57 protein-coding genes and 1 pseudogene (2 of these 58 cut by a window edge) are annotated in these 56,136 nt (G+C 65.8%); 21 read left to right on the forward strand and 37 right to left on the reverse strand.

Annotated elements, in window-relative coordinates; genetic code table 11:
* Positions 1-135 carry the 5' end (the start) of a hypothetical protein gene (locus ACSSV8_RS09125; protein WP_354537928.1) on the reverse strand. The gene continues 744 nt to the left of window position 1, outside the view, so 135 of the gene's 879 nt are visible here — the first part of the coding sequence; the start codon lies at positions 133-135; its stop codon lies beyond the left edge, outside the window.
* Positions 136-388: 253 nt separating this feature from the next.
* Between ACSSV8_RS09125 and ACSSV8_RS09130 the strand changes: the two genes are divergently transcribed.
* Positions 389-1,435, forward strand: coding sequence for a DMT family transporter (locus ACSSV8_RS09130; protein WP_454282227.1), 1,047 nt, complete (start codon positions 389-391; stop codon positions 1,433-1,435).
* A gap of 52 nt (positions 1,436-1,487) precedes the next feature.
* Here ACSSV8_RS09130 and ACSSV8_RS09135 read toward each other — a convergent pair whose 3' ends face one another.
* The 10 genes from ACSSV8_RS09135 to glpD form a co-directional block, all read right to left on the reverse strand.
* On the reverse strand, positions 1,488-2,585 hold the full coding sequence (locus tag ACSSV8_RS09135; protein ID WP_354537930.1) for a glycosyltransferase: 1,098 nt from the start codon (positions 2,583-2,585) through the stop codon (positions 1,488-1,490).
* 61 nt (positions 2,586-2,646) lie between these two features.
* Entirely contained in the window at positions 2,647-4,134 is a 1,488-nt protein-coding gene (glpK, locus tag ACSSV8_RS09140; protein ID WP_454282228.1) for a glycerol kinase GlpK, read from the reverse strand.
* Between the two features lie 252 nt (positions 4,135-4,386).
* Positions 4,387-6,105 (reverse strand): ABC transporter substrate-binding protein, encoded by a 1,719-nt coding sequence (locus ACSSV8_RS09145; RefSeq protein WP_454282229.1) that lies wholly within the window; start codon positions 6,103-6,105, stop codon positions 4,387-4,389.
* 43 nt (positions 6,106-6,148) lie between these two features.
* Complete coding sequence (locus ACSSV8_RS09150; RefSeq protein WP_354538187.1) at positions 6,149-6,421, reverse strand: DUF2160 domain-containing protein; 273 nt, start codon at positions 6,419-6,421, stop codon at positions 6,149-6,151.
* 167 nt (positions 6,422-6,588) lie between these two features.
* Complete coding sequence (locus tag ACSSV8_RS09155; RefSeq protein ID WP_354537933.1) at positions 6,589-6,885, reverse strand: GIY-YIG nuclease family protein; 297 nt, start codon at positions 6,883-6,885, stop codon at positions 6,589-6,591.
* A gap of 165 nt (positions 6,886-7,050) precedes the next feature.
* On the reverse strand, positions 7,051-7,857 hold the full coding sequence (locus ACSSV8_RS09160; RefSeq protein ID WP_354537934.1) for a carbohydrate ABC transporter permease: 807 nt from the start codon (positions 7,855-7,857) through the stop codon (positions 7,051-7,053).
* Complete coding sequence (locus ACSSV8_RS09165) at positions 7,857-8,729, reverse strand: carbohydrate ABC transporter permease (protein ID WP_354537935.1); 873 nt, start codon at positions 8,727-8,729, stop codon at positions 7,857-7,859. Before ACSSV8_RS09165 ends, ACSSV8_RS09160 begins: the two co-directional genes overlap by 1 nt.
* 202 nt (positions 8,730-8,931) lie before the next feature.
* Positions 8,932-10,020 (reverse strand): ABC transporter ATP-binding protein, encoded by a 1,089-nt coding sequence (locus tag ACSSV8_RS09170; RefSeq protein ID WP_354537936.1) that lies wholly within the window; start codon positions 10,018-10,020, stop codon positions 8,932-8,934.
* A 9-nt stretch (positions 10,021-10,029) separates the two neighbouring features.
* Positions 10,030-11,118 carry an ABC transporter ATP-binding protein gene (locus ACSSV8_RS09175; protein WP_354537937.1) on the reverse strand — a complete coding sequence of 363 codons (1,089 nt, stop codon included), beginning with the start codon at positions 11,116-11,118 and terminating at the stop codon, positions 10,030-10,032.
* A complete protein-coding gene (gene glpD, locus ACSSV8_RS09180; RefSeq protein WP_354537938.1) occupies positions 11,115-12,704 on the reverse strand; it encodes a glycerol-3-phosphate dehydrogenase in 1,590 nt (529 codons plus the stop codon). The genes ACSSV8_RS09175 and glpD overlap by 4 nt, the downstream gene beginning before the upstream one ends.
* 273 nt (positions 12,705-12,977) lie before the next feature.
* Between glpD and ACSSV8_RS09185 the strand changes: the two genes are divergently transcribed.
* Positions 12,978-13,748, forward strand: a complete 771-nt coding sequence (locus tag ACSSV8_RS09185) for a DeoR/GlpR family DNA-binding transcription regulator (RefSeq protein WP_454282230.1) — start codon at positions 12,978-12,980, stop codon at positions 13,746-13,748.
* A 70-nt stretch (positions 13,749-13,818) separates the two neighbouring features.
* On the opposite strand, the gene ACSSV8_RS09190 is transcribed toward ACSSV8_RS09185, so the two are convergent.
* The 5 genes from ACSSV8_RS09190 to fdhD are packed head-to-tail and all read right to left on the reverse strand — an operon-like array spanning position 13,819 to position 18,872.
* Complete coding sequence (locus ACSSV8_RS09190) at positions 13,819-14,763, reverse strand: NAD(P)H-binding protein (protein WP_354537940.1); 945 nt, start codon at positions 14,761-14,763, stop codon at positions 13,819-13,821.
* Positions 14,760-16,868 (reverse strand): molybdopterin-binding protein, encoded by a 2,109-nt coding sequence (locus tag ACSSV8_RS09195; RefSeq protein ID WP_454282231.1) that lies wholly within the window; start codon positions 16,866-16,868, stop codon positions 14,760-14,762. The genes ACSSV8_RS09190 and ACSSV8_RS09195 overlap by 4 nt, the downstream gene beginning before the upstream one ends.
* The gene (gene mobB, locus ACSSV8_RS09200) at positions 16,865-17,356 is read right to left on the reverse strand and encodes a molybdopterin-guanine dinucleotide biosynthesis protein B (protein ID WP_354537942.1); all 492 of its coding nucleotides are present in this window, start codon (positions 17,354-17,356) and stop codon (positions 16,865-16,867) included. The genes ACSSV8_RS09195 and mobB overlap by 4 nt, the downstream gene beginning before the upstream one ends.
* Complete coding sequence (gene mobA, locus ACSSV8_RS09205; protein WP_354537943.1) at positions 17,353-17,985, reverse strand: molybdenum cofactor guanylyltransferase MobA; 633 nt, start codon at positions 17,983-17,985, stop codon at positions 17,353-17,355. Before mobA ends, mobB begins: the two co-directional genes overlap by 4 nt.
* On the reverse strand, positions 17,982-18,872 hold the full coding sequence (gene fdhD, locus ACSSV8_RS09210) for a formate dehydrogenase accessory sulfurtransferase FdhD (protein WP_454282232.1): 891 nt from the start codon (positions 18,870-18,872) through the stop codon (positions 17,982-17,984). Before fdhD ends, mobA begins: the two co-directional genes overlap by 4 nt.
* A gap of 55 nt (positions 18,873-18,927) precedes the next feature.
* Here fdhD and ACSSV8_RS09215 point away from each other — a divergent pair, with 55 nt between their 5' ends.
* Positions 18,928-19,650, forward strand: a complete 723-nt coding sequence (locus ACSSV8_RS09215) for an AzlC family ABC transporter permease (protein WP_354537945.1) — start codon at positions 18,928-18,930, stop codon at positions 19,648-19,650.
* The gene (locus ACSSV8_RS09220) at positions 19,647-19,973 is read left to right on the forward strand and encodes an AzlD domain-containing protein (protein ID WP_354537946.1); all 327 of its coding nucleotides are present in this window, start codon (positions 19,647-19,649) and stop codon (positions 19,971-19,973) included. The genes ACSSV8_RS09215 and ACSSV8_RS09220 overlap by 4 nt, the downstream gene beginning before the upstream one ends.
* A gap of 68 nt (positions 19,974-20,041) precedes the next feature.
* Here ACSSV8_RS09220 and ACSSV8_RS09225 read toward each other — a convergent pair whose 3' ends face one another.
* Entirely contained in the window at positions 20,042-20,986 is a 945-nt protein-coding gene (locus ACSSV8_RS09225) for an L-threonylcarbamoyladenylate synthase (protein ID WP_454282233.1), read from the reverse strand.
* 131 nt (positions 20,987-21,117) lie between these two features.
* Here ACSSV8_RS09225 and ACSSV8_RS09230 point away from each other — a divergent pair, with 131 nt between their 5' ends.
* From ACSSV8_RS09230 to ACSSV8_RS09260, 7 genes are all read left to right on the forward strand, one after another.
* Positions 21,118-22,836, forward strand: a complete 1,719-nt coding sequence (locus ACSSV8_RS09230; RefSeq protein ID WP_454282234.1) for an acyl-CoA dehydrogenase — start codon at positions 21,118-21,120, stop codon at positions 22,834-22,836.
* A 2-nt stretch (positions 22,837-22,838) separates the two neighbouring features.
* A complete protein-coding gene (locus ACSSV8_RS09235) occupies positions 22,839-23,876 on the forward strand; it encodes an MBL fold metallo-hydrolase (protein WP_454282282.1) in 1,038 nt (345 codons plus the stop codon).
* A gap of 14 nt (positions 23,877-23,890) precedes the next feature.
* On the forward strand, positions 23,891-24,343 hold the full coding sequence (locus ACSSV8_RS09240) for a DUF6173 family protein (RefSeq protein WP_354537949.1): 453 nt from the start codon (positions 23,891-23,893) through the stop codon (positions 24,341-24,343).
* 89 nt (positions 24,344-24,432) lie between these two features.
* Complete coding sequence (locus ACSSV8_RS09245) at positions 24,433-24,567, forward strand: aa3-type cytochrome c oxidase subunit IV (RefSeq protein ID WP_354537950.1); 135 nt, start codon at positions 24,433-24,435, stop codon at positions 24,565-24,567.
* A 21-nt stretch (positions 24,568-24,588) separates the two neighbouring features.
* Positions 24,589-25,203 (forward strand): hypothetical protein, encoded by a 615-nt coding sequence (locus ACSSV8_RS09250; RefSeq protein ID WP_454282235.1) that lies wholly within the window; start codon positions 24,589-24,591, stop codon positions 25,201-25,203.
* A gap of 78 nt (positions 25,204-25,281) precedes the next feature.
* Positions 25,282-25,662, forward strand: coding sequence for a hypothetical protein (locus tag ACSSV8_RS09255; RefSeq protein WP_454282236.1), 381 nt, complete (start codon positions 25,282-25,284; stop codon positions 25,660-25,662).
* A 60-nt stretch (positions 25,663-25,722) separates the two neighbouring features.
* Positions 25,723-26,262: an adenine phosphoribosyltransferase gene (locus ACSSV8_RS09260; protein WP_454282237.1), complete on the forward strand. Its 540-nt coding sequence runs from the start codon at positions 25,723-25,725 to the stop codon at positions 26,260-26,262.
* A gap of 306 nt (positions 26,263-26,568) precedes the next feature.
* On the opposite strand, the gene ACSSV8_RS09265 is transcribed toward ACSSV8_RS09260, so the two are convergent.
* The 13 genes from ACSSV8_RS09265 to ACSSV8_RS09325 all read right to left on the reverse strand — a co-directional run bounded on the left by ACSSV8_RS09265 (position 26,569) and on the right by ACSSV8_RS09325 (position 40,839).
* Complete coding sequence (locus ACSSV8_RS09265; RefSeq protein WP_454282238.1) at positions 26,569-27,603, reverse strand: ABC transporter substrate-binding protein; 1,035 nt, start codon at positions 27,601-27,603, stop codon at positions 26,569-26,571.
* A 1-nt stretch (position 27,604) separates the two neighbouring features.
* On the reverse strand, positions 27,605-28,681 hold the full coding sequence (locus tag ACSSV8_RS09270; protein WP_454282239.1) for a LysM peptidoglycan-binding domain-containing protein: 1,077 nt from the start codon (positions 28,679-28,681) through the stop codon (positions 27,605-27,607).
* Between the two features lie 205 nt (positions 28,682-28,886).
* Complete coding sequence (locus ACSSV8_RS09275) at positions 28,887-30,953, reverse strand: exonuclease domain-containing protein (protein WP_454282240.1); 2,067 nt, start codon at positions 30,951-30,953, stop codon at positions 28,887-28,889.
* Positions 30,950-31,327 (reverse strand): response regulator transcription factor, encoded by a 378-nt coding sequence (locus ACSSV8_RS09280; protein WP_354537957.1) that lies wholly within the window; start codon positions 31,325-31,327, stop codon positions 30,950-30,952. Before ACSSV8_RS09280 ends, ACSSV8_RS09275 begins: the two co-directional genes overlap by 4 nt.
* Positions 31,328-31,346: 19 nt before the next feature.
* Positions 31,347-31,853, reverse strand: a complete 507-nt coding sequence (locus ACSSV8_RS09285) for a hypothetical protein (RefSeq protein ID WP_354537958.1) — start codon at positions 31,851-31,853, stop codon at positions 31,347-31,349.
* 1 nt (position 31,854) lies between these two features.
* A complete protein-coding gene (locus ACSSV8_RS09290; protein ID WP_454282241.1) occupies positions 31,855-33,696 on the reverse strand; it encodes a DUF294 nucleotidyltransferase-like domain-containing protein in 1,842 nt (613 codons plus the stop codon).
* Between the two features lie 116 nt (positions 33,697-33,812).
* Positions 33,813-35,576, reverse strand: coding sequence for a sodium:solute symporter family protein (locus ACSSV8_RS09295; RefSeq protein ID WP_454282242.1), 1,764 nt, complete (start codon positions 35,574-35,576; stop codon positions 33,813-33,815).
* A 12-nt stretch (positions 35,577-35,588) separates the two neighbouring features.
* Complete coding sequence (locus ACSSV8_RS09300; protein WP_454282243.1) at positions 35,589-35,867, reverse strand: DUF4212 domain-containing protein; 279 nt, start codon at positions 35,865-35,867, stop codon at positions 35,589-35,591.
* 46 nt (positions 35,868-35,913) lie between these two features.
* The gene (locus tag ACSSV8_RS09305; protein ID WP_454282244.1) at positions 35,914-36,600 is read right to left on the reverse strand and encodes an adenylate kinase; all 687 of its coding nucleotides are present in this window, start codon (positions 36,598-36,600) and stop codon (positions 35,914-35,916) included.
* A gap of 14 nt (positions 36,601-36,614) precedes the next feature.
* Positions 36,615-38,549, reverse strand: a complete 1,935-nt coding sequence (gene acs, locus ACSSV8_RS09310; RefSeq protein WP_454282245.1) for an acetate--CoA ligase — start codon at positions 38,547-38,549, stop codon at positions 36,615-36,617.
* A gap of 191 nt (positions 38,550-38,740) precedes the next feature.
* Complete coding sequence (locus ACSSV8_RS09315) at positions 38,741-39,007, reverse strand: DUF6525 family protein (protein WP_454282246.1); 267 nt, start codon at positions 39,005-39,007, stop codon at positions 38,741-38,743.
* A complete protein-coding gene (locus ACSSV8_RS09320; RefSeq protein WP_454282247.1) occupies positions 39,000-39,620 on the reverse strand; it encodes a DUF1826 domain-containing protein in 621 nt (206 codons plus the stop codon). Before ACSSV8_RS09320 ends, ACSSV8_RS09315 begins: the two co-directional genes overlap by 8 nt.
* Positions 39,621-39,624: 4 nt before the next feature.
* The gene (locus ACSSV8_RS09325; RefSeq protein ID WP_454282248.1) at positions 39,625-40,839 is read right to left on the reverse strand and encodes a GTP-binding protein; all 1,215 of its coding nucleotides are present in this window, start codon (positions 40,837-40,839) and stop codon (positions 39,625-39,627) included.
* A gap of 204 nt (positions 40,840-41,043) precedes the next feature.
* Between ACSSV8_RS09325 and ACSSV8_RS09330 the strand changes: the two genes are divergently transcribed.
* From ACSSV8_RS09330 to ACSSV8_RS09345, 4 genes and pseudogenes are all read left to right on the forward strand, one after another.
* Positions 41,044-41,346: an antifreeze protein gene (locus ACSSV8_RS09330; RefSeq protein WP_454282249.1), complete on the forward strand. Its 303-nt coding sequence runs from the start codon at positions 41,044-41,046 to the stop codon at positions 41,344-41,346.
* 78 nt (positions 41,347-41,424) lie between these two features.
* Complete coding sequence (gene uvrB / locus ACSSV8_RS09335) at positions 41,425-43,623, forward strand: excinuclease ABC subunit UvrB (RefSeq protein ID WP_454282250.1); 2,199 nt, start codon at positions 41,425-41,427, stop codon at positions 43,621-43,623.
* Positions 43,624-43,648: 25 nt separating this feature from the next.
* A complete protein-coding gene (locus tag ACSSV8_RS09340; RefSeq protein ID WP_454282251.1) occupies positions 43,649-44,218 on the forward strand; it encodes a hypothetical protein in 570 nt (189 codons plus the stop codon).
* 194 nt (positions 44,219-44,412) lie between these two features.
* Positions 44,413-44,628: pseudogene (locus ACSSV8_RS09345) on the forward strand (UvrB/UvrC motif-containing protein); the annotation flags it as partial.
* 66 nt (positions 44,629-44,694) lie between these two features.
* On the opposite strand, the gene ruvB reads toward ACSSV8_RS09345, so the two are convergent.
* Genes ruvB through ruvC form a run of 3 tightly spaced genes read right to left on the reverse strand, consistent with a single transcriptional unit; the run spans position 44,695 to position 46,874 of the window.
* On the reverse strand, positions 44,695-45,723 hold the full coding sequence (gene ruvB, locus ACSSV8_RS09350; protein ID WP_454282252.1) for a Holliday junction branch migration DNA helicase RuvB: 1,029 nt from the start codon (positions 45,721-45,723) through the stop codon (positions 44,695-44,697).
* 3 nt (positions 45,724-45,726) lie between these two features.
* Positions 45,727-46,392 carry a Holliday junction branch migration protein RuvA gene (ruvA, locus tag ACSSV8_RS09355; protein WP_454282253.1) on the reverse strand — a complete coding sequence of 222 codons (666 nt, stop codon included), beginning with the start codon at positions 46,390-46,392 and terminating at the stop codon, positions 45,727-45,729.
* Entirely contained in the window at positions 46,389-46,874 is a 486-nt protein-coding gene (gene ruvC / locus ACSSV8_RS09360) for a crossover junction endodeoxyribonuclease RuvC (RefSeq protein ID WP_454282254.1), read from the reverse strand. The genes ruvA and ruvC overlap by 4 nt, the downstream gene beginning before the upstream one ends.
* Positions 46,875-47,077: 203 nt before the next feature.
* Here ruvC and ACSSV8_RS09365 point away from each other — a divergent pair, with 203 nt between their 5' ends.
* Positions 47,078-47,275, forward strand: coding sequence for a DUF1127 domain-containing protein (locus ACSSV8_RS09365; RefSeq protein ID WP_454282255.1), 198 nt, complete (start codon positions 47,078-47,080; stop codon positions 47,273-47,275).
* A gap of 73 nt (positions 47,276-47,348) precedes the next feature.
* Here ACSSV8_RS09365 and ACSSV8_RS09370 read toward each other — a convergent pair whose 3' ends face one another.
* From ACSSV8_RS09370 to ACSSV8_RS09385, 4 genes are all read right to left on the reverse strand, one after another.
* Positions 47,349-47,693, reverse strand: coding sequence for a hypothetical protein (locus ACSSV8_RS09370; RefSeq protein ID WP_354537975.1), 345 nt, complete (start codon positions 47,691-47,693; stop codon positions 47,349-47,351).
* Between the two features lie 107 nt (positions 47,694-47,800).
* Positions 47,801-48,673: a 50S ribosomal protein L11 methyltransferase gene (locus ACSSV8_RS09375; RefSeq protein WP_354537976.1), complete on the reverse strand. Its 873-nt coding sequence runs from the start codon at positions 48,671-48,673 to the stop codon at positions 47,801-47,803.
* Positions 48,674-48,688: 15 nt separating this feature from the next.
* Positions 48,689-49,921 (reverse strand): MFS transporter, encoded by a 1,233-nt coding sequence (locus tag ACSSV8_RS09380; protein ID WP_354537977.1) that lies wholly within the window; start codon positions 49,919-49,921, stop codon positions 48,689-48,691.
* Between the two features lie 125 nt (positions 49,922-50,046).
* Positions 50,047-52,242, reverse strand: coding sequence for a primosomal protein N' (locus ACSSV8_RS09385; RefSeq protein ID WP_454282256.1), 2,196 nt, complete (start codon positions 52,240-52,242; stop codon positions 50,047-50,049).
* Between the two features lie 90 nt (positions 52,243-52,332).
* Here ACSSV8_RS09385 and fsa point away from each other — a divergent pair, with 90 nt between their 5' ends.
* From fsa to ACSSV8_RS09410, 5 genes are all read left to right on the forward strand, one after another.
* A complete protein-coding gene (fsa, locus tag ACSSV8_RS09390; RefSeq protein ID WP_454282257.1) occupies positions 52,333-52,986 on the forward strand; it encodes a fructose-6-phosphate aldolase in 654 nt (217 codons plus the stop codon).
* Positions 52,987-53,130: 144 nt separating this feature from the next.
* Entirely contained in the window at positions 53,131-54,117 is a 987-nt protein-coding gene (locus ACSSV8_RS09395) for a DNA cytosine methyltransferase (protein ID WP_454282258.1), read from the forward strand.
* The gene (locus tag ACSSV8_RS09400; RefSeq protein ID WP_454282259.1) at positions 54,114-54,683 is read left to right on the forward strand and encodes an HNH endonuclease; all 570 of its coding nucleotides are present in this window, start codon (positions 54,114-54,116) and stop codon (positions 54,681-54,683) included. Before ACSSV8_RS09395 ends, ACSSV8_RS09400 begins: the two co-directional genes overlap by 4 nt.
* Before the next feature lie 97 nt (positions 54,684-54,780).
* Positions 54,781-55,488, forward strand: a complete 708-nt coding sequence (locus ACSSV8_RS09405) for a DUF484 family protein (RefSeq protein ID WP_454282260.1) — start codon at positions 54,781-54,783, stop codon at positions 55,486-55,488.
* A protein-coding gene (locus ACSSV8_RS09410) for a tyrosine recombinase XerC (protein WP_454282261.1) crosses the window boundary here: on the forward strand, positions 55,485-56,136 show its 5' portion. It continues 296 nt past the right edge of the window; 652 of the gene's 948 nt are visible here — the first part of the coding sequence; its start codon is at positions 55,485-55,487; its stop codon lies off the right edge, out of view. Before ACSSV8_RS09405 ends, ACSSV8_RS09410 begins: the two co-directional genes overlap by 4 nt.

Here is a 56,136-nt window from a genome sequence, read left to right on the forward strand (position 1 = left end):
GAACGCTGTCACCGCATGATGCTGATTGCGATAGCCGAGCGCCTCCATCATGCGGAAATAGGCGCGGCAATCGGGCTGGTCATAGGTGTCGTCGAAGATCGTGACAAAGGCTTCGGCTTGCGGCTCGTCTGGCATGGTGCGGCGTCCTCGTGACGGAATGGGTCGGGCCAAGCTGCGCGCCAGGCCGGGCAAATACAAGCAGCGATGGGATTTTCTGTCACGCGGCGCACGCGCGCGTGATGCTGAACCGCGGAACCGGCCCCGCCGTGAAACATTGTTGCGCGCCGATTTACGGAATGTGAAGACCCGTGCGGCAACGTCATTTGCACGCAAGGCGTGTGGGCCGCATACTCGCCGATATTTTCCCAAGCCGCGAGGATCCGCCGCCATGGCCCAAGTCAGCGCCCAGACCCTGCCCGACACTTCGCGCGTGATGATGGGCGCGGGGCTTGCCTGGCTTGCGGTGGTGATCTTTGCCGCCGGCAATTCCATCGTCTCGCTACTGGCCGAGATCGGGATGCAGAACCGCGTCATGGGGCGCAATGTCATCACCTATTGCAATCTGCTCTTCGTCGGCTCGCTTCTGTCCATCGTGCCCATGAGCTTCATGTTCTGGCGCGACTGGACGCTCGAGAACCTGCGCAAGCTCAGGCGCAAGCACTGGATGATCCTGACGCTCTCGGCCTTTCTGTCCTCGGCGCTGACGCCCGGCCTCTTCTTCTACGCGCTGGAAAAGACCACGGTGACGAATGTGGTTCTCGTGGGCCGGATAGAGCCGCCTCTTTTCCTGCTCGCCACCTGGCTGTTTCTGCGCGAGGAGTTCGAGCCATGGGCCTTTGTTGCCGGTCTCATCGCGCTCAGCGGGGCGGTGGTGATGCTGTGGATGAATGGCGGTGGCGGGATCGAGATCGGCAAGGGCGAGATCGGCGCTTTTCTGGCCACGCTCTCCTATATCGCCTCGACACTGGTCGCGCGCACCGGGCTGCGCGGCATTCCGCTCGGGATTTACGCGATCTATCGCACGGTGCTCGGCACGATCTTCTATTTCTTCCTCGCCATCTATCTCTTCGGACCCAAGCATTTCCAGGACGTGTTTCACCCGCTGGTCTGGGAATGGGTGTGGATCTATGCGCTGATCGTCGTGCTCGGCGGGCAATTCGCCTGGGCGCTGGCGCTCAAGCACGCGCGCTCTGGCGATGTGTCGCTGGCCACCTCGTTTTCCCCGGTGGCGGGCATCCTCATCGCCATGGTGCTTCTGGGCGAGGATCCGGGGCAGGGCCTGCTGCCGGGCGGCGCGATCATCCTTCTGGCCATCGGCATCGGCCAGTATGGGCGCCTCCGCTCGCGCCGGATACGCGAGGATTGCGTGACCAGGCGTCAGGCCGTCGAGCGCGCGCTCGAACATGAGGGCGAGGTGAATTTCAAGGGCGCGTGAGGGGCGGGGCCCGTCATCCTCCGGCCTGACCGAATGATCTCCCGGCCACGGTTCACCCGGTCTTGCCGCAGCACAAAACGCGGAACACCTCGCGCGGGGGATGCGCGCCGGTTAGTCCCAACCGCTCCAGCGCTTCCCGCTTGAGGGTGCCCCCTGCGCCGGTATCAACCCCGGTATCCGCCTCGAAATCCGCCGCGCCGGGCATTTCCCAGACCTCGACCGGCATAGAGGTGGCGACGCCGCAATGCGAGTTGCCGGGCGACACGATCACGCGCAGCCGCGCGGCATTGGCATGGGGCGCGTGATCCGGTGCCTCGGCCAGAGTTCCACGGCGATAGGTCGGAAAGCCCGCGAAAACAGCATCGAGCGTATCCCCGCCCGTCGCCAGATAGACGCTCACCCGCGCGCCCGAGATGAGCCGCGCCGCGATCAGGGCACCGGCATGGCGGACCGCCTCGGACTCGGTCCCGGCCAAAACCACAAGCTCCTCCAACAGCGCCAGCGGCTGCCGCGAGAGAAAGAAGGCGAGGATTTCCTCGGCCATGGCATTGTAATGCGTCACGTCGCGCGCATCGTGCTCGATCCGCCCGATATCGACCTCGGCCACCTCGGCACCTGCCGCGTGAACCCGCAACATCACGTCGAGATCGACGGCATAATCGCCGGTCAGGTGCGGGTGCGCGATCAGCGACCGGTCAAAGAGATAAATCCCGGTATTGGGCGCGCACAGCCCCCCCAGCCCCGGAAACATCAGCCGCAGCGCGGGGGCCACCAGAAGCCGGGTCATCGGCATGGTGTCTTGCGGATCGTTCCACGCCCCCTTGACCAGCCCCACGCCGGGCGCGCGCGCCTCGATCATGCGGGCAAAAAGCGCCGTGTCGAACCGGCCCAGATCGGCATCGACCTTCATCACCCAGTCATGCCGCGCCGCCGCCACGCCGCGCCGCACCGCATGGCCCATGCCGCGCCGTGCCTCCTGCACCACGACAGCACCCGCGCCGCGCGCTGCCTCTGCCGTGCCATCGTCCGAGGCATTGTCGATCACCACCACCTCGGAGACATGGGCCATGGCGCGCATGGTGGCAACGACTTGCGTGATGGTCGCGGCCTCGTTTCGGGCGGGAATGATCACGCTGATCGGCTCTTGCATGGCGGCTCCTCGGGTTGGGTCCGACCCTAAGCCGAAGCGCCAGCCGCCACAACGGGCGCAGTCACACCGATAGCGTTGCCGTGATCGCGCGCGACCAGGCCGCGCATTTGCGCGCGCGGGTCTCGGCGGGCATCCGGGGCAGGAATTGCCGCTCAAGTGCCCAGCCCTTGGCGAACTCCGCCTGCCCCGGATAGATCCCCGCGCGCATCCCCGCCAGCCAGGCCGCGCCAAGCGCCGTGGTCTCGAGCACTTGCGGACGGTCCACCGGCGCATCGAGAATGTCGGCGAGAAACTGCATCGTCCAGTCGCTGGCACTCATGCCGCCGTCTACCCGTAGCACCGCATCGGCCCCCTGCCCCGCCCAGTCGGCGCGCATCGCCTCGAGCAGGTCGCGGGTCTGGAAACCGACGCTTTCCAGCGCCGCGCGCGCCAGTTCCGCAGGCCCCGTGCCCCGCGTAAGGCCAAAGATCGCGCCCCGGCAATCGGGCCGCCAATAGGGCGCGCCAAGCCCGGTAAAGGCGGGCACAAGCACCACCTCCTGATGCGGGTCGGCGGCATCCGCCAGCGGCTGCGTCTCGCGCGCCTCGCGGATGATCTTGAGCCCGTCGCGCAGCCACTGCACCACCGCCCCCGCGACAAAGATCGAGCCCTCGAGCGCATAGGTGGGCTGGCCGTCAAGCTGATAGGCGATGGTGGTCAGCAGCCGGTTCTGCGAGGTGACCGGCACCGTGCCGGTATTCAGAAGCGCGAAACAGCCCGTGCCATAGGTGGATTTGAGCATGCCGGGCTGAAAACACGCCTGCCCCACGGTCGCCGCCTGCTGATCGCCCGCAACGCCGAGAATGGGGATTTCGCGGCCAAAGAGATCGGCGCGCGTCACGCCATACTCGGCGGCGCTGTCGCGGACCTCTGGCAGCATCGCCACGGGAATGTCGAGCAGATCACAGATGGTCGCGCTCCACCGCCCCTTGCGGATGTCGTAAAGCAGCGTGCGCGCGGCGTTGGTGGCATCGGTTGCATGGGTCCTGCCGCCGGTCAGCTTCCAGATCAGGAAACTGTCCACCGTGCCGAAGAGCAGATCGCCCGCACGCGCCCGTTCGCGCGCGCCGTCCACATGATCGAGGATCCAGCGCAGTTTCGTGCCCGAGAAATAGGGATCGAGCAACAGGCCGGTGCGGGCGTTCACCATCGCTTCGTGGCCCGCGTCACGCAGGGATTTGCAGAAATCGGCCGTGCGCCGGTCCTGCCAGACGATCGCGCGATGAATGGCGCGGCCGGTGTGACGGTCCCAGACCACCGTGGTCTCGCGCTGGTTGGTGATGCCGATGGCGGCCACGTCCGCGCCGGTGATCCCGGCCTTCTCGATGGCCGCGCGACAGGTGGCGGCGGTGGTGGACCAGAGGTCATCGGCCTCATGCTCGACCCAGCCGCTATCGGGGTAATGCTGCGGAAATTCCTCCTGCGCGGACGTGACAGGTCGCATGGCGGCGTCAAAGAGGATCGCGCGGCTCGACGTGGTGCCCTGGTCGATGGCGAGGATATGGGTCATGGGGGTGGTTCCGTCTCGTTCACACGTCATCCCCGGGTGTGCCCAGAGGGTCTCCGATGTCGCCGTCATCCTCGGGCGTGACCCGAGTATCTCTCGTCGCCGTCATCCTCGGGCTTGACCCGAGGATCTCTCGTCCCCGTCATCCTCGGGCTTGACCCGAGGATCTCCCGACCAATAGACCATCCGGTCAAGCCGGATGATGACGCAGACCATGGACACCGGGGCGCGCATCACGCGCCCCGGTGCGTGTCGTTACTGCCAGGACTTGATCAGCTCGTCATAGGAGACGGTGACCGGAGCCTCGTCCTCGTTGTCGAGCTTGGCATAGGGCGCACCCGGCTGGCTGAACCAGTATTCGGCATCCCGCACCTCGTTCATCTTCGGGCCGATATCGCCCTGAACGCCTGCGCGCTCAAGCCGCTCCATCACCCGCTCCTGATCGGCGCAAAGCGCATCAAGCGCCTCTTGCGGGGTCTTGGCCCCCGACATGGCGTCGCCGATGTTCTGCCACCAGAGCTGTGCCAGTTTCGGGTAATCCGGCACGTTGGTGCCGGTGGGCGACCAGGCCACCCGCGCGGGCGAGCGGTAGAACTCGATCAGCCCACCAAGCTTGTCGGCACGTTGGGTGAAGTGGTCCGAATCGATGGTCGATTCGCGGATGAAGGTCAGGCCCACGTCCGATTTCTTCAGGTCGACGGTCTTGGACACCGCGAATTGCGCGTAAAGCCACGCCGCCTTGGCGCGGTCCACCGGGGTGGACTTCATCAGCGTCCAGGAGCCCGCATCCTGATAGCCAACCTTCTGACCCTCTTTCCAGTAAACGCCGTGCGGCGAGGGGGCCATGCGCCATTTGGGCGTGCCGTCCTCGTTCATCACCGGCAGGTCGGGCTGCACGGTCGCGGCGGTGAAGGCCGTATACCAGAACATCTGCTGGGCGATATTGCCCTGCGCCGGGATCGGTCCCGCCTCGGAGAAGGTCATGCCGGCAGCAGCGGGGGGCGAGTATTTCTGAAGCCACTCGATCGCCTTGGTCACGGCATAGACAGCGGCAGGCGCGTTGGTTGCCCCGCCCCGCGCCACGCAGGAGCCCACCGGCTGCGAGTTCTCGTTGACGCGGATGCCCCATTCATCGACCGGCAAGCCGTTGGGCTCGCCCACGTCTCCCATGCCCGCCATCGACATCCACGCGTCGGTGTAGCGCCAGCCAAGGCTCGGGTCTTTCTTGCCGTAATCCATGTTGCCAAAGACCGCGCCCTCGACGCCCAGATGCGACAGGTCGCGCCCGGTGAAGAACTCGGCGATATCCTCATAGGCCGACCAGTTGACCGGCACGCCAAGGTCATAGCCGTATGTGGCCTTGAAATCCGCCTTGTTCTTATCGTCGTTGAACCAGTCGTAGCGGAACCAGTAGAGGTTGGCGAATTGCTGGGTCGGCATCTGGTAGACCTTGCCATCCGGCCCGGTGGTGAACGACAGGCCGATGAAATCGTCCAGATCGAGCGTCGGGCTGGTCACGTCCGCGCCTTCCCCGGCAATCCAGTCGGTCAGGTTGCGCACCTGCTGATAGCGCCAGTGGGTGCCGATGAGGTCGGAATCGTTGACATAGCCGTCATAGATATTCTCGCCCGACTGCATCTGCGTCTGCAGCTTCTCGACCACGTCCCCCTCGCCGATGAGGTCATGGGTCACCTTGATGCCGGTGATCGCGGTGAAGGCGGGTGCCAGCACCTGGGATTCGTATTCATGGGTGGCGATGGTCTCGGAGACGACCTTGATCTCCATGCCCTGGAACGGCTGGGCCGCATCGACGAAGAATTGCATCTCCGCTTCCTGCTCGGCGCGGCTCAGCACCGACAGCCCCGCGATCTCGTTGTCGAGGAAGGCGCGTGCCGCCTCCATGTCGGCGAAGGCAGGCGCGGCCATCAGGCCGAGCGAGACCATCGCCGTGGTGGTTGTCAATCTCAAGTTCATGTTGTCCTCCCTTATGAACTCATAGTCCGGTGGTATTGGCCCCTCACACCCAGCGGAACACCGCCGCAGCATAGAGAAGGCAGACGATCAGCGCATAGGGTTGATTTGCGCCGACAAGCCCGAGCCAGGCCAGGTTGATGAAGGCCGAACCCAGAAGCGTGATGAAGAGCCGATCCCCCCGCGTCGTCTCGATGCGTAGCACGCCCATGCGCGGGGTCTCGGGGAATTTTATCGCCAGCACCGTGAAGGTGATGAGCAGGGCCGCGATCACCATGAAGAAGATCGCCGTGGGCCATGTCCATGCCATCCATGACAGGTCCATCAGTCAGGCCCTCCCTCTTGTGCAAACCGTCATCGTCCGGCTTGACCGGACGGTCTCTTTGGTCAGAGATCCTCGGGTCAAGCCCGAGGATGACGGCCAAGTGGTTTCCACGTCATCCTCGGGCTTGACCCGAGGATCTCGTGCAATCGCACAAACCATATCTACGCGCCGCCTATATCCTCCCACAAGTCCCGCCAGCCGGGATTGCCCGTCTCCACAAGCGCGATCTTCCAGTCGCGATACCAGCGCTTGAGCGCCTTTTCCCGGCGTATCGCCTCGCATGGCTCGCAATGCGGCTCGAACCAAACAAGGCGCGTAAGATTGTATCGGTCGGTAAATCCCGGCAACGCGTGGGTGCGATGCTGCCAGATGCGGTGCACAAGATGGCCTGTCATGCCGATATAGAGCGTGCCGCGCGGCTTGTTGGTGACGATATAGACGGCTGGTGTTCGTGTCATGGCATGGGTCAAAGCGCGTTTGGCAAGAGATCCTCGGGGCAAGCCCGAGGATGACATCGCCACGGGGGGCACCGTCATCGTCCGGCCTGACCGGACGATCTCGACGGCCGGAGATCCTCGGGTCGAGCCCGAGGATGACATTGAATTGGTTAACAACCCGTTCCATCACACCCTCCCCAACGCGAAACCCTTGGCAATATAATTGCGCACGAACCAGATCACCAAGGCCCCCGGCAGGATCGTCAGCACCCCCGCCGCCGCCAGAACGCCCCAGTCGATGCCCGCTGCCCCTTGGGTGCGGGTCATGATCGCCGCGATCGGCTTGGCGTCCACCGTGGTCAGCGTGCGGCTCAGCAACAGTTCCACCCATGAAAACATGAAGCAGAAGAACGCCGCAACGCCGATGCCGGAGGCAATCAGCGGCGTGAAGATCTTGACGAAGAAATGCCCGAAGGAATAGCCGTCGATATAAGCAGTCTCGTCGATTTCCTTGGGCACCCCGCGCATGAACCCCTCCAGAATCCACACCGCCAGCGGCACGTTGAAAAGCGTATGCGCCAGCGCCACCGCGATATGGGTGTCAAACAACCCCACCGAGGAATAAAGCTGAAAGAACGGCAGCGCGAAAACGGCCGGAGGGGCCATGCGGTTGGTGAGCAGCCAGAAGAACAGGTGCTTGTCGCCCATGAAATTGTAGCGGCTGAACGCATAGGCCGCAGGCAGCGCGACGGCCACCGACAGCACCGTGTTCATCGTCACGTAGATGATCGAGTTGACATAGCCCATATACCAGGCCGGATCGCCCAGAATGGTGCGGTAATTGTCAAGCGTGAGGGTCTCGGGCCAGAGGGTGAAGGTATTGAGGATCTCGGTATTGGTCTTGAGGCTCATGTTCAGCAGCCAGTAGATCGGCAGCATGAGGAACAAAAGGTAAAGGGTCATCACCCAGTTGATGCGGGGACGATGTGCCATCACTTGCCCTCCCGCTTGTCGAGATTGGTCATCACCGTGTAGAACACCCAGCTGACCAGCAGGATCACCAGAAAATACATGATCGAGAAGGCCGCCGCCGGGCCAAGGTCGAACTGCCCCAGCGCCATCTTCACAAGGTCGATGGATAGGAACGTGGTGGCATTGCCGGGCCCGCCGCCGGTGACGACGAAAGGCTCGGTATAGATCATGAAACTATCCATGAAGCGCAGGAGAATAGCGATCATCAGCACGCCCATCATCTTGGGCAGTTCGATAAAGCGGAACACCGCCCAGCGGCTCGCCTGATCTATGCGCGCGGCCTGATAATACGCGTCGGGGATGGATTTGAGGCCGGCATAGGCCAGAAGCGCCACCAGCGAGGTCCAGTGCCAGACATCCATGACGATCACCGTCACCCAGGCGTCAAACGTGTTCTGCGTATAGTTGTAGTCGATGCCCAAAGCGGCCAGGGTATGCCCCAGAAGGCCGATATCGACGCGGCCAAAGATCTGCCAGATGGTGCCCACCACGTTCCACGGAATCAGCAGCGGCAGCGACATGAGCACGAGACAGACCGAAACCCAGACGCCGCGCTTGGGCATGTTGAGCGCGATGAGCACGCCAAGCGGCACCTCGATGGCAAGGATGATGGCCGAAAAGATCACCTGCCGTTGCAGTGCCGCCCACATCCGTTCCGAGGCGAGCATTTCCTCGAACCATTCCAGCCCCGCCCAGAAGAACTGGTTATTGCCGAACGTGTCCTGCACCGAATAGTTGACCACGGTCATGAGCGGGATCACGGCGGAAAACGCCACCAGAACCAGCACCGGCAGCACTAGGAACCACGCCTTCTGATTGGTGGTCTTTTCCATCAGGCGGCCTTTCCCTTATTCCTTTGACAACGGTATCCGTCATCCTCGGGCCTGACCCGAGGATCCCTCCGCCAAGAGATCATCCGGTCAAGCCGGATGATGACATCACGATTAATTCCGTCATCCTCGGGCTTGACCCGAGGATCTCCGCCCGAAGTGATCCTCGGGTCAAGCCCGAGGATGACGTCCGAAACCCGTGCCATCATGATGCCGCCTCCAGGACCTGTTCAGGCGCGATGCGCCAGTCATCGACATAGACATTGACGGCCTCCGGGGCGAGGCGCGCGCGCAGGCCATGGGCGGGCAGGGCGGCCCCTTCGGGCAGGATGGCGTTGATCGGCAGCCCGTCGAAATCGAGCCGCGCGATGCGGTGTCGGCCCACATCCTCGATCCGCCTCACGCGGACCGGCAGCCCCTCGCCGCCAAGCGAAACGAATTCGGGGCGCACGCCGATTTCCACCCGGCCTTCGGGCCGTCCATAATCCCCGCCGAGCGCCACCGCGTGCCCCGCCACCCGCGCGCGCGTTCCCTCGACCTGCGCGGGCAGAAGGTTCATGCCCGGAGAGCCGATGAAATAGCCCACGAAGGTATGCGCGGGCCGCTCGAACAGCTCCTCTGGCGTGCCCACCTGCACCACGCGGCCCTCGTGCATCACCACCACCTTGTCGGCGAATGTCAGCGCCTCGGTCTGGTCATGCGTCACATAGATCATCGTGTGGCCGAACTCGTGGTGCAGCGCCTTCAACTGCGTGCGCAACTCCCATTTCATATGCGGGTCGATCACCGTCAGCGGCTCATCGAAGAGAAGCGCGTTCACATCCTCGCGCACCATGCCCCGGCCAAGACTGATCTTCTGCTTCGCGTCCGCCGTCAGCCCCCGCGCCTTGTGGTCAAGCTCGGCCTCCATGCCGATCATCGCGGCAATCGCCTGCACCCGCGCGGCGATATAGCCCGGCTCGGCCCCGCGATTTCGCAGCGGAAAGGCGAGGTTCTCACGCACCGTCATGGTGTCGTAGACCACCGGAAACTGGAACACCTGCGCGATATTGCGCGCCGCCGTGGGCTGATCGGTCACATCCTGATCGCCAAAGAGGATGCGCCCGCGCGAGGGCCGCAAGAGGCCGGAAATGATATTGAGAAGCGTGGACTTGCCGCAGCCCGACGCACCCAGAAGGGCATAGGCCTCGCCGTCACCCCAGACATGGTCAAGCTGCTTGAGCGCCCAATCCTCGTCGGTCGCGGGCTTGGGCAGGTAGCTATGCGCCAGATTATCAAGCGTGATCTTTGCCATCGTCCCCCCTCAGGCCGCCTGCGCATAGGCAGCCGGTGCCACCAGCGCGCCATCCGGCCCGAACACGTAAACATGCGCCGGATCGAGCCAGACCCGCAGCATTGCCCCCAGTTCCAGATCGCGCACCCCGTGGATAAGGCCCACCCAGCGTTGGCCGTGATGGTCGAGATGCACGAAGGTCTCCGAGCCGGTGATCTCGGTCACATTGAGCCGCGCCTCGAATTCCATCGCGTGGCCCTCGGGGCGGTCGATCGCCAGATGGTTGGGGCGGAACCCGGCCAGATAATCGCCATCGGCCAGCCCCGCCAGCGTGCCGAGTGCCGCCACCTCCTGCCCGTCGCCAAAGCCGATCCGGTCGCCCAGCTTGGTCACCGAGAGGAAATTCATCGGCGGATCGCTGAACACGCGCGCGGTGGTGGCGTCGCGCGGTTGGCGATAGACCTCGGGCGTCGGCCCGAACTGCGTGATCCGCCCCTCCCAGAGCGTCGCCGTGTTGCCGCCCAGCAAAAGCGCCTCCTCCGGCTCGGTCGTGGCATAGACAAAGATCGCGCCCGATTCCTCGAAGATGCGCGGAATCTCCAGCCGCAATTCCTCGCGCAGCTTGTAATCGAGATTGGCCAGCGGCTCGTCGAGCAGCACCAGCCCCGCCCCCTTCACCAGCGCCCGCGCCAGCGCACACCGCTGCTGCTGCCCGCCCGACAATTCCAGCGGCTTGCGCTCCAGCATGGGCGTGAGCTTCAGCATCTCGGCGGTCTGCCGCACGCCCACGTCGATCTCGGCCTTCGACTTGCCTTGCAGGCGCAGCGGCGAGGCGATGTTCTCGTAGACCGTCATCGAGGGGTAGTTGATGAATTGCTGATAGACCATCGCCACCGCGCGATCCTGCACGCGCATGCCCGTGACATCCTTGCCCTGCCACAGGATACGCCCCGAGGCGGGCACATCCAGCCCCGCCATCAGCCGCATGAGCGAGGTCTTGCCCGAGAGCGTCGGCCCCAGAAGCACGTTCATCGTGCCGGGCGCCAGCGTGAGGTCGGTCGGGTGGACATGCACCTGCCCGTTCACGACCTTGGAAACCCCTTGAAGCGTCAGCGTCACGCCCGCGCCCTCCCTGTTTGTCCCGCGTCCGCCAGCATCCAGTCGTCAAGCGCAGCAATCTGGGCCTTGGTCATCTTCAGCCCCAGCCGCGTGCGCCGCCAGACCACATCCGCCGCCTCGCGCGCGTATTCGTGGCGCATCTGCCAGCGCACCTCCGCCTCGGTCAGCGTGGCGCCGAAGTCGTGGCCCAGATCGGCGGGCACCTTCGCCGCCCCCAGAATCTCCGCCGCCTCCGTCCCATAGGCCCGCACCAGCCGCCGCGCATGATCCGCCGACAGGAACGGATAGGCCTGTGCCAGACTGTCCACCAGCGCCCCGAACCCGTCAACGGCGAAATCCCCCCCCGGCAGCGCCACCCCGGCCGTCCAGTCCCCGCCCGCCCGCGGAAAATGCGGCGCAAGCCGCGCCAGCGCCGCCTCGGCCAGCCGCCGGTAGGTCGTGATCTTGCCGCCGAATACATTGAGCAGCGGCGCGCCTGCCGTCTCGTCGAGCGACAGCACGTAGTCCCGCGTCGCCGCCGTCGCCGATTTCGCCCCGTCATCATAGAGCGGGCGCACGCCGGAATAGGTCCAGACGATATCGGCCTCGGTGACGGGACGCTTGAAATACTCGCTGGCGAAGCGGCACAGATAGGCCGCCTCCTCGGGGGTGCAGTCCGGGCGCGTCTCGGCATTCTCATGCTCGGCATCGGTGGTGCCAATGAGGGTAAACTCGCCCTCATAGGGAATGGCGAAAATGATGCGCCCGTCAGAGCCCTGAAAGAAATAGCATTTGTCATGGTCATAAAGCTTGCGGGTGACGATGTGGCTACCGCGCACCAGCCGCACGCCTTCGGTGGAATTGAGCCGCAGCACCCCACCGATCACATCGCGCACCCAGGGACCCGCCGCGTTCACCAACGCGCGCGCCTGCACCACCTCGCGCGCGCCACCCGCCTCCAGCGTGATCCGCCAGACATCGCCTGCGCGCTCGGCGGCGATCACACGGGTGCGGGTGCGAACCGTCGCACCCCGCGCCTCGGCATCGCGCGCGTTGAGCACGACAAGACGGCTGTCCTCGATCCAGCAATCGGAATACTCGAACGCGCGCGCGAACTTGTCCTTGAGCGGCGCGCCCTCGGGGCCGCCCTTCAGATCGAGCGTGCGCGTCGCGGGCAGGATCTTGCGCCCGCCCATGCTGTCATAAAGCCAAAGCCCCAGCCGGATCAGCCAGGCGGGCCTGCGCCCGCGCATCCAGGGCATGACCATCGACAGCAGGCGCGATGTGGGCGTCTCCGCCTCGAAGCGCATGTCGCGGTGATAGGGCAGCACGAAGCGCATCGGCCAGGAGATATGCGGCATGGCGCGCAAGAGCACTTCGCGCTCCACCAACGCCTCACGCACGAGGCGGAATTCGAAATATTCGAGGTAACGCAACCCGCCATGAAAAAGCTTGGTTGAGGCCGATGAGGTGGCCGACGCCAGATCGTTCCTTTCGGCGAGCATCACCGACAGGCCCCGCCCCGCCGCGTCGCGCGCGATACCGCATCCGTTGATGCCGCCGCCGATCACGAAGAGATCAAGGGTATCGCTCTCGACACGCTCCAAGGTTCGATCCTTCTTCCCGGCTGCTTTGAAAGCAAACGAAGCACCTTTCAGACATTACAGTCAAGAACGAAAGTTCGTTTTATTTCCTTTCCGCATGAAAATCACAGATGAATAGGCTTTCGCAACATGCTGATGCCCTCCGGCACCCCGCTCGGCAAGCATCGGAAAGGCAATGTCACGTCAAACGACAGAAAATGTCCCGAATCGCGCGCGCGCGCTTGCACGTGGCACGAAACCGAACATAATCGAACAACACACCAAATCAGGCCCGCCATGTCCCAGACCTTTCGCCAACCCGATATCCTCGAGATTGCCCGCACCGAGGGCAAGGTCATGGTCGAGGACCTCGCCGAACGCTTCAGCGTCACCGTCCAGACCATCCGCCGTGACCTCACGGAACTGGCCAACGCGGGCAAGCTCGAGCGCGTGCATGGCGGCGCGATCCTGCCTTCGGGCGTCACCAACATCCTCTACGAGGAGCGCCGCCGCCTCAACGAGCCCGCAAAGCTGGCGATCGGGCGCGCCTGCGCGGCGGCCATCCCCGAGGATTGCTCCATCTTCCTCGATATCGGCACCACGACCGAGGCGGTGGCCCAGGCCCTGATCGACCACCGCAACCTGATGGTCGTGACCAACAACATGAACGTGGCGCGCATCCTCTCGGCCAATCCCGATTGCGAGATCGTGCTGGCGGGCGGCGCGCTCCGGCGCTCCGATAACGGGCTGGTCGGCCACCTGACCGCGCGCGCCATCGAGAATTTCAAGTTCGACCACGCCATTCTCGGCTGCTCGGCGCTCGACGAGGACGGCGACATGCTCGATTTCGACATTCAGGAGGTGCTTGTGGGCCAGACCCTGCTCAAACGCTCGCGCGAGGTGATGCTGGTGGCCGACACCTCCAAGTTCCAGCGCAGCGCGCCGGTGCGCATCGGCTCGCTGCGCGACGTGGACCGCGTCTTCACCGACGCCCCCCTGCCGCCCGCCCTGACCGAGGCTTGCGCGACATGGAACACCCAGATCCATGTCTGCCGGGAACACGCCTGACCCGCCGCTTCTTCTGGCCTGAAATATCCCGGGGGAGTCGCGCGCATGCGCGACGGGGGCAGCGCCCCCGCTAGAACACCGCATGATCCCCGCGCGCGACGCTGACCTCGCCGCGCGCGAGGCGCGCATAGAAATCCCCCAGCGTCTCGGCCCCGGTCTCGGGTGTGGCAGCCGCGTCATAGCGCCCGGTCACGGGGTCGAGCACCAGCATCGACTCGGTCGCGTAATACCGCCCGATCCGCGCCAGCTCCGCCTTGCCCGCGAGCCGCGCGCTCACCCGCCCGCCAAGCGCCAGCGCGCCCACGACCCCGTCCATCAGCCGCACCGGCACGCGGGCATAGCGCGGCGCAAGGCCAAGCGCGGCAAAGAGCATCCCGCCCTGCTCGATGGGCGTGATCGCCGGTCCCGGCCCGCCGATGGGCAGCACCCGGTTCCAGCGCCCCGGATCGTCGAGGCACTCCACAAGGTACCGCGCGAGATCGCCGTCGGAAATCGGCTTGCACGCCGTCAGCCTCCCGTCGCCGAACAAAAGGAACGGCTTGCCCGCCCGCAGGCGGCCAAGCTGCCCCGAGAGCGACTTGAAATAGGCGGTCGGGCGCACGATGGAGTAGCGCAGGCCCGAGGCCGCAAGCGCTGCCTCCGCCGCAAGCTTGGCGTGTTGAAACGCGAGCAGGGGCCGCTGCACGCAGATCGCAGACAGCAGAACGAATTGCGCGCCGTGCTCTTGCGCCGCCGCGATGGCCGCGACGGTCGCCGCGTGATCCACCGCCCAGGCATCCGCCGGCGCGCCGCTGCGCGAGGCCATGCAGCAGATCACCGCCCCCGCGCCGCCTGTCTTGAGCGCGTCGGCCACCGTGCCGAAATGCAGCCCTACGCCCTCGGGCAACCCATGCCCGCCGCCCGCGTGATGCGGGCGCAACAGGCAATCGACGCCCCGCCCCTCGGCCAGCGCCGCCGCCACCACCGCGCGCCCGCTGGTGCCCGTGGGCCCCAGAACCAGAACCCGCGCCGTCATCCCGTGAGGAAACTCGCATAGGGGAGATAGCGCACCGCATCCCCCGGCGCGATTTCCGCAGCAGCATCGGGCAATTCCACCAGCCCCTCGGCCCAGCTCAACCCGCTGATCCGCCCCGAGCCTTCGGACTTGAACACCTCCACGCGGCCCTCCCTTATCCGCGCGCGCAGGTATTCGCGCCGCCCCGGTTTCTTGCGCTTCTCGAAGGCTGCGGGCACGTCAAAGCCCTGCGGTTCGCGCCAGTCGGCCCCCGACAGCACCGCCATCGCGGGCCGCGCGAAAATGAGCGTGCAGACCAGCGCCGCCACCGGGTTGCCCGGCAGGCCAAAGACCGGCGCGCCGCGCCACATCCCCAGCGCCAGCGGGCGCCCCGGCTTGAGCGCGATGCGCCATTCGGCCATTGCCCCCGCCTCGTTCAAAAGGGCCGAGACGTGATCCTCATCCCCCGAAGAGGCCCCCCCCGAGGTCAGGATCACATCCGCCTCCGCCGCGCCCCGGTCAAGCGCCGCGCGCAGGGCGGCGCGATCATCGGCCACCCGGCCAAGGTCAACGACATCATGGCCCATCTGCCGCGCGAGGGCTGTCAGCATGGGGCGGTTGGCGTCATAAATCTGTCCGGCGCGTGCGGCCTCTCCCGGCTCCACCAACTCGTCTCCGGTGGAAATCACCGCCACGCGCAACCGCGCATAGACCGGCAATTCCGCCAGCCCCACCGCCGCGCAAAGCGCCAGATCGGCGGGCGTGAGCACGCGGCCCGCCTCCAGCACGGTCGCACCCGCCGCCACATCCTCGCCCGCGCGCCGGGTATTGGCCCCCCGCTTCAGCCCGCCACGAAAGGCAATCCGCCCCTCTCCCAGCGTGACATCCTCTTGCAGGATCACGGTATCCACCCCCTCGGGCAGCGCCGCTCCGGTCAGCACCCGCACCGCGTGCCCCTCGGGCACCGCGCCGGGAAAGGGCACCCCCGCCGCCGCGCGGCCCTCGACCAGCGGCAAGACCTGATCGCCCTGCCCGAGACTGTCAAAGGCAAACCCATACCCGTCCACCGCCGTATTCGCCTCCGGCGGGTTCGCCCGCCGCGCCACCACCGGGGCGGCCAGAACCCGCCCCGCCGCTTGGGTCAGCGGCAAGACCTCCTGCCCCACCACCGCACGCAACCGCGCGCGCAGCAGGTCGAGCGCGTGGTCCACCGGCGTCCAGTCCACGCCAGCAGGCAACGCGAAACAGTCGTTCCGCAGCGGCGGCGGTTTCAGCGGATCGTCACAGGCGCGCATCAACTCCTCCTCATGCCCGAGGCCGAAAATCCATCCCTCCTCGGGGGCGTCCACCGCCAGCATGGCGGCGAGACGGTCCCGAGGCAAGCGTGCAAGCCCCCGCGCCATGAGCCGCACCTGATGCGCGTCGCGGATGCCGCCCGCCGCCTCGGCGCGCTTGACGGCCCTGTTGATCAGCCCCGGCCAGACCTCGACCAACGCCACCGGCGCGTCCATCCCCTCGAACGGCCAGACCGCCACCTGCCCCGCAAAGCGGCGCCGCAGCCGGTTCAGCACCGGCAGCCCGATCAGCACCTGCCCGCCCACCGCCCCCGCACCGCCCATCTGCCAGGCGCTGAACGCCCCCGGCGCGCCCGCATCCGCGCACCGCCGGTCGGGCAGCCCGTGACCCGCCCGCGTGTCGCGGCGCGGCAGGCCCGCTACCTCACGCTTGAGACCGTTGAACCAGAACGGCCCCACGCCGGGAAACCGCGCGTTGATCTCGCCCGCGAGGTCAAAACGGTTATTGGCGCGCGGGGCATCCTCGATCCGCGCCTCCAGCCAGTCCCAGACGGCCAAGGGGTCATCGCACCCGGTCAGCGCCCGCGCGAATCCCTTTGGGAAGCCGAACGGAAAATCGCACCCGATGAACAGGCGGCGCCCCGCCGCGCGCTCGGTCTCGATGAGATCGACAAGCGTCGCCTCGGCCTCCACCCGGTTGCGAAAGTAACGCGGGGCCTCTTCCACCCCGCCGCGCACGCATCCCAGCCAGATCGCATCGCGGCGCGGGCGCGGCCCGGTATCGTTGCCGCTCGACCAATCCAGCATGGCAAAGCTGTCGAAGGGGGTCACAGCCCCACCTCTGCCAAAATGAAATCCGCAATCGTGCCTGTGTGGTTCAGATCGAACACCGGCCGATCCAGATCAAGCGCCACATCGCTTGCCACCGCGCGGATCGTAGAATCACCGGGCGCAATCAGCGCATGACCGGTCTCGGCGCGGTAAGCCTCCACCTTGGGGTGACGGTCGCGCTTGTAGCCCTCGATCAGCACCAGGTCGCAGGGCGCGAGCATCGCCAGCAGATCGTCGAGCACCGGCTCATCCTGCCCACGCAATTCGCGCATCAGCGCCACCCGGTGACGCGAGGCGAGCAGCACCTCGCCCGCCCCCGCCTGTCGATGCCGGTAACTGTCGCGCCCCGGATGATCGACGTCAAAGCTGTGATGCGCGTGCTTGACGGTCGAGACCTTGAGGCCCCGCGCCACCATCTCGGCCACCAGCCGCTCCATCAGCCCGGTCTTGCCGGCATTCTTCCAACCGGTCACACCGTATAATTTCATGCCCCGACCCTCCGCCGCGCAAGGGCCAGATCTTCGGGCGTGTTGACGTTGAAAAAGGCATCCTCATTGTCAAAGAGCGCCTCGCGCCCGCCATGTTTCTCGGTCCAGATCACCACCTTGCGCAACCCCCCCTCGAGTGCCGCGCGCAGATCATCGCGCAGCGCCACCGGCCAGAGGCCGAACGTGGGGTGGCGCACCTGCCCGCCCCGGCTCATGGATTTGGTCTCCTCATCGCCGCGCGGCGTCGCCGCCAGCACCAGCGGATGCGCCATGCCCTCGGCCTCCGCTTGCAGGCGCGCCACCAGATCGCGCGGGAAAAAGGGCGTATCGGCGGCCACCGTCACGATGGCCCCGGCCCCCAGCCCGGCGGCCCAGTCCAGCCCGGCGAGAACCCCCACCAAAGGCCCGGCGAAACCGGAGATCGGATCGGGCAGCACAGGCAGGCCAAAGCGCGCAAACCGCGCCGCATCGCCATTGGCATTGAGCGCCATCGCCCCCATCTGCGGCCCCAGCCGGGCGATGATGTGATCGAGGATGACCCCCTCGCCCAGCGCCAACAGCCCCTTGTCGCCCCCACCCATCCTTGTCGCCTGCCCCCCGGCGAGGATCACCCCAAGTGGCGCGCTCATGCGTCGGCACTCTTGCGGCGGTGTTTGGGGCTTTCCTCCTCGACGCTGGCGGGATCGGCATCGCGCAAAAGCCGCTCTTCGCCAGCCAGGCACACGAACCGCTTGCCCCGCATCCGGCCGATCAGCGTGAGCCCCACCTCGCGCGCGATCTCCACCCCCCAGGCGGTAAAGCCCGAACGCGAGGCCAGCACCGGAATCCCCATCATAGCGGTCTTGATCACCATCTCCGACGTGAGCCGCCCGGTGGTGTAAAGCAGCTTGTCACCGGCGCTGACGCCTTCGCTCAGCATCCAGCCCGCGATCTTGTCCACAGCATTATGTCGGCCCACATCCTCCATATAGACGAGCGCACGCGCGCCCTGGCACAGCACCGTGCCATGGATCGCCCCCGCCTCCAGATAAAGCGAGGGCGTGCGGTTGACCTGCGCGGCCAGCGCGTAGAGGTCCGAGGTGCGCACCTCCACCTCCGGCAGGCGCACCCCCTCCAGCCCCTCCATCATGTCACCGAATACCGTGCCCACGGCGCAGCCGCTGGTGCGGGTCTTCTTCTTCAGCTTCTCCTCGTAACTGGTCTGCCCGTCGGTGCGCACCACGACGGTCTCCAACTCCTCGTCATAATCCACCCCCAGCACCGCCTCGCCCTCGGCCAGCATCCCCTGATTGCGCAGGAACCCGAGTGCGAGATATTCGGGATAATCGCCGATGGTCATCGCCGTCACGATCTCCTGCGCGTTGAGAAAGATCGTCAGCGGGCGCTCCTCCACGACCCGGATCTCGGTGCGGTTCCCGTCGTGATCCACCCCCTCCACCGCGCGTGTCAGCCGCACGGCGGCAGGGTCAGGCGCGATCAGATAATCGCCCGTGTCGCTCTGCTGGGCCAATTGCATCTCCTCCCGCTCTCGGCTACCCCGTCCCCGGAGACTGCGACCGGGGCGGAAAATCGTGTCAAGGCAAACCACCAAATCCCTCTATTGGCAAGGCGTGCGCGACGGCGCACCCTTCGTGCTGGTGGTGGTGCCCTTCTCGCTCCTTTTCGGCGTGGTCGGCACCGAGGCGGGGTTGAACCTCTCCGAGGTCATGGGGTTTTCGGTCCTCGTGATCGCGGGGGCCGCGCAATTCACCGCCGTGCAACTCCTGAGCGACGGCGCGCCCGCGCTGGTCGCGCTCGTCTCGGCGCTGGCGGTCAACCTGCGCATGGCGATGTATTCGGCCTCTCTCACGCCTTACCTCGGCGCGGCCCCGCTCTGGCAACGCGCGTTCGCCGCCTATTTCATGGTCGATCAGAGTTACACTGTTTCCTATTTCGCCTATGAGAACCATCCGCGCTGGTCCGTGCCCGAGCGGATGACCTATTATTTCGGCGTGGTCACGCCGATCTGTCCGCTCTGGTATCTCTTCACCCTTCTGGGCGCGCTGATCGGCGACCGGATCCCCGAGGCGATGGCGCTCGACTTCGCACTGCCCATCACCTTTCTGGCGATGATCGGGCCGATGCTGCGCACGCCCGCCCATGTCGCGGCGGCGCTTGTGTCGGTGGCGGTGGCGCTGCTCGCCGCCGGGCTGCCCTATAATGTCGGGCTGCTGATCGCGGGGCTTGCGGGGATGATGACCGGCGCGCAGGCCGAGGTGATGCTCGAGCGGCGCAAGGCGGCGCGCCAGCCATGATCGAGGGGCGCGATCTCTGGCTTTTCATCGCAGCACTCGGGATCGGCACCTTCGCCCTGCGCTTCGTGTTTCTGGGGCTGGTGGGTGACCGGCCCATGCCCGCCTGGCTCTTGCGGCATTTGCGCTACACGGCGGTGGCACTCATCCCGGCGCTCGTTGCACCGCTCACGCTCTGGCCTGCGGCCACCGACGGCGCGCCCGATCCCGCGCGCCTTGTCGCGGCGGGGGTGACGCTGGTGATCGGTTATGCCACGCGCAACGTTGTGCTGGCCATCGCGTCCGGCGCGCTCACGCTTTTCGGCGGCCTCGCCCTTCTCGGCTAGCCCCGCGCTTCTTCTGGCCTGAAATATCCCGGGGGAGTCGCGCGGATGCGCGACGGGGGCAGCGCCCCCTATCGCGGCGCGGCGGCGCGCCGCAGCCGGTCGTTGATCGCGCGCCCCAGCCCCGCTTCCGGGATCGGCGCCACGGCGATCCCCGTCGCCCCCATGGCATCGAGCGCGTGCAGGTGGTGAAAGAGATTGGCCGCCGCCTCGCGCAGATCGCCCGCAGCCGAGAGGTTGAGATCGCCCGCCACCGGGCCGAACCCCAGCATCACCTCGCCCGCACCGGCCGCCAGGACCCCGAGCCGCACCCGTGCCCCCGGCGCGTAATGCGAGGCCATCTGCCCCGGCGCGGTGAGCGGATCGCCCGCCTGATGCCGCGCCAGCGGCGCGCCCAATCTGGCCTCCAGCGCCTCGAGCGACACGCCACCGGGTCGCAAGAGCACGGGCGCGCCCGAGAGGCCAACGATGCTCGATTCAACCCCCACGGCGCAAGGCCCGCCGTCGATCACCGCCTCGATCCGGCCCCCGAGCCCTGCCAGCACATGGTCTGCCGTGGTCGGGCTGATTCGCCCCGAGGGGTTGGCAGAGGGGGCCGCGACCGGCCCGCCGAAGGCCGAGAGCGCGCGCCGCGCCACCGGATGCGCGGGCACCCGCAGCGCCAAGGTCCCGAGACCCGCCGTCACCAGTGGCGAAATCCCCGCGCCGCCCCGCAACGGCAGCACCAGTGTCAGCGGCCCCGGCCAGAAGGCCGAGGCAAGCCGCTCGGCGGCATCCGACCAAATAACCAGGTCCTGCGCCGCCGCCACATCGGCCAGATGGACGATGAGCGGGTTGAACCGGGGCCGCCCCTTGGCCTCGAAAATCCGCGCCACCGCCAGATCGTCGCGCGCATCGGCCCCAAGGCCGTAAACCGTCTCGGTCGGCAGCGCGACCAGCCCGCCCGCGCGCCAGATCGCGGCCGCCGCCACAAGCCCCGCCGGGTCGGCCTGCAATAATTCGGTTGCAATCGGCATTTACGACCCCTGACCTGACGCGGCGTTCCGGTTGCCTGTGCGTTGCGGTTGATTACCCTTGTCCCGAAGGTTAAGCCCATAACGTGACGCGGCCCTCCTGCCAAGCCGCGCCTGCCCCATAGGAGGTATCCATGCCCTATCGTGCCCCGGTGGACGAGTATCTCTTCCTCTTCGATCACATCGTCGGCCTGCCCGAGGTCGCCGCCACCGAGCGTTTTGCCGAGGCCACGCCCGACATGACGGCCGCCATCCTGCATGAGGCCGCGCGCCTGTGCGAAGAGGTCATGGCACCCTTGCAACGCAGCGGCGATCTGCACCCCGCGCGGTTGGAAAACGGCGTTGTGCGCACCTCTCCCGGTTTCGCCGAGGGCTACCGCGCCATCGCGACGGGCGGCTGGGTCTCGATCGCGGCCAGCCCCGAGCATGGCGGCATGGGCCTGCCGATGGTTCTGACCACCGCCGTCAACGAGATGATGTCGGCCGCATGCCTGTCGCTGCAATTGGCCCCCTTGATGACGCAAGGCCAGATCGAGGCGCTCGAGCATCACGCCAGCGACGCCCTGAAGGCGCTCTACCTGCCCAAACTGGTGAGCGGCGACTGGGCCGGCACGATGAACCTGACCGAGCCGCAGGCGGGATCGGATGTCGGCGCGCTGCGCAGCAAGGCCGAGCCGAACGGCGATGGGACCTATGCCATCACCGGGCAGAAAATCTATATCTCGTGGGGTGACAACGATTTCACCGAAAACGTCTGCCATCTCGTGCTGGCGCGGCTGCCCGATGGCGTGGCGGGCACCAAGGGGATCAGCCTCTTTCTGGTGCCGAAATTCATCCCCGACGAAAACGGCAATCCCGGCACGCGCAATGCACTGAACGTGGTCAGCCTCGAGCACAAGATGGGCCTGCACGGCAGCCCCACGGCGGTGATGCAATATGACGGGGCCACCGGCTGGCTGGTGGGGCACGAACATGACGGGATGCGCGCCATGTTCACCATGATGAACAACGCCCGCCTCGGCGTCGGCGGTCAGGGCGTGGGTGTGGCCGAGGGGGCGACGCAGCACGCGCTGGCCTATGCGCGCGAGCGCCGTCAGGGACGCACGGCGAACGGGGCAAGCGGCGGCGCGATCCTTGGTCATGCCGATGTGCGCCGGATGCTCGCCACCATGCGCGCCGAGACCTTTGCCGCGCGCGCCATCGCCCTTGCCTGCGCGCAGGCCATCGACATGCAGACCGCCACCGCCGCGCCGCGCTGGCGCGCGCGCGCGGCGCTGCTGACCCCGCTTGCCAAGGTGTTCGGCACCGAGACCGGCATCGCGGTTGCGGATATCGGCGTTCAGGTGCATGGCGGCATGGGCTTTATCGAAGAGACCGGCGCGGCGCAGTATCTGCGCGACGTGCGCGTGACCGCGATCTACGAGGGCACGAGCGGGATTCAGGCGATGGATCTTGTCGGTCGCAAGCTCATGGACGGGGGCGACGCGGCCTTTGCCCTGATCGACGAGATCGAGGCCATGGCCGAGGGGGCGCGCGCGGCCCTGCCCGATCTGGCGGGCAAGCTCTGGCAGGCCGCGGAAACCCTGCGCGAGACGACCGACTGGATGCTTGCACAGACCGACATGACCGAGCGTTTCGCGGGTGCCATCCCCTATCTGCGCGGCTTTGCCCGCGTTCTGGGCGCGCATTTCCACCTCAAGGCCGCGTTGGCCGAGGGCGGCACCGGACCGCGCACGCGGCTGGCGCGGTTCTACATCACCCGGCTTCTGCCCGAGCATATCGGCCATTTTGCCCATGCCACGGGCGGCGCGGGCGATCTCTACGCGCTGGACGACGCGGATTTCGCCGCCTGATGATGGACGGCGGCGCGCTCATCCATCACCCGTGGGAGGCCCCGCCGCCCGAGGGCGAGGCCACCGAAGTGGCCCCCGGCCTGCTCTGGCTGCGCCTGCCGCTGCCGATGGTGCTCGATCACGTCAATGTCTACGCGCTCGACGAGGGCGAGAGCTGGACCATCGTGGATACCGGCATCCATTCGCGGCGCGCGGTCGCGCTCTGGGAGACGATCCTCGCGGGTCCCCTGCGCGGCAAGCCCGTTGGGCGCGTCATCCTTACCCATCACCACCCCGACCACGTCGGCATGGCGGGCTGGTTCATGGCGCGGTTCGGGGCCGCGCTCTGGGCCACGCGGACAAGCTGGCTCATGGCGCGGATGCTCATCCTCGATGTCGAGGAGACACCGACGCCGCAGGCGCTCGACTTTTCCCGCGCGGGCGGCATGGACCCCGAGATATTCGAGGCGCGACGCCGCGAGCGGCCCTATAATTTTGCCGATACCTGCGCGCCCATCCCCGTGGGCTATCGCCGGATTGTTGACGGCGAGGTGATCCGCGCGGGTGGTCGTGACTGGGACGTGCGGCTGGGCGGCGGGCACGCGCCCGACCACCTCACGCTCTGGTCGCGCGAGGATCGGCTCGTGATCGCGGGCGACCAGATCCTGCCCGGCATCAGCCCCAATATCGGCGTCTATCCGACCGAGCCCGAGGCCGATCCGCTGGCCGAGTGGTTCGCCGCCTGCGACCGGCTTGCTCCGCATGCGCGCGAGGATCACCTTGTCCTGCCGGGGCACAAGCTGCCCTTTACCGGCCTGCCGCTACGGATGCGGCAACTCCGGGAGAATCACGAGGCGGCGCTCGGGCGGCTGCGCGCGTTTCTCGAGGAGCCGCACACCGCCGCCGACTGCTTTCCGCTGCTGTTCCGGCGCAGGATCGACGCGGGCACCTACGGGCTTGCGCTGGTGGAATCGGTTGCGCATCTCAACCACCTCCTGCACGCTGGCGCGGTCAGGCGCTGGCGGCGCAAGGATGGCGCGTGGCTCTGGCAGGTGCGGTAACGGGAGGGGCGCGCATGAGTGACCAGATCCAGACATCGGCGGAACTGGCCGAAAACGCGGCCATGCCCCGCTGCCACGAGGTTCACGCAACCCCCGGCCAGCCCTGCATGGAGGAGGCGGCCAAATCCCTGCCCCAAACCCCGGTCGATCAGAAAAGCCCCGCGCAATGGGCCTATGAGCGGCTCATCCTCTATATCGGCAACTTCGAGAAAACCCTCGACGAGGCGCACGAGGTGGCCATGGGCTTTGCCGGATCGGACGCGGGGACGCTGCGCATCGAGGGCATGGGGTATTTCGACCCCGATATCGTGACCTTCTACGGCCAGGACCAGATGGGGATGCGCACCCAGCTTGTGCAGCATGTGAGCCAGCTTTCGGTGATGCTGCGCGCCCTGCCCAAACAGGCCGAAGAGGCCCCGCCCACACGGATCGGCTTTCGCCTCGCGCAGGATCTCGAACGGGGGTGAAGCTGCGTCAGGTTGGGCCGTGACAGGGCACGACAAATACGGTAATCACGGCTCCAACTCATACCGGACGAACAGAAGGACCGCGCGACATGGCCGAGCACAAGCATGGCGAAATGGACATCACCGTTCAGGAAAAGACCTTTGAGGGCTTCATCAAGTGGACCATGTGGTCGGTGGTGGGCATCATCGGCTTTCTGATCTTTCTCGCGCTGGTCAACGGCTGAATTCCCGAACCGGAGGCAGCCATGCGGTCGTTCTTGCTGGCGCTCTGCGCCGTCCTTGCCCTTGCAGGCTGCGCCGCCGAATCGGTCTGGTCGAGCGATGAGGAGGTGACGCGCGCCGCCTATCGTCATGACGGGCCGCCCAACCTCACACTCTTCACGATGATAAACAACAACAACGGATCGGGCGCGCATACCGCATTGATGATAAACGGCGCGCAGCGTGTCATCTTCGATCCCGCAGGCTCTTTCAACAACCTGCGCACGGTTCCCGAGCGCAACGATGTGCTCTACGGCATCACGCCCAAAGTGGCGGATGTCTATACCCGCTACCACGCGCGCGAGACCTTCCATGTCCGCATCCAGCGGCTCGATGTCACGCCGGAACTGGCCGCCAAGGCGATCCGGCTGGCCGAGGCGGCGGGGCCGGTGCCCAATGCCGCCTGCTCATTGGCCACATCGAAGATCCTGGCCGAGCTTTTCCCCGGCAAGGTCAGCACATCCTGGTTTCCCAAAAAGACCGCCGACGCCTTTGCGCGCATCCCCGGCGTAACCGAAGAAACGCTCTACGAATACGACAGCGACGACAATTCCGGCGTGCTTGCCGCCTGGGACCCGGCGCGCGCCCGCGCGAATTGAGCGCGCGCGCCTTCACACTCGCGCGCGCGCGCTGTCACATCTCTGGACGCGCGCGCGAAGAGGCCCCATCAAGTAGGCATGACACGCCTCACCGACAAACTCACCGACCAGACATGGCGCTACGCCATGGGCCGCCAGTTCGAGGCGGTGACAGACGAGATTTTCCAGGTCATCCGCTGGGTTCTGGTGGTGGGTTTCGCGAGCTACCTGTCCCGCGCCCATGACATCCTCATCCTGCACGTCACCTATTGGGTGCTGTCGGTGCTGCTTTTCGGCTATATCGCCTCGCGGTTCCTTTTGCGTCCCGAGATTGCCTTTCTCGGCAACCCGCCGGGGCGCGCAGGCCGCCTTGCGCAATCGGCGCTCAATTTCGGGCTCTGCGTCGTGGTATTCGCGGTGACGCTCTACGCGGTCAGCGCGCTGACGCAGGCCATCGCCGACTATCGCGGCGGGCTCTGAGCCCTTGCGCACATCGCGCCCCTGCGGCAGAAGCGATGCGCAACCGCCCGGAGAGCCGCGATGCCCCCGCAAAAGACCGTTCAGGACTATATCCGCACCATCGTCGATTTCCCGCATGAGGGGATCCTTTTCCGCGACGTGACCACGCTTTTCGCCGATCCGCGCGGTTTTCGCATGGCCATCGACCAGATGCTCCACCCGTGGGCCGGGGTGCGCATCGACAAGGTGGCCGGGCTTGAGGCGCGCGGCTTCATCCTTGGCGGGGCCATCGCGCATCAGCTCTCAGTCGGGTTCGTTCCCATCCGCAAGAAGGGCAAGCTGCCCGGCGCGGTGATCTCGGAGGAGTATCACCTCGAATATGGCGAGGCGGTGGTCGAAATCCACGACGATGCCATCGCGGCAGGCGAACGGGTGCTTCTGGTCGATGACCTTCTGGCTACCGGCGGCACGGCGGCGGCGGGTATCCGGCTGATCGAGCGGCTGGGCGGAGAGATCATCGGCTGCGCCTTCATCGTCGACCTGCCCGGGCTTGGCGGGCACGCGCGGCTTGCCGGGATGGGGATGGACGTGCACACGCTCTGCGCGTTCGAGGGGCTGTGACGGGGCCGGTTTGGCCTGTTGCTGACATTGGCCGTCTGTCCCCTGCGCGGAATCAAGGCGTGCTTGCACGCCGCCGCGCATCGCCGGGCCGCCCCCCGGCACGGCGATTTGGCTGCCGCTTGCGCCATGCCAAGAGGTTTTTCGGATTTGGCGAGATAAAGCGCTGCCAAACGAACGTTGGATCGCCGCACCGCGGCCCGTCGATGCGCGGCTCCACCAATGTCCCCTTCAGGCCAAAGGCAGCAACCACGCTGACGCCCAGTTCGTAGCGTCTTTGGGCGACGGCATTCGAGCTTGCAACGCCCCCTACCCCTCGTTCAACCGCTCCCAGAAGATCGCCAGATGCCGCTGCACGATCTCGGCATGGCGCCCGCTCTCGCGCAACCGGGCCAGCCCCGCGTTGATCCGGTAGAGATGGGTCGTGCCGCGCCAGTGGCTCTTGGAAATCACCACATGCAGCGTGTCGCGCGAGAGCGGCCGCTCAAGCGGCACAACCTGCCCGCGCAGCCCCATCGAGACCACCTTTGACGCGCCCAGAAACACGTCAACGGCCACCGCGTCCACATCCCCCGCCATCAGCGCCGCGAAACAGGCCTCGGGGCCCTCGGGCTGCACCAGCGTCACCACCCCCTGCGACAGCCAGCGCCGGTCGGCACGATCCAGATCATGCGTCGCCTCGCCCGCCGGTCGGCAGAGCCGCACGCCTGACACATCGGCATCGCTCTCGTATGTGAGCGGGCTGTCCGCGCGCTTGAACAGCATGATCGGCAGGTCGATCAGCGGCTCGGAAAAATGAAACCCTGAGCAGCGGAGATCATCGGGGCTGCTGGCGCAATCGGGCTTGAGCCAGGGAAACCCCATGTCATGACGCTTCTCCGACAGGATCGGGCTAAGGTGCTGTGACCGGTCATCCTCCCACACAATCTCGTAGGGCACGGGCGACGGGGCCATTTCCAGCGCCGCGTTGACCAGTTCCGTCACCAGCCCGCCGCCGGGCCAGGTGCGGTCGGTGAAAGGCGCGAAATTGCCACCCGTCAAAAGGGTCATCTCCGCGCCCTTCTGCACCAGCGGCGTGGGGTCGGGGCGCGTCTCCTCGGCCGGACAGGGGATCTCGATCTCGGTGCCGGGTGCCAGTGTCTCGACCTGCCCGACAAGCGCGCGCTGATTGGCATAGTAGATCAGCGTCCACAGGTCGTCGTTCTCGTAATGCGCCGCCGCGACCGAACGCAGCGTGTCGCCCGGCTGCACACGATAGGTCACGTCGCAGAGCGCCAGCGCCGCCCCCGGCAGCGCCAGCAAGATGAGGGCACCAAGCGCCGCAAACCTGTCCGCGCGCCTCACCTCAGAACTCCGCCCAGACGCGGCTCATATGCGCGTCGATGATCTGCCGGTAGGTGCCGTCGGTCTTGATCTTCGCCAGCCCCTCTTCGAATACCGCCAGAAGCGCGGGGCCATCGGGGTGCGACTTGTGCACCACCATGTGATTGCCGTCGATCGAGATGGGCTGCCCTTGTGCCACCACCACACGATCCTGAAGTCCCATTTCCTTGATCTTGCCGCGCCCGAGGAATTCGTTGAGCACGACGCCATCCACCGCGCCCTCGGTCAACAGGCGCAGGCACTCGCCCGGCGAGGCGGGCTGTTTGAGGGTGATCGCCCCGGATTTGAGCCAGTTGCGGCCCTGCTGATCGAAGATATAGGTGGAATACCCAGCCGGACGGCAGAGCACCTTGCCCGCCAGATCGGCATCGGTGTTGAAGGCAAACGGGCGGCTCTTGTCCACGAAAAGCAGCATCAGCACCTCGAACATCGAGTCCGAGAAGAGCAGGTTGGCACAGCGATAGGTCTCGGGGTCGGCGGCGCAATCGGGCTTGAACCAGGGAAAGCCGATATCGAGCAGCGCATTGGACAAGAGCGGCTCGTGATGCGCGGCCCAGTCATCGACCCAGTGGATCGCAAAACCCTGCGGCGGGTTGGCGGCCTCCATCGCGGCCTGAACCACCTCGGCCAGAATGCCGCCACCCGGCATGGCCTTGTCGGTGAAGGGCCAGAAATCACCACCTGTCAAAATGTTGATCTTGCGCCGGGTGGCGGCATTCCCGGCCGCCACGACCAGCGGCGCGGGGACCTGTGCCTGTGTCGCCGCCGCAGGCAGCGGTGCGCCCCCCGCAAGGCCCGAGGGCAGCCCGTCGATGCAACGCAACCGAAGCCGCATCCCCACGCGGATATTGTTCGGGTTCGGACCGATGGCGTCGATATTGGCCGAATGGATCGCGGTCCACTTGCCCGCATCCTTGTATTGGCTGTCCGCGATCAGCGACAGGCTGTCGCCACGTTGCACGGTATACTCGCCCCCGCAGGTCTGCGCCTGCACCGCCCCGCCGAAAACAGTCCCGCCAAAAAAAACAGAGAGGGCCAAAAGACCCCCACAAATAGAGCTTCGCATCGTACGTACCCCCAGATAATGCGGTCACTAAAACGGTGCGAGAGAGATTCGGTCAAGCCCCTTCCTGCGCCGCCCCCATCCGCGCCGCAAGGCGGCGAGGCAAGGAGGCGTCGGCGCAACAGCCCGGACGCGTATTCCCAAACCGGGACCGATGGCGATACGCGGCAATCCGACAGGATCAATAGGCCTGCGCCTTGCGGATCCTGGTCATCCGCCCCTCTTCGGCAATGGCACCGCCGAGGGTTGTCACCCCCTTGTCGCGCAGAAGCCCCAGCATCCGCACGAAGACCTCTGCCGTGGCCACCGTGTCGCCCATGGCGGTATGGCGCGCCTCCGGCGGAATGGTGATGCCGAAGCGCGCGCACAGCGCATCGAGCGTGTGTTGTCCGGTGTGGTCAAACAGCCCCGCCGACATCAGAACGGTGCAGAGCACCGGATTGTCGAAGCGACGCCCGATTACCGGCTCCTTTAGGCGCAGAAAGGCCAGATCGAAGGGCGCGTTATGCGCGACCAGAACCGCGCCCTGACAGAAATCGTGGAACCGCTGGCCCACGTCGCGGATATCGGGCGCGCCCTCGACCATGGCATCGGTAATGTGGTGCACGCGGGTCGAGGCGGGCGGGATCGGGCGGCCCGGATTGACCAGCGCATCGAAGGTTTCGCCGCGCAGGATGCGCCCGTTGACGATGCGCAGTCCGGCGATCTGCACGATCTCGTCGCCGCCGCGCGGCGACAGGCCCGTGGTCTCGGTGTCAAAGACGACAAAGCTCAGGTCGGACAGGGCGCGCGCGGCCATCTCGGCGCTCGGGGCGGCGGGCAGGTTGAAATCGTAGAATTCGGGCCGCGCGTCACCGGGGGCAAGCGGCGCGCTGGCCGTGGGCAGCGGCAGCACGATCCGGTGCGCGGTGCCCTGTCCCTCGGCCCAGATCGTGGTCTGATGCGCGTCGAGCGCGTCGCGGCCCGAGTAATGCCCGTAGGCGGGCGAGAGCGGCGCAGACAGCCAGCCCATGATCTCGCCATCGGTGGCAACCTCGCCCTGCCAGCCAAGGATGAGCCGCGTTTCGGTGCCGTCCGTTTCGGCGGCGAGGGTGAAGCCCGCGCGCGTGCCGCTTTCGCCCAGCCGTTCGATCAACCGCGCGAACAGCGTCGCCATGGCAAAGCCGTCGCAGGCCACCATGGCATCGGTGGCCATGGCGGAGACGCTCAGCGCCTCGCGCGCGCGCACCGCGTCAAAGATATGGCTGGCCGCCACGGCAGAGACCGGCCAGCGACGCGAGGTGGCGGCGGCCTGTTCGTTCGCCATGCTGTCGATGACCTTGAAGAGCCGTGTGACCTCCTCGGAGATGCCCTTGCGAAAGCCCGCACGCGCCTCGGGGGGCAGGTCCGCGCCGGTTTCCAGCACATCGAGCAGTGCCGCGATGGTGCCCGAGGGGCGCCGCACACCTTCGAGCAGGGTGTTGAAAAGATGCGCCTGCTCGGCATGGGCGCGCAGATCGTCGGTGGCGTCCCGGAAGATCAGCACATGGCCCGACAGTTCCTCATCCGACAGGATCGGGGTGACACGGCCCTGAAGGAACCGCTTGCCATCGGTGGAGGCGGCGAGAAACGTCTCGGCACTGGCGCGGCCCGCAATGCGCGCCTCTTCCAGCCGGCGCAGCGCGTCGGTCACCGGCTCGGGACGCAGCACCGCGTCAAGCGGTCGGTCAAGCCCGATCTGCGGCAAAAGCTCCTGCGCCATGCGGTTGTAGAGCATCACCCGGTTGTCGGGCGTGGCCACCACGGCACCTTCGCCCAGATCGCGGAAGAGCGCCTCGAACAGCGCCTTCTCGCGGGCGATGCGGGCGGTCTCGCGCTCGACCGCGCGTTGCCGCGCGGCGCGCGCCTCCGCAAGTGCGGCGTTGATCGCATTGGCGGCGGGGGCCAGCGTGCTGAGATGCCTGGCCTGGCTTTCGTCGATCTGCAAATCCACATCGGCGCGCGCGCGGGTGGTCAGATCCGAGGCCAGCGCCAGAATGGGCTTGGCCACGTTCTCATCAAAAAGAAGCCCGATCCAGGCCGACAGACCCAGCACGCCCAGACCGGCGATCATACCGCCAATCACGAAACCGTCGACAGGCCCGCCACCGCGCTGATGCCCGAACCAGAGCGCCGCACCAATCAGCACCGCCCCGCCCAGACCAAGCGCCGCGAAGAAAAGCGCGAAGCGCAGCCGTAGGCCGAGGCGCTTTGTCAACCGCTCGATCATGCACCGTCATCCAGAAGCGCACAGACCTTTTGCGTGAGATCAGCGGTCGAGAACGGCTTGGTCATGAACGCGTCGGCCCCCACGGCCATGCCCTTGCGCCGCTCCATCTCGCCGCCGCCGGCCGTGATCATCAGAACCTTGACGCCTTGCAATCCCGCATCGCGGCGGATGAGCTGGCAGACCTCGTAACCCGATTTGCCGGGCAGCATCACGTCCAGCACAACCAGATCCGGGCGTTCCTCGGCCAGTGCTGTCATCGCGTCGGTGCCGCTGGCCACGCGGCGCAGGGCATAGCCCGCGCGCCCGATCAGATGGGTGAGCGCAAGGGCGATATTGTCCTCGTCCTCGACGAGCAGAACGGTCTTTTGCGGCATCGCGGGCCTCCTCTCCCGGTCAGGATGTGCACAGTGCCTCCAAAAGCGGATCATCCTCCGGCGCGCTCCTCCAAGCGGCCTGAGACAGATCGGCAAGCGCGGCCTCGGAGACCTCGGCGCGCGCCCGGTTGGGGCAATCGACAAGTTGCGGCAGTCGCGCGGGCGGGTTCCAGCGCGCGAACAGATAGACATCGGCCAGAAGCACGCCGGGTGCCTCCGGGTTGCTCTGCACCCCCGCGCGGTCAAGCGCCATGAAGCGCGTGACCTGCGGCACGACAAGGGTCCAGGGCTTCCACGGGCGGGTCTCGGGGATTTCCACCAGCACCTCCACCCCCTCGGGCAAGGCGCCTGCGGTCCGCGCGGCCCAGCTGTATTCCGACCAGATCGCATAGGCGAGCATGGCCAGACCGGCCGCCGCCGGCGCGGTATAGCGCGGCAGCCTGCCCCCGGTCAGATGCGCCAGGGCAACAATCGCAGCGGCAGCCCCGATGCCCGCGGCAAAGGTCGCGATCAGTTCGAAAAACATGTCAGCTCAGCACCCCTCGGGATTGTCCCACGGCCGATTGCATCGTCTTGATGACCATGAAGGCGTCGCGCAGGTGATTGCGCTCCAGATCCGACATGTCGGCGGGGTTCATGAAATTGTCAGGCGCGTCGCCGCGCAGGATCTGCGCCGCCTGATGGCGTAGCCGGGTTTCGGCAATGAGGTCGTAGGCGTCAAGCAGATCATGCGCGCCACTTTCCGAGACGACCCCCGCCGCGCGCCCCGCCTCGATCCGGTCGCGCGTGCCCGCCGCCTCGATCGCACCCAGAAGCGCGTAGATGCGCCCCAGATCGACCACCGGCACGACGCCGGAATGCTTGAGGTCGATGGTGTTCTTGTGCTCACCCGAGCGGATCAGCGCAAAGCCCCGGAAGAGGCCCAGAGGCACCGTATGCTTGAGCGAATTGGCGATCATGTGGGCGACGAAGATCGAATTCCTGCGCGCCGCCGTGAGCACCTCGGTCTGGAGGTTCTCGAACAGCGCCGTCTCGCCCGAGATGGGACGCAGGTCGAACATGACCGACGCCAGCATCTGCGCCTGATTGTCGGGCTGCGCAATCCAGCCCGCGAAATATTTGCGCCACACCCGGCGCGGCTGTCGCCAGCGCGGGTTGGTGGCCATCATGTCGCCGGGGCAGTAGAAAAAGCCGCAGGTATCCAGCCCGTCGCTGACATATTTCGCCAGCGCGGCGAAATAGCCGTCATGCCTGTCCGCGTCAAAGGCGTCGTCAAGGATGAGGCAATTGTCCTGATCGCTGATGCCGGTCTGCTCGCGCCGCCCCTGAGAGCCACACGCGGCCCAGAGCCAGGGCACCGGCGCGGGGCCCAGTTCGGTCTCGGCCAACCGCAAAAGCCGCCGTGTGATCGCATCGGTGATATCGGTGATGCGGCGGGTGATCGAGGCGGGCTTCACCCCCGCCCGCACGAGTTGCGCCAGAAGGCCGGGCACGCGGTCCATGACATGCGCCATGTCCTCGGCCGATCCGGCCCCGGCGATATCGGCAACCATATGGCTTGCGGTCGCGGCCTGCTGACGGAAGAGATCGGTCTTGCCGATCATCCCCACCACACGCCCGCCCTGCGCCACCGGCAGGTGATTGACGCCCAGTTCGGCAAGTTTCATCAGCGCATCGAGACCCAGTTGCGTCGGCGCGATGGTCACCGGGTCCGGCGTCATCACCTGCGCCACGGGGATCTCGCCCGACAGCCCCTCGGCCAGCACCTTGTTGGTGAGATCGTGGCTGGTGATGATGCCCGCCAGTCGCGTCCCCTCCATCACCACCACGGAGGAGATGACATGCGCGCGCATCAGGCGCGCCACATCGGTGATGGTGGCCTCGGGCGCGCAGGTAATGGGCGTCTTGGCCATCAGGTCCGAGACCTGAAGCGCCGTCAGCCCGGTGGCATAGGGCCCGTCATCGGTATGGCGGAGCGGGCGCGCGCGGGCGAACCATTGCTCGAGCGCCGGCACCTCATCGATCAGCCGCAGAAACCAGTCCGCGGGCACCATGATGACCTGCGTCGCCTCGACCGCGCGCGCGGTGAGTTGCGCCCTGCCGTCGCGCAGCAATCCGCGCTCACCCATCATGTCGCCGGGTCCGCGCCGGGAAACCGGCTCGCTGCCGCTGGTGACGATATCAAGCGCGCCGCTCTCGACCAGATAGAACCCCTTGAGCACGTCGCCGGTAGCAAACAGCACCTCGCCCGCCGCTAGCCAGACACGGGTCAGTTCCGGGGCCAACGCGGCGCGCAGTCCGTCGGAGAGCGCATCGAACGGCACGTTGCGGCAGAGCGCGGTAATGGGCGTCGGCTCGGTTCTGGCCATCGCGGGTGGCTCCCTCCTGCGGGTTTTGGAAAAGGACCTAAAAGCGCCCGGTCTTGCCGGAAATATCGGCGGGCGGAGAAAAGCAGGGGCGACAGATGCCGCCCCCGCCATTTGGTTCAGTGACCCGTGGCCGCACCGGCACCGCGCGGGATACGCACGCTTTCGACGAGGTCCTGGATTTCCTGCGGCGGTTCTGCCGTCATGCTCGACACCAGATAGGCGGCGCCGAAGTTCAAGAGCGCACCGATCGGGCCGAAATGGGTCGGCGGGATACCGAAGAGGTATTGATCCGGCGTCAGCATGTTCGTTCCGGGGACGAAGAACCAGCCCAGGTAGAGGAACAGGTAAAGCGTGGTCGAGATCAGACCGGCCAGCATACCGGCCGTCGCGCCCGCCGAGTTGATGCGCTTGGAGAAGATGCCCATCATCAGCGTCGGGAAGAGCGAGGCCGCCGCCAGACCGAAGGCCAGCGCCACCACCTGAGCGGCAAAGCCCGGCGGGTTCAGACCCAGATAGGTCGCCACGATGATCGCCACCGTCATCGAGATACGGGCGGCCAGAAGCTCGCCTTTTTCCGAAATACCGGGATTGATCGTCGATTTGATCAGGTCGTGGCTGATGGCCGAGGAGATGGCCAGCAGCAGACCGGCAGCAGTCGAAAGCGCCGCGGCAATACCACCGGCGGCGATCAGGGCAATCACCCAGCCCGGAAGCCCGGCAATTTCGGGGTTGGCCAGCACGAGGATATCACGGTTGAAGGTGACAAGCTCGTTGCCCGCCCAGCCACGCTCGGCGGCAAGCGCCACCATGGCTTCGGACTTTTCGTTGTAGTACTGGATCTTGCCGTCGCCGTTCTTGTCCTCGACACCCAGCAGACCGGTCACGCTCCAGGTCTCGAACCAGTCGGGCAGGTCCTCGACCGCAACGGCCTCGCCCTGCACGCCCTGCGGCCACATGGTGGTCATGATGTTCAGGCGCGCCATCGCACCCACTGCCGGAGCGGTGAGATACAGAAGCGCGATGAAGACCAGCGCCCAACCCGCCGACCAGCGCGCATCAGCCACGCGCGGCACGGTGAAGAAGCGGATGATCACGTGCGGAAGGCCCGCGGTGCCGATCATCAGCGACAGGGTGAAGAGCGCCATCAGCCAGGGGCTGGAACCGGAGGTGTATTCGTTGAAGCCCAGATCGTTGAGCAGCCCGTCAAGCGTCACCAGAAGGTGCTGCCCGGAAGCGGTATGCTCGGAGAAGAGGCCGATCTGCGGCAGGAACACGCCGGTCAGTTGCAGCGAGATGAAGATCGCCGGGATGGTATAGGCGACGATCAGCACGCAGTATTGCGCCACCTGCGTGTAGGTGATGCCCTTCATCCCGCCAAGCACGGCGTAGACGAACACCACCGCCGACGCGATCAAGAGGCCCGTGGTGTTGTCCACCTCCAGAAAGCGCGAGAACGCCACACCGGCACCGGCCATCTGACCGATCACGTAAGTCACCGACATGACGATGAGCGCAATCACGGCCACAACGCGGGCGGTGTTGCTGTAGAAGCGGTCGCCCACGAACTCGGGCACCGTGTATTTGCCGAACTTGCGCAGGTAGGGCGCAAGCAGCATGGCCATGAGAACATAGCCGCCCGTCCAGCCCATCAGGAAGGTGGAGTTGTTGTAGCCCACGAAGGCGATGAGACCCGCCATCGAAATGAACGAGGCTGCCGACATCCAGTCGGCCGCCGTGGCCATGCCGTTGACGATCGGGTTCACGCCGCGCCCGGCAGCGTAGAATTCCGCGGTCGATCCCGCGCGGGCCCAGATCGCGATGCCGAAATAGAGCGCGAAGCTCAGGCCCACGACGATGATGTTGAGTGTCGTTTGATCCATGTCTTGCCCCCCTTACTCTTCAACGCCGTGTTCGGCATCAAGCTTGTTCATGCGCCACGCGTAGTTGAAGATCAGTATCAGAAATACGATGATCGAACCTTGCTGGGCGAACCAGAAGCCCAGATCGGTGCCGCCAATAGCGATCCCCGAGACCAGCGGGCGCAGCAGGATGCCGAACCCGAAGGATGCGAGGGCCCAGACCACCAGGCTCCATGTGATGAGACGCAGATTGGCTTTCCAATATGCATTAGCAGAGTCTTGATCGGACAAGGCATGTCCTCCCTTTGTCATGGTTTCCTCCTGGCCCGCACCGGCACATGCCGGAACGGGCTTTCCCTTACGCGACCGTCTTGCGGACGATCACGTTCAGCGCTTGCGAAACGGCCTCGATCTCGGCCATCGCATCGACGCGGGCAAGCACACCCTTCGCGTCGTAATAGTCGATCAGGGGTGCTGTCTGCGCGTGATAGGCGCGCAGGCGTTGCTCCACTGTCTCGGCATTGTCATCGGCGCGCCGTGTCATCTCGGTCGCCCCGCATTTGTCGCAGACCCCCTCAACAGCAGGGGTCTTGAACGTGTCGTGATACCCCTCACCGCACTTGGCGCAGGTGTAGCGGCCCGCAATGCGTGCCACCATCGCCGCGTCATCCACCTCGAGGCTGATCGCCGCGCCGATGCTCTGCCCGGTCTCGGCCATCAGCGTATCAAGCGCCGCCGCCTGCACCGTGGTGCGCGGAAAGCCGTCAAGGATGACGCCCCTGGCGCAATCGGGTTCGGCCAGGCGGTCGCGCAGGATGGCGATGACGATCTCGTCGGAAACCAGATCGCCCGCCTCCATCACGGCCTTGGCCTTTTTGCCCGCCTCGGTGCCCGCCGCCACGGCGGCGCGCAGCAGGTCGCCGGTGGAAAGCTGCACAAGGCCGAAGCCGTCTTCCAGCATCCGCGCCTGCGTGCCCTTGCCCGCGCCCGGAGGCCCGAGCAGGACAAGGTTCACGGTGCCCTGTGCGGTGTCGGTTCCGTCCATATCCACGATCCCCCTCAGGCGTTCGCGCGATTGGCGATGAGGTCATCGACAACCGACGGATCAGCCAGCGTCGAGGTATCGCCCAGAGCGCCGTAATCGTTCTCGGCGATCTTTCGCAGGATGCGGCGCATGATCTTGCCCGAGCGGGTTTTCGGCAGGCCCGGCGCCCATTGGATCACGTCCGGCTTGGCGATGGGGCCGATTTCCTGGCGCACCCAGTTCTGCAATTCGGTGCGCAGCGCATCGGTGGCCTCGACCCCGTCCATGAGCGTGACATAGCAATAGATACCCTGCCCCTTGATGTCATGCGGATAGCCGACAACGGCGGCCTCGGACACGGTGGCATGAGCAACAAGCGCCGATTCAACTTCTGCCGTGCCCATCCGGTGCCCGGAGACGTTGATCACGTCATCGACGCGGCCAGTGATCCAGTAATCGCCATCCGCGTCGCGGCGGCACCCATCGCCCGAGAAATAGTAGCCCTTGAACATCTCGAAATAGGTCTGCTTGAAGCGGTCGTGATCGCCCCAGATGGTGCGCATCTGCCCCGGCCAGCTATCCTTGAGCGCCAGAACGCCCTCGACCGCGCCCTCCAGCTCGTTGCCCTTGTCGTCGAGCACAACGGGCTGCACGCCGAAGAACGGCTTGGTGGCGGAACCCGGCTTGGGCGTGTCCACCACACCCGGCAACGGGGTGATCAGGATGCCGCCCGTCTCGGTCTGCCACCATGTATCAACGATGGGGCAGCGGCCCTTGCCGACGTTTTCGTTATACCAGTTCCAGGCCTCGGGGTTGATCGGCTCGCCAACCGAGCCGAGCAGGCGCAGGCTCGACAGGTCCGACCCTTCGACCGGCGCGGTGCCCTTGCCCATCAGCGCGCGAATGGCGGTGGGGGCGGTGTAGAACTGCGTCACCTTGTGTTTCTCGCAGACCTGCCAGAAACGGCCCGCGTCAGGCCAGGTCGGCACGCCTTCAAACATCAGCGTGGTCGCGCCATTGGCCAGCGGGCCGTAGACGATATAGCTGTGGCCCGTGACCCAGCCCACATCGGCGGTGCACCAGTAGATATCGCCCTCGTGATAATCAAAGATGTATTCATGCGTCATCGACGCATAGACGAGATACCCGCCGGTGGTGTGCACCACGCCCTTGGGCATGCCGGTGGAGCCGGAGGTGTAGAGGATGAAGAGCGGATCCTCGGCGCCCATTTCCTCGGGCGGGCAATCGGCGCTGACCTTTTCGGCCTCTTCATGCCACCAGAAATCCAGATCACGCCGCCACGCCACCTGACCGCCGGTGCGCTTGACCACCAGGCATTTCACATCCCGCGTATCGTGAAGCAGCGCCTGGTTGACATTGTCCTTGAGCTTGGTTGCGCGGCCCCCGCGCGGGGCGTGATCGGCGGTGATGACCACCTTGGCATCGCAGCCGTTGATCCGCGCGCCAAGCGCGTCGGGCGAGAAACCCGCGAAAACGATGGAATGGATCGCGCCGATCCGCGCGCAGGCCAGCATCGCATAGGCGGCCTCGGGGATCATCGGCATGTAGATCACGACGCGGTCGCCCTTGGCCACGCCCATGGATTTGAGCACATTGGCCATGCGGCAGGTCTGGGCGTGCAACTCGCGATAGGTGATGTGCAGCGCCTCATCCTCGGGGCTGTCAGGCTCCCAGATGATCGCGGTCTGATCGCCGCGGGTGGCCAGATGCCGGTCGATACAGTTGGCCGCGACGTTCAGCGTGCCATCCTCGAACCACTTGATCGACACGTCGTCATAGGCAAACGAGGCGTTCTTTACCTTGGTGTAGGGCTTGATCCAGTCGATCCGCTTTCCCTGCTCGCGCCAGAACCCCTCGGGGTCACGAATCGATTCGGCATACATGCGCGCATAGGTCTCGGCGTCGATGTGAAACCCTTTTGTGCCCGCAGCAGCAACAGTATCGGCCATATCCGAAAATCCTCCATCCCTTGTGTGAGTGCGACCATAGCCGCATCTCCGAACATCTCCCAAGAGCAACTTTATTTCAAACGGGATGAAAAATTAACAGCTTGCTGCAAGCCAGCGAAAGTCCTGTGAAAATTTGAAACGGCTTTGACGCGAGGTTTGTCAAAATATTTACAATCCCGCGCAGGCGCGACTCACGCCCTGCGATGGAAACCCGCAACGCCAAGGGCCGCTTCGCGCTTGAGCCGCGCCGCCTCGATGGCGTCAAGCCGGGCCAGCGCGCGCGCCTCGTCCCCGCCTGATTCGCGCAGCACCCGCCCCCAGAGCCGCCGCGCCGAGCGCGCCGACCAAGGCAGCGCGGCCTGCGCCAGCCAGCGCCGCAGGGGCGGTGGCAGCCGGTCGAACTCTGCCAGCCCCCGCGCCGGACCGCGCCGCGCCAACGGGCTGCGCAGGTTAGCCATGCCCCGCCTCCAGCGGATCGAGCACGAGCAAGAGCCGCACCCCGCCGCCGCCCGAGAGCGGCGGCGAACGGTGGACAAGACACGCAGGCGCATCCCCCGGCCAGAGCGAGCCGCGAAATATCCCCACATCACCGGTCGCCATGTGCCGGATCTCTGTCGGCGCGCCACCCGCCGGGGCGCGCCCGTATTCAGTGCCCGCCCCGCGATAGCTGCACAAAAGCCGCGCCGTCACCCGGTCGAGATGGAACTTGCGGCAGGCGTCGTCGCGCACCACCTCAAGCCGCAGATGCAGCGCCTCGACCGCCATGATCCGACCGAGAAGACGCGCAAGCGTCGCCACGTCCTCGCACAGAAGCTGCCGTCCCGCGCCATTGGCCAGCCCCGCCGCCGCGCAGGCCGCCGCCGCAACCATGCCCGCGTGCCGCACCGTGCAGGCCTGCCGGATCGCCGGAAGCTGTGCCTCGGGCAGATCGTCGAGCCAGCGCGCAAGGCCCGGATCGCGCCTGCGCGTCCAGATCGCCGCCGCCTGTCCCGGCTCCGCAATTCGCCCGAGAACCTCTGCCGTGCGGCCAAGGGCGACGCCCGCCGCGCGCGGCTCTGCCAGCCCCGCCACGGGCTCAGGCTGCCGCCCGCTGCCAGCGCGGGAACGGGTCGGGCAGGCCGCGCAGGGCCTCGGGATCGAACCGGCTATCGGACCCCGTGAGCGCCGCATCAAGCGCCACCGTGATCGCCGCGCGGTCCATGTTCGAGCCGATGAACACCAGTTCCTGCCGCCGGTCGCCGAAGGGCTCGGCCCAGTGGCATTTGACATAGGCGCGCGCCTGCGGATGCTCGGGCCAGCGCGCCTCGGGCACCGCCGCCCACCATGTGCCCATGGGCGCGACCTTGCTCAGCGCGCCCGCCATGCTGAATTCGGCCACCCAGTCGGGCCGCGTGGCCAGCCAGAAATGCCCCTTGGCGCGGATCACGCCGGGCAATGGACCGTTGAGCACCGCATGAACCCGCGCCGGATCAAACGGCCTCCGCGCGCGATAGACGAACGAGGTGATGCCATATTCCTCTGTCTCGGGCACATGGTCGGCAAAACCATAAAGTTCCTTGGCCCAGAGCGGGTGATCGTGGGCGGTCTCGAAATCAAAGAGGCCGGTGTCAAATATCGCGGCCTGATCGACGCGGGCGAAATCGGTCTCGATCACGCGGGCGTCGGGGTTGAGCGCGGCGATGATCGCGCGCGCCACATCGCGGCGGGCGGGACCGGCATCGCCCACCTTGTTCAGCACGATCACATCGGCAAATTCGATCTGATCGACCAGCAGATCGACCAGCGTGCGGGTATCGCCCCCGCCCGCGATCTCGCCGCGGTCCGACAGGAAATCGTGGCTCGAATAATTCTCGAGCAGGTTGACCGCATCGACCACCGTCACCATCGTGTCGAGCCGCGCGATATCGGACAGGCTCTCGCCCGCCTCGTCGCGGAACTCGAAGGTGGTGGCCACGGGCATCGGCTCGGACACGCCGGTGGATTCGATCAGCAGGTAGTCAAACCGCCCCTCGCCCGCGAGGCGGCGCACCTCCTTGAGCAGATCGTCACGCAGGGTGCAGCAGATGCAGCCATTCGACATCTCGACCAGCGTCTCGTCGGTGTGGCTGAGACCGGCACCACCGGCGCGCACAAGATCGGCGTCGATGTTCACCTCGGACATGTCATTCACGATCACCGCCACGCGGCGGCCTTCGCGGTTGTTGAGCACATGGTTGAGCAGCGTCGTCTTTCCCGCCCCGAGAAACCCCGAAAGCACGGTCACGGGCAGGCGGAAATCAGTGGGTTGCATGGCGGCCTCCGTTTGTTGGGTGATATGTAATGATATTACATTTCTATTTCTCCGGAACGCAAGCCCCATCATTCGGACCCCCACCGCAGAACATCTCGACCGCAGCTGCTGTCTCTGGCAGGTGCAGGACATGCCCGAAAAGAAATGCTGCACCGCAGCATAAACCGTGCTATAGAGCAGGCAACCCCTGAAAGGACTCACATCGTGCATCCGCTGGCCCACCTTCACCTGACCAACATCATCGCCCCCAGCCTCGAGCTTTTCGCCGAGGCGCAGATGGTCGTCACCATGCGTCTGGCCGGCCTGGCGGGGCTCTGGCCCGTCGGGACCGACGAAACCCACCGCATGATCGCCGAGAAAGGCCCGGCGCTGATGAATGCGGCAGCCGAAGCCGGGACCGCCGCGCTTGGCGGGCAGCGTCTTGACGAGATCCTGCTTGCCGCCATCACCCCGCTCACGGGGATCGCGCGCGACAACCGGCGGCGCCTCTGCGCCACTCGGGCCTGAGATCACCGCAAGAAGACGCGCAGATTGACCTTGCACGCAGCGGCAAAAGCCCCATCCTTTCGCCAAGAAGGAGGCCCGATGCCCTACGCCCATTCCGACAAGACCGAGGCCGTGCTGAACAATCCCGCGCCCGATCTGCGCGCGCGCGAAAAGCTTGAAGGTGGCCGGCGGTTTGTCCTGCATACCGAATTTCAGCCCGCCGGCGACCAGCCAACCGCCATTGCGGAACTGAGCACGGGCATCCGGGACGGCGAGCGCGATCAGGTGCTTCTGGGTGCCACCGGCACCGGCAAGACCTTCACCATGGCCAAGGTGATCGAAGAGACGCAGCGCCCCGCCATCATCCTTGCCCCCAACAAGACACTGGCAGCGCAGCTTTACGGCGAGTTCAAGGGGTTCTTTCCCGAAAACGCGGTCGAGTATTTCGTGAGCTATTACGACTATTACCAGCCCGAGGCCTATGTCGCCCGCAGCGACACCTATATCGAGAAGGAATCCCAGATCAACGAACAGATCGACCGGATGCGCCACTCGGCCACGCGCGCGCTTCTGGAACGCGATGACGTGATCATCGTGGCCTCGGTGTCGTGCATCTACGGCATCGGCTCGGTCGAGACCTACGGCGCGATGACGCAGGATCTGAAGGTTGGCGACAGCTATGACCAGCGCCAGATCATGGCCGATCTGGTGGCGCAACAATATCGCCGCAACGATCAGGCCTTCCAGCGCGGCTCTTTCCGGGTGCGCGGTGACAGCGTCGAGATTTTCCCCGCCCACCTCGAGGATCGCGCCTGGCGGCTCAGCTTCTTCGGCGAGGAGTTGGAAAGCATCACCGAGTTTGATCCGCTGACCGGCGAGAAGACCGACAGCTTCGAGAAAATCCGCATCTATGCCAATTCGCATTACGTGACGCCCAAACCCACGATGCAGCAGGCCATTCAGGGCATCAAGCGCGAGCTTCGCCAGCGGCTTGACCAGTTGGTGAACGAAGGCAAGCTTCTGGAGGCGCAGCGGCTGGAACAGCGCACCAATTTCGATCTGGAGATGCTGGAGGCAACCGGTGTCTGCAACGGGATCGAGAACTATTCGCGTTATCTGACGGGCCGCGCCCCCGGAGAGCCGCCCCCCACCCTCTTTGAGTTCATCCCCGACAATGCCATCGTCTTTGCGGATGAATCCCACGTCTCGGTGCCCCAGATCGGCGGCATGTACAAAGGCGACTACCGGCGCAAGTTCACCCTTGCCGAGCACGGCTTTCGCCTGCCCTCCTGCATGGACAACCGCCCTCTCAAGTTCGAGGAATGGGACGCCATGCGCCCGCAATCGGTCTTTGTTTCCGCCACCCCCGCCAAATGGGAGATCGAGCAAACGGGGGGCGTCTTTACCGAACAGGTGATCCGCCCCACCGGCCTTCTCGATCCGCAGGTCGAGATCCGGCCCGTGGAGACGCAGGTGGATGATCTTCTGGACGAGGTGCGCCGCGTGGCGGCCGATGGCTACCGGGTTCTTGTCACCACGCTGACCAAGCGCATGGCCGAGGACCTGACCGAATACCTGCACGAACAGGGCATCCGCGTGCGCTACATGCATAGTGACATCGACACCATCGAGCGGATCGAGATCCTGCGGGACCTGCGCCTTGGTGCCTTCGACGTGCTGATCGGCATCAACCTTTTGCGCGAGGGGCTGGATATCCCCGAATGTGGCCTCGTCGCCATTCTGGACGCCGACAAGGAGGGCTTCCTGCGCTCGGAAACCTCGCTGATCCAGACCATCGGGCGGGCGGCGCGCAACGCCGAGGGGCGCGTGATCATGTATGCCGACCGCATCACCGGCTCGATGGAACGCGCCCTGGCCGAGACCGACCGCCGCCGCGCCAAGCAGATCGCCTATAACGAGGCCCACGGCATCACCCCGGCCACCATCCGCAAGAATGTCGATGACATCCTGCAAGGGCTCTACAAGGGCGACGTGGACATGAACCGCGTGACCGCAAAGGTCGACAAGCCGCTTGTGGGCGCCAATCTTGCCGCCGTGCTCGACGGGTTGCGCACCGATATGCGCAAGGCGGCCGAGAATCTGGAATTCGAGGAAGCCGCCCGCCTGCGCGACGAGGTCAAGCGGCTGGAAGCGGTGGAACTGGCCGTGGCCGACGATCCGCTGGCGCGGCAACAGGCGGTGGAAAAGGCGAGCGACGCCGCCGTAGGGTCGCGCGGGCGATCAACGGCAGGACGGCCGGGGCAGCGCGGGGGGAATGTGAAGCGGCGGGGGCGGTGAAGCTAATTGTGAAAATGGATTCCGAATGCGATTTCCAAAAACAAATATCAAGGTAGAAATAGAAGTTCCTCAAGAATACGAGCTTTTCGGAGGCTTGTTTGGGCCGCTTGGCCTTTTCGCTTTTGCCTTTGTAAGACTTGAGCGAACTCTCTCGTGGTCATATGCCGTGGCAAATACAGACTGCAACAGATTGGATGCATCAATTTTGCTCCACAAGGCCGCTGAATTTGAAGGGAGCAACAAGCGCACTTCGCAGAGAATTTCAAAGTGGTTTAATACGATAAAAGCAAAGCCAGACGCTAATCGTTGGCTCTCGGATTTAAACAAGCTTAGATCTGGTATCGAGAAATTAAATAAACATCGCAATCGACTAATTCACGATTCTTCAGGCATTATTTCTCAGTCATTCGGTTCTACGTGTTTCTCTGCACCAGAGTTTCATTTCACCCAACAAATGAAATCTGGCAAAACCATAACAAAGCGGTATTCAGCGAGCATGCTCAACCAGCTTGTCGATGACACCCTTTCATTCAAAGTGGAAATACGTCGACTTACGACCATCATAATTCCAGATTCTCCCAACATAGAACTTTAGCCAAACCTGCCAAACACATTACGAACATTCCGAATATGTCCGTCAAGCCGCTGCATTAATAACTGTGTCCTAGGTGTTTGATCCCGCATGATCGCGTCATGCAAAACCGAAATTCCCCCCCCCTTTCTCCAGAGGTCTGGCTGCACGATCTCTTCGCCTCAAAATCCGTCCAACAGGGCATCGTGATCCGGTGCAAGGCGGCCGAGAATCTGGAATTCGAGGAAGCCGCCCGCCTGCGCGACGAGGTCAAGCGGCTGGAAGCGGTGGAACTGGCCGTGGCCGACGATCCGCTGGCGCGGCAACAGGCGGTGGAAAAGGCGAGCGACGCCGCCGTAGGGTCGCGCGGGCGATCAACGGCAGGACGGCCGGGGCAAAGGGGCGGGAATGTGAAGCGGCGGGGGAAGGGGTAGCGGCGCGTATTCTCTTTGCCTCTGTTTCCGGTATCCATACCCGCCCTCTGTCCGGGTGTCCGTCGCTCAGGCCTCGAAAAGATCGCTCTGCCCCTTGGGCCCCGGCGCTTCCAGCCCCAGATGCCGCCACGTCGCCTGCGTCAGCATCCGGCCGCGCGGGGTGCGCTGGATGAGACCCTGCTGAAGGAGGAACGGCTCGATCACCTCTTCCAGCGCGTCGCGGCTTTCAGACAAAGCCGCCGACAGCGTCTCGATCCCCACCGGCCCGCCGCCATAGGCCTCGGCAATCAGGCGCAGATAGCGCCGGTCGGCCCCATCCAGCCCCAGGTGATCCACCCCCAGCCGGGTCAGAGAGCTATCGGCCAGCGCGCGGCTGATCCGCCCGCCGCCCTCGACCACCGCGAAATCAACCACCCGGCGCAAGAGGCGGCCCGCAATGCGCGGCGTGCCGCGCGCGCGCCGGGCAATCTCGCGCGCGCCGTCATCCTCGGTGGGGATGTTCAGAAGCCGCGCGTTGCGGGTGACGATCTCGTGCAATTCGTCGATCTCGTAGAATTGCAGGCGCGTGGGGATGCCGAAGCGGTCGCGCAAGGGCGTGGTCAGAAGGCCCAGCCGCGTCGTCGCCCCCACCAGCGTGAAGGGCTGCAATTCGATCCGCACGGTGCGCGCGGCGGGGCCGGAGCCGATCACCAGATCAAGCTCGAAATCCTCCATCGCGGGATACAGCACCTCCTCCACCGCCGGGTTGAGGCGGTGGATTTCATCAATGAAGAGCACATCGTTGCGCTCCAGATTGGTCAGGATCGCCGCCAGATCGCCCGCCTTGGCCAGCACGGGGCCAGAGGTCATGCGAAACCCCACCCCCAGTTCGCGCGCCATGATCTGCGCCAGCGTCGTCTTGCCCAGACCGGGAGGGCCGTGAAAGAGCGTGTGATCCATCGCCTCGCCGCGCTGCCGCGCCGATTGGATGAAGACCGCCAGATTGGCCCGCGCCTCGCGCTGCCCGATGAATTCGGACAGGGCCTGAGGCCGCAAGCTGCGGTCAAGGTCTTCGGGCAGGGGATCAGGGCGCAAGGTCGGGTCGGGATCGGTCATGTCCTACCCCTTCGGTGCCAGAAGCCGCAGCGCGGCGCGGATCAGCGCCGTCGTGTCGGCCTGCCCGTCCGCGCCCGCCGCCTGTGCCACGGCACCCGCCGCCTCGCCGGGGGCGTAGCCCAGATTTGTGAGGGCCGAGAGCGCCTCGGCCTGCGCGCCAGGGCTGGCCGGGGCCAGCGGCGCGCGCGCAGGGGCCGTCTCGATCACCGCATCCTCGGCCCCTGCCTCGGGCGTGGCCGTGGGGGCCATCTCCCCCATCGCCATCACCGCGGGGGCCTTGTCCTTCAACTCGTTCACCACCCGCTGCGCGGTCTTGGCGCCGATGCCCTTGGCCGCCGTCACCGAATGCCAATCCCCCAGCGTGATCGCGCGGCTGACCCCATCGGGGCCGAGCGCGCCCAGAATGGCCAGCGATGCCTTGGCCCCCACCCCCTGCACGCTCATCAGAAGGCGGTGCCATTCCTTTTCCACCAGCGTCGGAAAGCCGAAGAGCTGCAACAGGTCCTCGCGCACCAGCAGATCGGTATAAAGGGCCGCCATGCCGCCCACGCCCGGAAGGGCTGCCAGCGTGCGCTCCGAGCAATGCACGATATAGCCCACGCCGCGCACGTCGATCAGCACATGATCGGGCCCGCGCCAGTCGATCCGCCCGGCAACACGCCCGATCATGCCACCGCCCGCCCGGTGTGACGCCCGTAATGCGCATGACAGATCGCCACCGCCAGCGCATCCGCCGCGTCGGGGCCTGCCAGCACCACGCCGGGAAGCTGCACCTTGACCATATGCGCCACCTGCTCCTTGGCGGCGTGACCCACGCCCACCACAGTCTTTTTCACCCGGTTGGGCGAATATTCACCCACCGTAAGCCCGTATTGTGCGGGCACCAGAAGCGCCACGCCCCGCGCCTGCCCCAGCTTGAGCGTGCCCGCCCCGTCCTTGTTGACGAATGTCTGCTCGATCGCCGCCGCCTCGGGCGCAAACCGTTGCACGATATCCGTCAACTGTTCATAGAGAGACAGGAGGCGCGCGCCCAGATCGTCGCCCGTGGAATGGCACACGCCATTGGCAATATGGCTCAGACGGCTGCCCGTCACCTCGATCATACCCCAGCCGAGATTGCGCAATCCGGGGTCGATGCCCAATACCCTCATACCGCATGCCCTGCCCTGTTTTTCCCCAACTAGCACGAAACAGGAACAAACGCCAAGCGGAATGCGCGCGGACCCGCCCTCGAGCCTTGCGAAAATCGCATAAGGACTATGCAGGAACGCCCGCTTGCGGAACGGGTATCCTCCCATTAGGTCGCGTGCAGCAACGGAAATCTCCGATACTGTTATTCCAAGGAACGAAACCCATGGCCCTGCTTGACACCACCCGCGCGCCTGCGCACAGCCTTGCCACCCCCGGCCTTTTCGCGCGCCTTCTCGGCGCGTTTCTGTCGTGGAACGACCGCCGCGCCACGCGCAAGGCGCTCGCCCGTCTGAGCGACCGCGAGCTTGAGGATATCGGCCTCTGCCGGGGCGATATCGACGCCATCGCGCGCCGGTTCTGAACCGCGCCCCATGGCACACAAAAGCCCTGCCCGGCCAAGGCCGCGCAGGGCTTTTTCCTGTCTCGTGCCGACGTTACCGCAAAAGAGGCGAAAGGTAGCCGGCGATCATTCCGGTCAAGGGGTCGGGGCGCATGACATAGGCACCGACCTGCTCCATCGCATTGCCCTCGGCCAGCAGGCCAATGCGTTCTTCGTAGGTCGCCCCGCCCAGATGCGCCAGCACCACCGCCTTGAAGAAGGCAAACCCGAGGACGAGATAGAGAAGGCCACGCAGGGGGATCGCGGGCAGGCGGCGCTTGGGCCTGAACTCGATCAACCCGTCGTCACGCACCTTGCCCATGTAGCCACGCGCGAGGCGGGCACGTTTGAGGTCGATCCGGCGGACCCGCTTGGCGAAACCGTGGTGAATGTCAGCCATGGCAACAATCCTGTATCGCAGCCCCCACCGTGATGCGTCAGTCATAAGGTCGAATTGTGGCATGATCAAGGCAAGCGGCGCGCTTGAGGCCAGTTTTCGACTTATTTTCAATGGTTTTTAGACATAGTCAGCGTCGACCAGTCACCAATTCTTGCGTGATGGTCAAGACTGTTTCCAAGCCCTGAATAAACGCCGATCACCTCTTCGGCCTGCTCGTTCAGCAGGCCCGACAGAATCACCTTCCCACCCAGTCTCAGGCTCTCGGTGATGCCCGGTGCCAGCGCCATCAGGGGCCCCTTGAGGATATTGGCGAAGATCAGATCATACGGCGCACCGGCACGCAACGCGGGATGCGCCAGCCCCTCGGCCTCGAACACGCGCACCCGGGTGCCAAGCCCGTTCGCCGCCACATTCACTTCCGCCACCTCGACCGCCACCGCGTCGATATCCGATGCCAGCATCTCACCGGGCCAAATCTTCGCCGCAGCGATCGCCAGAACGGCCGTGCCACAGCCCAGATCGAGCACCGAGCGCCCGACAAAGCCCGCGCTCGCCAGCCGGTCGAGCGCCTGAAGACAGCCCAGCGTCGTGCCATGATGCCCGGTGCCAAAGGCCATCGACGCCTCGATCAAAAGCGGCTCCACCCCTTCCGGCACACGGTCTGCATCGTGACTGCCATAGACAAAGAACCGCCCTGCCACGACCGGGCTGAGATCGCGCCGCACCTTGGCCACCCAGTCCACCTCCGGCAGTTCCGATACGGTAAAGGGCCGCGCGTCATGCGCCGCCGCCAGAAGGTCGAGCGCGACCGCATCGGGTGTGGCCTCGAAATAGCCCCCTATCTCCCACAGGCCCGATCCGTCCTCCATCTCGAAACAGCCCACGCCCGTGGGCTCGGGCACCATGTCCTCCAGCGCCAGCGCCAGCGCCTCGGCACGGGTCTTGTCGTCAAGCGTGGTCAGCGCGGTCCATGTCGGCATGTGCAGTCCTTCGAATTACTCGGCAGGGGCAGGAACGAAGCGCGAGAACACCGTCTCATTGCCCGGCTCCGGGTGACGCGGGATCATCAGCGCCAGAACCAGCGACACGCAAGCCATGCCCGCCGCCAGCAGGAACACGCCCGCAGGCGCAACAAGCCAGACATAGCCCAGCGCCGCAGGCAGGAACACCGCCGCGATATGGTTGATGGTAAAGGCCACGGCGGCGGTGGGGGCGATGTCACCGGGATCGGCGATCTTCTGGAAATATGTCTTCAGCGCCAGCGCCAGCGAGAACAGGATGTGATCCACCACATAAAGCGTCGCCGCCATCAGCACGCCCCAGCCAAACAGGTAAATCCCGCCATAGGCCAGAAACACCAGCATAAGCCCGACATATTCGACCGTCAGGGTGTTGCGCTCGCCAAAACGGAACACGGCGCGCCCCATCAGCGGGGCCGCCACGATGTTGATCACGAGGTTGATCATGAATAGCGCCGTCACCTCATGCACGTCAAAGCCGAATTTCTCGACCATCATGAAGCCGGCGAACACGATGAAGATCTGCCGCCGCGCACCGGACATGAATTGCAGCGCGTAATAAAGCCAGTAGCGCCGCCGCAGCACCATCTTCTTGACCTGCGGATTGGGGGCCTCGAACCGCGGATAGGCGAAGAAACAGAACACCGCCACCAGCGCGGTAAACCCGCCCGACACCATGTAGACAAGGTTGTAGCTCAGATCGAAGGCCCGCCATGTCACCACGATGAGCGCATAGGCCACAAGCGTTGCGCCGGACCCGGCGGCCAGAAGCCAGCCCAGCATCTGCGGCGCGCGCAGCTTGTCGAGCCATTGCAGTTGCAGCGACTGATTTACCGTCTCGAAATAGTGAAAGCCGATGGAACTGAGCATGGTGATCGTCAAAATCCCGCCCAGTGTCGGGAAATGCGCCGTGAGCGCCGTCGCCACGCCAAGCAACAACAGGGAGATCAGAGCCAGCACCTGCTCATGCATCAGAATAATCAGCGCGATCACCCCAATGGCAAGGAATCCGGGGATTTCCCGCACCGTGTGCAGCCAGCCGATATCGGAGCCGTCAAACCCCGCCACCTCGATCACGAAATTGTTCAGAAGCGCCGACCAGGTGGCAAAGGCCACCGGCATCGCGGCGGCCATCAGGAACAAAAGCGTGACCGGACGCCGCCAGAAAGGCAGCGATTTGGCATCGGCAAGGGGAAACTGACGGCTCATGCCCATTCTCATACGCCCGAGGCGCGGGATTGGCGAGAGGCCCCGCTGACCCGCCGCCGAAATCTTCAAAAGATTTCGGACCGCTTTCTTTCCAAGAAAGCGGCGCGTCGCCCCGCCCGCGTCGCTCAATAGAAACTCTGCGGGTCGATATCCACCGCCAGCCGCATCTGCGCGGGCAGTTTCACCGGCCCGAGCCATTGCGCCAGCGCCGCCTGAAGGGCTGCCCCCTTGGGTGCCTTGACCAGAAGCCGCACACGGTGCCTCCCCCTTATGCGGGCAATCGGCGCGGGCGCGGGGCCAAAGACCTCGGCCCCCACCGCGCCAAGGGGGCCCGAATGCCGCGCCAGCCACCCGCCCAGATCGAACACGGCCTTCATGTCGGGCGACGACAGGATGATCCCCGCCATGCGCCCATAGGGCGGCACGCCCGCCGCCTGCCGCGCAGCCGCCTCGGCGCGCCAGAATCCCTCTTCGTCGCCGCCAAGGATCGCGCGGATCACCGGATGCTCGGGCTGATGGGTCTGCAAGAGCGCGCGTCCCGGCCGCTCGGCGCGCCCCGCCCGCCCCGCCACCTGCCGCATGAGCTGAAACGTGCGCTCGGCGGCGCGCAGGTCGGACCCCTGAAGCCCCAGATCGGCGTCGATCACCCCCACCAGCGTGAGCAGCGGGAAATTATGCCCCTTGGCCACAAGTTGCGTGCCGATGATGATATCGGCCCCGCCCGCCGCGATCTCGGCAATCTGCTCCTTCAACGCGCGCGCCGAGGCGAAGAGGTCCGAGGACAGCACCGCGATCCGCGCCTCGGGAAAGAGCGCCGCCGCCTCCTCGGCCAGCCGCTCCACACCCGGCCCGACGGGGGCCATCCGCCCTTCGACCCCGCAGGAGGGGCAGGCCAGCGGCACCGCTGCGCTCGCGCCGCATTGGTGGCAGACAAGGCGATTCTGAAAGCGGTGCTCGACCATGCGCGCGTCGCAGTGCTCGCAACCGATCTGATGACCGCAGGCGCGGCACACCGTCACCGGCGCATAACCGCGCCGGTTGAGAAACAGCATCGCCTGCTCGCCCAAGGCCAGCCGCGCCTTGACCGCCTGCCGCAGCGTCGGCGACACCCACCGCCCCGCCGGCACCGCCTCGGCACGCAGGTCTATCGCCGCCAGTTCCGGCATCACCGCCACGCCAAACCGCGCCGCCAGATCCAGCCGGTCGTATTTGCCCGCTTGCGCATTGGCCCAGCTCTCAAGGCTCGGCGTGGCCGAGGCCAGCACCACCCGCGCGCCGCATAGCGAGGCCCGGAGCACCGCCATATCCCGCGCATGATATAGCACGCCATCCTCCTGTTTGTAGGAGCCGTCATGCTCTTCATCCACCACGATCAACCCCAGATCGCGGAACGGCAGGAACAGAGCCGAGCGCGCGCCCACCACCATCTGCACGTCGCCTTCGCCCGCCATCTTCCAGACCCGGCGGCGCTCGGCCATGGTGGCACCCGAATGCCATTCGGCGGGCCGCGCACCAAAGCGCGCCTCGACCCTCGTCAGAAACTCCGCCGTGAGCGCGATCTCGGGCAGAAGCACCAGCGCCTGCCGCCCTTGGCGCAGACATTCGGCCACCGCCTCCAGATAGACCTCGGTCTTGCCCGAGCCGGTGACACCGCGCAACAGCGTCGTGCCATAGCCGCCACCGCGCACAGCACCGCAGAGCGTGGCCGCCGCTGCCGCCTGATCCTCGGTAAGCCGCTTGGCGGGCAGATCGGGGTCCAGCGTTGGATAGGGTGCGTCGCGCGGCGCGGCCTCCTCGATCAGCGCGCCTTGCGCCACCAGCCCCTTGACCACCGAGGCAGAGACCCCCGCCAGATCGCACAGATCCGTCAGGCCAAACCCCAGCCCGCCGTGATCGCGCAAGACCGCCAGCACCCGCGCGCGCGCCTCGGTCTGTCGCGCGGGCAGGCTCTCGCCCAGCCGGTAGACCTTGTGCGCGCCGGGCGGGTCAGCCAGCCCCGGCGCGCGCGTGGCCAACCGCAGCATCGCGGGCAGCGGCGTCAGCGTATACGCCGCCGCGCGCGCCAGAAAATCGCGCATCGCCGCATCCATAGGCGACAGATCGAGCACCTGGCCCACCTTGCGCGCCTTCCTGAGGTCAAAACCGCCCGCGCCCGGCCCCCAGACCACCCCCATGATGCGGCGCGGCCCCAGCGGCACCTCGACGAAATCGCCCGGACCCACGCCGCCCTCGGGTGCCAGATAATCGAGCGTGCCCCCCAACGGCTGCGCGGTTAGCACCGCCACCAGCGCCCCCTCGTCGAAATGCTCGGGCAGGCTCACGCTTGTCGCTCCTTTGCGGGGTTTCAGACCCCCGATCTATGCGGTAAAGGCTGTGCCGAGACAACCCAACCCGCCAGAGAGGGCCACGCCATGAAATTCTTCGTCGACACCGCCGAGATTGACCAGATCGCCGAGTTGAACGATCTGGGCATGGTCGATGGCGTGACCACCAACCCGTCGCTGATCCTGAAATCGGGGCGCGACATCCTCGAGGTCACGCGCGAGATCGCTGCCCTCGTCGATGGCCCGGTGAGTGCCGAAGTGGTGGCGCTCAACGCCGAGGACATGATCGCCGAGGGCCGCAAGCTTGCCGCCATTGCCGAGAATATCGCCGTCAAGGTGCCGCTGACATGGGACGGGCTCAAGGCCTGCAAGGTGCTCTCGGGCGAGGGCCACATGGTCAATGTCACGCTCTGTTTCTCGGCCAACCAGGCACTCTTGGCGGCCAAGGCGGGGGCCACGTTCATCTCGCCCTTCATCGGGCGGCTCGACGATATCAACCTCGACGGGATGGAAATCATCTCCGACATCCGCCAGATCTACGACAATTACGGCTTCGAAACGCAGATCCTCGCGGCCTCGATCCGCACCGTCAACCACGCCTATCAATCGGCGATGATCGGTGCCGACGTGATGACCGCACCGCCTGCCGTGATCAAGGCCATGGCCGCCCATGTCCTGACCGACAAGGGGCTGGCCACCTTCATGGCCGACTGGGAAAAGACCGGGCAGAAGATCATCTGAGCATATCAAGCGTTTCTTAACCGATACCCGACATACCGGAATGGCAGTTGCGGGGATATGCGCTCTGGCGGCGGCCCAAATCCACCCGCTCTCGACAAGATGTCGTTGCGCGCGTCCGGATTCTGCGGATATGTTGAGGACACTATGGGAAACAAGCGACAATTCCAGTCTGTCGAGTTCTGCGCCGGTGCCGGTGGTCAGGCGCTTGGGCTCGAACAGGCCGGGTTTGCGCATCGCCTGCTCGTCGACAACGATGCCGATTGCTGCGCGACGCTGCGGCTCAACCGCCCCGGCTGGCGGGTCGAGTGTGCCGACATGCGCGACTACGCGCCCCCCGATGTCGGGCCGGTCGATCTGCTTTCGGCCGGGCTTCCGTGCCCGCCGTTCTCCATCGCAGGCAAACAACTCGGCGAAAAGGATGATCGCAACCTTTTTCCAGCCGCGCTGCGGCTGATCGAGCATCTGTCGCCGCGCGTGGTGCTGATCGAGAATGTGCGCGGCTTCCTGTCATCGGGCTTCAAGGCCTACCGGCAAGAGATTGTCGACGGGTTTGACCGGCTCGGCTACGCGGTGGATTGGCGGCTCTATGACGCGCAGGCGTTCGGTGTGCCGCAAACGCGCTCGCGGGTGACGATCCTCGCCGCCCGACGCGCGATCTGGCCCTATCTCCGCTTTCCCGACGGCGGCACAGGGCGCGCCCCCGATGTCGGCACGGTGTTGCGCGATCTCATGGCGGAAAACGGCTGGCAACAGGCGGATAGCTGGGCGGCTACCGCGTCCGGCGTGGCCCCCACCATCGTCGGCGGCTCCAAGAAACACGGTGGCCCCGATCTCGGCCCTACGCGGGCGCGCGAGAAATGGCGTCAGATGGGCGTGAACGGTGGCAGTATCGCCGAAACCGCCCCGGCCCCGGATTTCACTGGCTTGCCACGGCTAACCACGCGCATGGTCGCCCGGCTGCAAGGTTTTCCCGACACCTGGCAGTTCACCGGCAAGAAGACCGCCGCCTACCGGCAGATCGGCAACGCCTTTCCACCGCCTGTCGCGCGCGCCCTTGGGCGGGCCATCGCCTCGGCCCTGACGGCCCATGACCTTGCCATCGAGCAGGAATGCAGGGTGGCGGCGGAATGACGCCGCGCCGGAGCGGCGGCGCACGCGCGCGGCTCCGCGCGCATTTCCTTGCCAATATCGGGCGCGTGATGGACTCGACCGAGTTGCGCGAGATATCGGGCGGGATTTCGGAATGGGCGCGCCGCGTGCGCGAACTCAGAACCGAAGAAGGGTATCTGATCCTGACGCATAACGATCTGGCCTCGCTCAAACCGGGCCAATACCTGCTCAACGACCCCAAACCGATCCCCGCTTTCGAGCGTGGCATATCCAAGGAAACCCGCGCCTTCGTGCTCGACCGCAACGGATTCACATGCCAGCAATGCGGTGCGGTCGCCGGAGAGCCGCACCCCTATGACCAGACCCGCAAGACGCGCCTGCAAATCGGTCATGTCATCGACAAATCGCAAGGCGGAACCGACGATCCCGGCAACCTGCGCGCGCTCTGTTCGGTCTGCAACGAGGGCGCAGCGAATCTGACGCTTGATCGGCCATCGCTTCACAAACTGCTGGTTCAGGTGCGCCGCGCCACGGCGGCAGATCAGAAAAGCCTGCTGGACTGGCTCAAGACAAAGTTCGGGCCATGACACGAACAAACGCCGTCACCACAGGCCCCGCATTTTCTTGCGGCATTCCGTGCCGGCATCTGCTAACCTGCGTCAAAACACGGATATTGAGGCCGCAATGACCGCCAAGCCCCGCATCGACGACGCCCTGCGCGAGCGTATCATCACCGAGCCGGATGTGATCCTCGACGATACCGATCTCATGCGCGCCCTCATCGCGGCGAACGAGCGCGCCATGGGCGGCAATATCGTCGATCTGCGCGGCATCGCCATGGACCGGCTCGAGGCGCGGCTTGACCGGCTCGAGGATACGCACCGCTCTGTGATCGCGGCGGCCTATGAGAACCTTGCCGGCACCAATCAGGTGCATCGCGCCCTCCTGCGGATGCTCGACCCGGTGGAGTTCGAGACTTTCCTGCGCGATCTCGACGGCGAGGTGGCCCATATCCTGCGCGTCGATGCCGTCCGCCTTGTGCTCGAATCGGTGCAGAACGACAATGACCCGGCGGTGCGCCGTCTGGGCGACGTGCTCTCGGTGGCCGAGCCGGGCTTTATCCGCGCCTACCTCACCCGTGGCCGCGACGCGCCCGCGCGGCAGGTCACGCTGCGCCAGATCGAGGAGGGCGACATGCGCGTCTATGGCCGCACCGCGCCGCATATCCGCTCCGAGGCGTGCCTGCTTCTGGATTTCGGATCGGACCGCCTGCCGGGGATGCTGGTGATGGGGGCAGAGGATCCGCACCAGTTCAGCCCGCAGCAGGGCACCGACCTTCTGGCGTTCTTCGCAGGCGTGTTCGAGAGGGTGATGCGCCGCTGGCTGTCGTGATCAGCGCGGCCGCCCGCGACGCTCTCCAGACGTGGCTGGCCACGCAAAAGGCGCTCAACGGGGCCTCGGACCACACCATCGACGCCTATGCGCGCGACCTGCGCACGTTTCTCACGTTCCTTTCCGCTCATCACGGCGCGGCGCAGGGCCTCGGCCCGCTTGCCCGGATCACCACCTCCGACATGCGCGCCTTCATGGCGCACGAGCGCGGCACGGGCCTTGGCCCCCGCTCGCTCGCGCGCCGCCTCTCGGCGGTCAAGAGCTTTTACCGCTGGCTGTCGGAGCGCGAGGGGTTCGAGCCCACTGCCGTTCTGTCAGCGCGCAGCCCGAAATTCACCCGCAAACTGCCCCGCCCGCTGAGTGAAGATGCCGCGCGCGACGTGATCGAGCAGGTCGATTTCCAATCTGGTGAGCCATGGATCGCCGCGCGCGACCGCGCCGTGGTGACGCTGCTCTATGGCTGCGGGCTGCGCATTTCCGAGGCGCTCGGCCTCACCGGCGCGGCACTGCCCATGGCGGAGGTGCTGCGCATCACCGGCAAGGGCGGCAAGGAACGCATCGTGCCGGTGATCGCCCCCGCCCGCGCCGCCGTGGCCGAGTATGCACGGGCCTGCCCCTTCCCGATCACGGCTGCCACGCCGCTTTTCT

Source organism: Roseovarius sp. MBR-79 (genome assembly GCF_053628555.1).

Coding starts and splice junctions, on each gene's coding strand:
- ACSSV8_RS09130 (WP_454282227.1), top strand. CDS start 389: ATGGCCCAAGTCAGCGCCCAGACCCTGCCCGACACTTCGCGCGTGATG.
- ACSSV8_RS09135 (WP_354537930.1), bottom strand. CDS start 2,585: ATGCAAGAGCCGATCAGCGTGATCATTCCCGCCCGAAACGAGGCCGCG.
- glpK (WP_454282228.1), bottom strand. CDS start 4,134: ATGACCCATATCCTCGCCATCGACCAGGGCACCACGTCGAGCCGCGCG.
- ACSSV8_RS09145 (WP_454282229.1), bottom strand. CDS start 6,105: ATGAACTTGAGATTGACAACCACCACGGCGATGGTCTCGCTCGGCCTG.
- ACSSV8_RS09155 (WP_354537933.1), bottom strand. CDS start 6,885: ATGACACGAACACCAGCCGTCTATATCGTCACCAACAAGCCGCGCGGC.
- ACSSV8_RS09160 (WP_354537934.1), bottom strand. CDS start 7,857: ATGGCACATCGTCCCCGCATCAACTGGGTGATGACCCTTTACCTTTTG.
- ACSSV8_RS09165 (WP_354537935.1), bottom strand. CDS start 8,729: ATGGAAAAGACCACCAATCAGAAGGCGTGGTTCCTAGTGCTGCCGGTG.
- ACSSV8_RS09170 (WP_354537936.1), bottom strand. CDS start 10,020: ATGGCAAAGATCACGCTTGATAATCTGGCGCATAGCTACCTGCCCAAG.
- ACSSV8_RS09185 (WP_454282230.1), top strand. CDS start 12,978: ATGTCCCAGACCTTTCGCCAACCCGATATCCTCGAGATTGCCCGCACC.
- ACSSV8_RS09190 (WP_354537940.1), bottom strand. CDS start 14,763: ATGACGGCGCGGGTTCTGGTTCTGGGGCCCACGGGCACCAGCGGGCGC.
- mobB (WP_354537942.1), bottom strand. CDS start 17,356: ATGAAATTATACGGTGTGACCGGTTGGAAGAATGCCGGCAAGACCGGG.
- mobA (WP_354537943.1), bottom strand. CDS start 17,985: ATGAGCGCGCCACTTGGGGTGATCCTCGCCGGGGGGCAGGCGACAAGG.
- fdhD (WP_454282232.1), bottom strand. CDS start 18,872: ATGCAATTGGCCCAGCAGAGCGACACGGGCGATTATCTGATCGCGCCT.
- ACSSV8_RS09220 (WP_354537946.1), top strand. CDS start 19,647: ATGATCGAGGGGCGCGATCTCTGGCTTTTCATCGCAGCACTCGGGATC.
- ACSSV8_RS09225 (WP_454282233.1), bottom strand. CDS start 20,986: ATGCCGATTGCAACCGAATTATTGCAGGCCGACCCGGCGGGGCTTGTG.
- ACSSV8_RS09230 (WP_454282234.1), top strand. CDS start 21,118: ATGCCCTATCGTGCCCCGGTGGACGAGTATCTCTTCCTCTTCGATCAC.
- ACSSV8_RS09235 (WP_454282282.1), top strand. CDS start 22,839: ATGGACGGCGGCGCGCTCATCCATCACCCGTGGGAGGCCCCGCCGCCC.
- ACSSV8_RS09240 (WP_354537949.1), top strand. CDS start 23,891: ATGAGTGACCAGATCCAGACATCGGCGGAACTGGCCGAAAACGCGGCC.
- ACSSV8_RS09245 (WP_354537950.1), top strand. CDS start 24,433: ATGGCCGAGCACAAGCATGGCGAAATGGACATCACCGTTCAGGAAAAG.
- ACSSV8_RS09250 (WP_454282235.1), top strand. CDS start 24,589: ATGCGGTCGTTCTTGCTGGCGCTCTGCGCCGTCCTTGCCCTTGCAGGC.
- ACSSV8_RS09255 (WP_454282236.1), top strand. CDS start 25,282: ATGACACGCCTCACCGACAAACTCACCGACCAGACATGGCGCTACGCC.
- ACSSV8_RS09260 (WP_454282237.1), top strand. CDS start 25,723: ATGCCCCCGCAAAAGACCGTTCAGGACTATATCCGCACCATCGTCGAT.
- ACSSV8_RS09275 (WP_454282240.1), bottom strand. CDS start 30,953: ATGATCGAGCGGTTGACAAAGCGCCTCGGCCTACGGCTGCGCTTCGCG.
- ACSSV8_RS09280 (WP_354537957.1), bottom strand. CDS start 31,327: ATGCCGCAAAAGACCGTTCTGCTCGTCGAGGACGAGGACAATATCGCC.
- ACSSV8_RS09285 (WP_354537958.1), bottom strand. CDS start 31,853: ATGTTTTTCGAACTGATCGCGACCTTTGCCGCGGGCATCGGGGCTGCC.
- ACSSV8_RS09290 (WP_454282241.1), bottom strand. CDS start 33,696: ATGGCCAGAACCGAGCCGACGCCCATTACCGCGCTCTGCCGCAACGTG.
- ACSSV8_RS09295 (WP_454282242.1), bottom strand. CDS start 35,576: ATGGATCAAACGACACTCAACATCATCGTCGTGGGCCTGAGCTTCGCG.
- ACSSV8_RS09300 (WP_454282243.1), bottom strand. CDS start 35,867: ATGACAAAGGGAGGACATGCCTTGTCCGATCAAGACTCTGCTAATGCA.
- ACSSV8_RS09305 (WP_454282244.1), bottom strand. CDS start 36,600: ATGGACGGAACCGACACCGCACAGGGCACCGTGAACCTTGTCCTGCTC.
- acs (WP_454282245.1), bottom strand. CDS start 38,549: ATGGCCGATACTGTTGCTGCTGCGGGCACAAAAGGGTTTCACATCGAC.
- ACSSV8_RS09315 (WP_454282246.1), bottom strand. CDS start 39,007: ATGGCTAACCTGCGCAGCCCGTTGGCGCGGCGCGGTCCGGCGCGGGGG.
- ACSSV8_RS09325 (WP_454282248.1), bottom strand. CDS start 40,839: ATGCAACCCACTGATTTCCGCCTGCCCGTGACCGTGCTTTCGGGGTTT.
- uvrB (WP_454282250.1), top strand. CDS start 41,425: ATGCCCTACGCCCATTCCGACAAGACCGAGGCCGTGCTGAACAATCCC.
- ACSSV8_RS09340 (WP_454282251.1), top strand. CDS start 43,649: ATGCGATTTCCAAAAACAAATATCAAGGTAGAAATAGAAGTTCCTCAA.
- ruvB (WP_454282252.1), bottom strand. CDS start 45,723: ATGACCGATCCCGACCCGACCTTGCGCCCTGATCCCCTGCCCGAAGAC.
- ruvA (WP_454282253.1), bottom strand. CDS start 46,392: ATGATCGGGCGTGTTGCCGGGCGGATCGACTGGCGCGGGCCCGATCAT.
- ruvC (WP_454282254.1), bottom strand. CDS start 46,874: ATGAGGGTATTGGGCATCGACCCCGGATTGCGCAATCTCGGCTGGGGT.
- ACSSV8_RS09365 (WP_454282255.1), top strand. CDS start 47,078: ATGGCCCTGCTTGACACCACCCGCGCGCCTGCGCACAGCCTTGCCACC.
- ACSSV8_RS09370 (WP_354537975.1), bottom strand. CDS start 47,693: ATGGCTGACATTCACCACGGTTTCGCCAAGCGGGTCCGCCGGATCGAC.
- ACSSV8_RS09375 (WP_354537976.1), bottom strand. CDS start 48,673: ATGCCGACATGGACCGCGCTGACCACGCTTGACGACAAGACCCGTGCC.
- ACSSV8_RS09380 (WP_354537977.1), bottom strand. CDS start 49,921: ATGAGCCGTCAGTTTCCCCTTGCCGATGCCAAATCGCTGCCTTTCTGG.
- fsa (WP_454282257.1), top strand. CDS start 52,333: ATGAAATTCTTCGTCGACACCGCCGAGATTGACCAGATCGCCGAGTTG.
- ACSSV8_RS09395 (WP_454282258.1), top strand. CDS start 53,131: ATGGGAAACAAGCGACAATTCCAGTCTGTCGAGTTCTGCGCCGGTGCC.
- ACSSV8_RS09400 (WP_454282259.1), top strand. CDS start 54,114: ATGACGCCGCGCCGGAGCGGCGGCGCACGCGCGCGGCTCCGCGCGCAT.
- ACSSV8_RS09405 (WP_454282260.1), top strand. CDS start 54,781: ATGACCGCCAAGCCCCGCATCGACGACGCCCTGCGCGAGCGTATCATC.